Source organism: Collinsella aerofaciens (genome assembly GCF_040910325.1).
GTDB lineage: Bacteria > Actinomycetota > Coriobacteriia > Coriobacteriales > Coriobacteriaceae > Collinsella > Collinsella aerofaciens_BL.
In genome coordinates, this window is record NZ_JBDGAV010000018.1 from 1 (window position 1) to 51,047 (window position 51,047).

At 60.9% G+C, this 51,047-nt stretch carries 38 protein-coding genes and 2 tRNA genes; 30 read left to right on the plus strand and 10 right to left on the minus strand.

Annotated elements, in window-relative coordinates:
- Positions 1-495 precede the first annotated feature (495 nt).
- From ftsE to AB5Z25_RS07905, 10 genes are all read left to right on the plus strand, one after another.
- Positions 496-1,716 (plus strand): cell division ATP-binding protein FtsE, encoded by a 1,221-nt coding sequence (ftsE, locus tag AB5Z25_RS07860; protein WP_117634797.1) that lies wholly within the window; start codon positions 496-498, stop codon positions 1,714-1,716.
- Positions 1,703-2,623: a permease-like cell division protein FtsX gene (ftsX, locus tag AB5Z25_RS07865; RefSeq protein ID WP_117769462.1), complete on the plus strand. Its 921-nt coding sequence runs from the start codon at positions 1,703-1,705 to the stop codon at positions 2,621-2,623. The genes ftsE and ftsX overlap by 14 nt, the downstream gene beginning before the upstream one ends.
- A 123-nt stretch (positions 2,624-2,746) precedes the next feature.
- Positions 2,747-4,882 carry a ribonuclease R family protein gene (locus AB5Z25_RS07870; RefSeq protein ID WP_368135243.1) on the plus strand — a complete coding sequence of 712 codons (2,136 nt, stop codon included), beginning with the start codon at positions 2,747-2,749 and terminating at the stop codon, positions 4,880-4,882.
- Positions 4,883-5,059: 177 nt separating this feature from the next.
- On the plus strand, positions 5,060-5,665 hold the full coding sequence (locus tag AB5Z25_RS07875) for a recombinase family protein (RefSeq protein WP_055285671.1): 606 nt from the start codon (positions 5,060-5,062) through the stop codon (positions 5,663-5,665).
- Between the two features lie 104 nt (positions 5,666-5,769).
- The gene (locus AB5Z25_RS07880; RefSeq protein WP_195544903.1) at positions 5,770-6,351 is read left to right on the plus strand and encodes a VanZ family protein; all 582 of its coding nucleotides are present in this window, start codon (positions 5,770-5,772) and stop codon (positions 6,349-6,351) included.
- A gap of 204 nt (positions 6,352-6,555) precedes the next feature.
- Complete coding sequence (locus AB5Z25_RS07885; protein ID WP_271759124.1) at positions 6,556-7,407, plus strand: MurR/RpiR family transcriptional regulator; 852 nt, start codon at positions 6,556-6,558, stop codon at positions 7,405-7,407.
- A gap of 10 nt (positions 7,408-7,417) precedes the next feature.
- Positions 7,418-8,341, plus strand: coding sequence for an N-acetylmuramic acid 6-phosphate etherase (gene murQ, locus AB5Z25_RS07890; protein WP_368135244.1), 924 nt, complete (start codon positions 7,418-7,420; stop codon positions 8,339-8,341).
- 57 nt (positions 8,342-8,398) lie between these two features.
- The gene (locus tag AB5Z25_RS07895) at positions 8,399-9,829 is read left to right on the plus strand and encodes a PTS transporter subunit EIIC (RefSeq protein ID WP_055310344.1); all 1,431 of its coding nucleotides are present in this window, start codon (positions 8,399-8,401) and stop codon (positions 9,827-9,829) included.
- A 117-nt stretch (positions 9,830-9,946) separates the two neighbouring features.
- Positions 9,947-10,999 (plus strand): MupG family TIM beta-alpha barrel fold protein, encoded by a 1,053-nt coding sequence (locus AB5Z25_RS07900; protein WP_368135245.1) that lies wholly within the window; start codon positions 9,947-9,949, stop codon positions 10,997-10,999.
- A gap of 92 nt (positions 11,000-11,091) precedes the next feature.
- Positions 11,092-11,451 carry an arsenate reductase family protein gene (locus tag AB5Z25_RS07905; protein WP_368135246.1) on the plus strand — a complete coding sequence of 120 codons (360 nt, stop codon included), beginning with the start codon at positions 11,092-11,094 and terminating at the stop codon, positions 11,449-11,451.
- 196 nt (positions 11,452-11,647) lie between these two features.
- Here AB5Z25_RS07905 and AB5Z25_RS07910 read toward each other — a convergent pair whose 3' ends face one another.
- The gene (locus AB5Z25_RS07910; RefSeq protein ID WP_368135247.1) at positions 11,648-12,058 is read right to left on the minus strand and encodes a hypothetical protein; all 411 of its coding nucleotides are present in this window, start codon (positions 12,056-12,058) and stop codon (positions 11,648-11,650) included.
- Positions 12,059-12,334: 276 nt separating this feature from the next.
- Here AB5Z25_RS07910 and AB5Z25_RS07915 point away from each other — a divergent pair.
- The 6 genes from AB5Z25_RS07915 to AB5Z25_RS07940 all read left to right on the plus strand — a co-directional run bounded on the left by AB5Z25_RS07915 (position 12,335) and on the right by AB5Z25_RS07940 (position 14,916).
- A tRNA-Gln gene (locus tag AB5Z25_RS07915) sits at positions 12,335-12,408 on the plus strand.
- 17 nt (positions 12,409-12,425) lie between these two features.
- Positions 12,426-12,502, plus strand: a tRNA-Glu gene (locus AB5Z25_RS07920).
- A gap of 94 nt (positions 12,503-12,596) precedes the next feature.
- On the plus strand, positions 12,597-13,514 hold the full coding sequence (locus tag AB5Z25_RS07925; RefSeq protein ID WP_006235324.1) for a tetratricopeptide repeat protein: 918 nt from the start codon (positions 12,597-12,599) through the stop codon (positions 13,512-13,514).
- Positions 13,504-13,974, plus strand: a complete 471-nt coding sequence (gene smpB / locus AB5Z25_RS07930; RefSeq protein WP_368135248.1) for an SsrA-binding protein SmpB — start codon at positions 13,504-13,506, stop codon at positions 13,972-13,974. Before AB5Z25_RS07925 ends, smpB begins: the two co-directional genes overlap by 11 nt.
- A 206-nt stretch (positions 13,975-14,180) precedes the next feature.
- Complete coding sequence (locus AB5Z25_RS07935) at positions 14,181-14,684, plus strand: flavin reductase family protein (RefSeq protein WP_368135249.1); 504 nt, start codon at positions 14,181-14,183, stop codon at positions 14,682-14,684.
- 88 nt (positions 14,685-14,772) lie between these two features.
- Positions 14,773-14,916, plus strand: a complete 144-nt coding sequence (locus AB5Z25_RS07940; protein WP_006235327.1) for a rubredoxin-like domain-containing protein — start codon at positions 14,773-14,775, stop codon at positions 14,914-14,916.
- A gap of 393 nt (positions 14,917-15,309) precedes the next feature.
- On the opposite strand, the gene AB5Z25_RS07945 is transcribed toward AB5Z25_RS07940, so the two are convergent.
- Positions 15,310-16,566, minus strand: a complete 1,257-nt coding sequence (locus tag AB5Z25_RS07945; protein ID WP_368135250.1) for an Nramp family divalent metal transporter — start codon at positions 16,564-16,566, stop codon at positions 15,310-15,312.
- Positions 16,567-17,088: 522 nt separating this feature from the next.
- On the opposite strand from AB5Z25_RS07945, the gene gltB reads away from it, so the two are divergent.
- The 4 genes from gltB to AB5Z25_RS07965 all read left to right on the plus strand — a co-directional run bounded on the left by gltB (position 17,089) and on the right by AB5Z25_RS07965 (position 26,009).
- Positions 17,089-21,786 carry a glutamate synthase large subunit gene (gene gltB, locus AB5Z25_RS07950; protein ID WP_368135251.1) on the plus strand — a complete coding sequence of 1,566 codons (4,698 nt, stop codon included), beginning with the start codon at positions 17,089-17,091 and terminating at the stop codon, positions 21,784-21,786.
- A gap of 5 nt (positions 21,787-21,791) precedes the next feature.
- Positions 21,792-23,273, plus strand: coding sequence for a glutamate synthase subunit beta (locus AB5Z25_RS07955; protein WP_227789786.1), 1,482 nt, complete (start codon positions 21,792-21,794; stop codon positions 23,271-23,273).
- A gap of 416 nt (positions 23,274-23,689) precedes the next feature.
- Positions 23,690-24,397, plus strand: a complete 708-nt coding sequence (locus tag AB5Z25_RS07960) for a hypothetical protein (RefSeq protein WP_148332042.1) — start codon at positions 23,690-23,692, stop codon at positions 24,395-24,397.
- 355 nt (positions 24,398-24,752) lie between these two features.
- A complete protein-coding gene (locus AB5Z25_RS07965) occupies positions 24,753-26,009 on the plus strand; it encodes an amidohydrolase family protein (protein WP_368135252.1) in 1,257 nt (418 codons plus the stop codon).
- A gap of 133 nt (positions 26,010-26,142) precedes the next feature.
- On the opposite strand, the gene AB5Z25_RS07970 is transcribed toward AB5Z25_RS07965, so the two are convergent.
- The 6 genes from AB5Z25_RS07970 to AB5Z25_RS07995 form a co-directional block, all read right to left on the minus strand.
- Positions 26,143-26,616, minus strand: coding sequence for a hypothetical protein (locus AB5Z25_RS07970; RefSeq protein WP_368135253.1), 474 nt, complete (start codon positions 26,614-26,616; stop codon positions 26,143-26,145).
- A 146-nt stretch (positions 26,617-26,762) separates the two neighbouring features.
- Positions 26,763-27,035, minus strand: a complete 273-nt coding sequence (locus AB5Z25_RS07975) for a metal-sensing transcriptional repressor (protein WP_035137388.1) — start codon at positions 27,033-27,035, stop codon at positions 26,763-26,765.
- A 135-nt stretch (positions 27,036-27,170) separates the two neighbouring features.
- The gene (locus AB5Z25_RS07980; RefSeq protein ID WP_117794748.1) at positions 27,171-27,392 is read right to left on the minus strand and encodes a heavy-metal-associated domain-containing protein; all 222 of its coding nucleotides are present in this window, start codon (positions 27,390-27,392) and stop codon (positions 27,171-27,173) included.
- A 147-nt stretch (positions 27,393-27,539) separates the two neighbouring features.
- On the minus strand, positions 27,540-29,882 hold the full coding sequence (locus tag AB5Z25_RS07985) for a heavy metal translocating P-type ATPase (protein ID WP_368135254.1): 2,343 nt from the start codon (positions 29,880-29,882) through the stop codon (positions 27,540-27,542).
- Positions 29,883-30,374: 492 nt separating this feature from the next.
- Entirely contained in the window at positions 30,375-32,459 is a 2,085-nt protein-coding gene (locus tag AB5Z25_RS07990; protein ID WP_368135255.1) for a protein kinase domain-containing protein, read from the minus strand.
- A 173-nt stretch (positions 32,460-32,632) separates the two neighbouring features.
- Positions 32,633-33,595, minus strand: coding sequence for an FHA domain-containing protein (locus AB5Z25_RS07995; RefSeq protein ID WP_368135256.1), 963 nt, complete (start codon positions 33,593-33,595; stop codon positions 32,633-32,635).
- A gap of 507 nt (positions 33,596-34,102) precedes the next feature.
- Here AB5Z25_RS07995 and AB5Z25_RS08000 point away from each other — a divergent pair.
- The 8 genes from AB5Z25_RS08000 (at position 34,103) to AB5Z25_RS08035 (ending at position 45,578) form a co-directional block, all read left to right on the plus strand.
- The gene (locus AB5Z25_RS08000) at positions 34,103-36,352 is read left to right on the plus strand and encodes a DEAD/DEAH box helicase (RefSeq protein WP_368135257.1); all 2,250 of its coding nucleotides are present in this window, start codon (positions 34,103-34,105) and stop codon (positions 36,350-36,352) included.
- A 620-nt stretch (positions 36,353-36,972) separates the two neighbouring features.
- Positions 36,973-37,734, plus strand: coding sequence for a ferredoxin family protein (locus tag AB5Z25_RS08005; protein ID WP_195544334.1), 762 nt, complete (start codon positions 36,973-36,975; stop codon positions 37,732-37,734).
- A gap of 340 nt (positions 37,735-38,074) precedes the next feature.
- The gene (locus tag AB5Z25_RS08010; RefSeq protein WP_195234728.1) at positions 38,075-39,907 is read left to right on the plus strand and encodes an NAD(P)-binding protein; all 1,833 of its coding nucleotides are present in this window, start codon (positions 38,075-38,077) and stop codon (positions 39,905-39,907) included.
- A complete protein-coding gene (locus AB5Z25_RS08015) occupies positions 39,901-41,712 on the plus strand; it encodes a [FeFe] hydrogenase, group A (protein WP_438265632.1) in 1,812 nt (603 codons plus the stop codon). Before AB5Z25_RS08010 ends, AB5Z25_RS08015 begins: the two co-directional genes overlap by 7 nt.
- Before the next feature lie 2 nt (positions 41,713-41,714).
- Positions 41,715-42,773: an ABC transporter substrate-binding protein gene (locus AB5Z25_RS08020; protein ID WP_368135258.1), complete on the plus strand. Its 1,059-nt coding sequence runs from the start codon at positions 41,715-41,717 to the stop codon at positions 42,771-42,773.
- A 24-nt stretch (positions 42,774-42,797) separates the two neighbouring features.
- Complete coding sequence (locus AB5Z25_RS08025; protein ID WP_238022409.1) at positions 42,798-44,156, plus strand: ATP-binding cassette domain-containing protein; 1,359 nt, start codon at positions 42,798-42,800, stop codon at positions 44,154-44,156.
- Positions 44,157-44,371: 215 nt separating this feature from the next.
- Entirely contained in the window at positions 44,372-44,575 is a 204-nt protein-coding gene (locus tag AB5Z25_RS08030; RefSeq protein WP_196033998.1) for a type II toxin-antitoxin system RelB/DinJ family antitoxin, read from the plus strand.
- Between the two features lie 88 nt (positions 44,576-44,663).
- Entirely contained in the window at positions 44,664-45,578 is a 915-nt protein-coding gene (locus AB5Z25_RS08035) for a CPBP family intramembrane glutamic endopeptidase (RefSeq protein WP_368135259.1), read from the plus strand.
- A gap of 8 nt (positions 45,579-45,586) precedes the next feature.
- On the opposite strand, the gene AB5Z25_RS08040 is transcribed toward AB5Z25_RS08035, so the two are convergent.
- The gene (locus AB5Z25_RS08040; RefSeq protein WP_368135260.1) at positions 45,587-46,579 is read right to left on the minus strand and encodes a helix-turn-helix transcriptional regulator; all 993 of its coding nucleotides are present in this window, start codon (positions 46,577-46,579) and stop codon (positions 45,587-45,589) included.
- A 153-nt stretch (positions 46,580-46,732) separates the two neighbouring features.
- Here AB5Z25_RS08040 and AB5Z25_RS08045 point away from each other — a divergent pair, with 153 nt between their 5' ends.
- Positions 46,733-48,211, plus strand: coding sequence for a family 1 glycosylhydrolase (locus AB5Z25_RS08045; protein WP_035137362.1), 1,479 nt, complete (start codon positions 46,733-46,735; stop codon positions 48,209-48,211).
- Positions 48,212-48,222: 11 nt separating this feature from the next.
- Complete coding sequence (locus AB5Z25_RS08050; protein ID WP_368135261.1) at positions 48,223-49,593, plus strand: PTS transporter subunit EIIC; 1,371 nt, start codon at positions 48,223-48,225, stop codon at positions 49,591-49,593.
- Between the two features lie 126 nt (positions 49,594-49,719).
- Here the strand turns inward: AB5Z25_RS08050 and AB5Z25_RS08055 are convergent.
- Positions 49,720-51,047, minus strand: a 1,328-nt coding sequence (locus AB5Z25_RS08055; RefSeq protein WP_368135262.1) for a YgiQ family radical SAM protein, incomplete at its 5' end; no start/stop codon positions are given.

A 51,047-nucleotide genomic window follows, 5' to 3' on the forward strand; every position in this document is an offset into this window, starting at 1 on the left:
GCCTTTAGACGCGAGCCCGGAGCCCGTGGGTTATACCCTAAGAGCAAACCACCCTTTTTAAGGGTGGTTCTGATTTGTGGTGAAATAAGGACTGATTAGACCTTTTAACTGGTAAAACAGTCCCTATTTCACCGCAACTTATGAAGACGCCCCTCAAGCACGGTCCCATCAGGGAAAAGGGCATATATCGACAAAGCGCAATTCAGACCCTTCCAACTTTGTATATGCAGCACCCCAAGTAAAACGCGGCGACCCCTTAGTTACCGCAGGCCGGACACAGGGCTACTCTCCAAATCTTTCCGCAGGACGGAGGAGCCCCCGCAGCGCGAAGCGCGCAGCGGGGGCTCCGACATGTCCGAGGACGATTTGGAGAGTAGCCCTGTGCCCGGCCGACGGGATCCCTAAGCACGCCATGCTTCTTATGTGCAGCAAAGCTAATGCTGCTAAAATATAAAGCGCTCATGTAGTTTAAACGCACGACGATAAGGAGCACCAGTGGGTAACCACTTCCGTACCTCCGGTGCGGGCGATGATGCCCCCAAGACGCAGGCAGGCGTCCAGGGCAGTCGTTTCGCCACTCCGGATTCAGAGGGCCAGCCTGTTGCTCAGGCCCCCGCTCAGCCGGCAGATCAGGCACAGCCGGCATCCGATCCCTTTGCCTACAATCCAACCAGCGATGTCGCGCTTTCCGGCACGGCGGGTTTTGAGCCCGTTCAGGCCGTGACCGCTCGCGTGGAGCAGCCTCAGGCTGGTGCCGCCACGCCGCAGCCTACCATGGCCGGCATTCCCGACCCCATGGCCCCTGCGACGCCGGCTCCTCAGCCTGCGCAGTCCGGTCTCTTTGCCGCTATTCCCGACCCCACGCAGCCTGCTGCCCCGGTGGTCGAGAGCGATCAGGCGGCCGAGGTCGCAAGCCTCGATAACGCGCTCAACAACCCCGATTTTACGTCGGTGTTTGCGCCCATCGATCCGCAGGCCAGCCGCAAGAAGATGGCCAAGCAGGCCGGTGTCGAGCCCGTTATCCTTATGGAGCATGTCACCAAGATCTATCCGGCACAGCCCAACAAGCCTGCACTCGACGACATCAACATCGAGATCTATCCGGGCGAGTTCGTCTTCCTGGTCGGTCACTCCGGTTCGGGTAAGACCACGCTGCTGTCGACGCTCAACCGCGACGTCAAGCCGACGAGTGGCCGCATCCTGGTTGCCGGTCAGGACCTCATGAAGATCAAGAACCGCAAGGTTCCGTTCCTGCGCCGCCAGATTGGCGCCGTGTTCCAGGACTTTAAGCTTCTGCCGCAAAAGACCGCCTACGAAAACGTGGCGTTTGCCCTGCAGTGCATCGGCAAGCCCAAGGGCGTCATTCGCAGCCAGGTGCCCGAGGTGCTGCGTCTGGTCGGTTTGGCCGATCAGATGGACTCGCTGCCCGACCAGCTTTCCGGTGGCGAGCAGCAGCGCGTTGCCGTCGCCCGCGCTATGGTCAACCGTCCGCCGCTGCTGATTTGCGACGAGCCCACGGGTAACCTCGACCCGGCGATCTCGCTGGGCATCATGAAGCTGCTCGAGCGTATTAACCGCACCGGCACCACCGTGATCGTCGCCACGCACGACCGCGAGATGGTCGATAGCATGCACCGTCGCGTGATCGCCCTCGAGGGCGGCCACGTTATCCGCGACCAGGAGAGGGGAGGTTACGGCAACTATGGCACCAACTAACGTGGGCTACTCCTTCAAAGAGGCAATCAGCCACTTCTTCCGTAACTGGACTACCTCGCTCGGCGCCGTCATCACGATCTTCCTTTCGCTGTTTATCATCGGCCTGTTCATCATGGGCTCCGCGATGCTGAACTCCGTGATCGGCACCGTCGAGGATCAGGTTGTCATCAACGCGTTCATTAGCGATGACGCCGATCAGGCCGATGTTCAGGCTTTTGAGGCCGAGCTTAAGACATGGAATAACGTCAAGTCCGTTACCTATAAGGACAAGGACGACGCGCTGGCCGAGTATACGAGCAAGATGTCGGGCAACGCCGACGCCACCATGAGCGCACTCGATGGCCAGAACCCGCTGCCGGCTTCGTTTGCAATTGAGATGGACGATCCGTCCAAGGTCGAGAGCACGGCCAAAAAGCTCAAGAAGGATGCCGATTTCCAGAAGATCGCGGATGACGGCGACGTCAACGCGAGCGTGCTGTACGGCCAGGAGGAAGTGAGCCGCCTGTTCCAGGTGACCAACTATATCCGCATCGCCGCCGTGGTGCTCGTTGGCCTTCTGACCTTTATCGCTTTCATCTTCATCAACAACACGATTCGCCTATCCATCACGGCGCGTCGTCGTGAGATTGCGATTATGCGTCTGGTCGGCGCCAGCAACGGCTTCATTCGCGGCCCGTTTATCACCGAGGGCGTACTGCAGGCCATTTTGGGCTCGCTGCTTTCCATCGGCGTTCTGGAGCTGCTGCGCAATCTGATGATTCCGCGTCTGCAGGAGAGCATCGGCTGGATGTCGTTTGCCCTGCCGATGCAGTACTACCTGGTGACCTATGCTGCGCTGATTCTGGTCGGCGTGATTATCGGCCTCTTTGGTTCTGCCATCGCCATGCGTCGCTACCTGCGCGTGTAGGCATGCCTGGAATTCATCCCTTCCAACGGGTCGTCTCTTATGGGGCGGCCCGTTTTTTGTCCCCTAGGGATCATTTGGGTAGACTCTTGGGATGTAAACGGCAATCGATAGTTAGGAGGCGCCATGGGGCGCAATAACAAGCATAAGCGTGGAGCTCGCAATAAGCGCGGGCCGGTACGCAGCGAACGTCGTCCGAGCCTGACCGGGCGCGTGCAGCTCCATGAGCACAGTGCCTACGTTGTAACCGAAAACGGCGACTACAAGGTCATGGGTCGCGGCAAGCGTGAGATCATGGACGGTGATACCGTTGCCGTGAGCATTAAGAACAGCCCGCACGGTGAGCGGCGCGCCGTGATCGAGGGTGTGGTTGAGCGCGCAGCCATAAGCGTAGTGGGTACGTACCAGACCGCCGGTCCGCTCGGTGTGATTGAGCCGCTCGATTCGCGTTTGAAGGTCGACTTCTTCATTCTGCCCGAGGATACCTCGGCGGATCGTCTGGGCGTTCACCCGGGTGATGCCGTTGTCGCGCGCATTTTGACCTACCCGACGCGCCTGGAATCGGGTACCGTGACGATCGAACGCCGCATTGGCGGAGATGACGCGCCCGATTTGGGCGTTCAATATGTGATGGCGCGTTACGGCTATACCGATAGCTATCCCGAGGCCGCGCTGGACGAGGCCGAGGGGCTTTCGCTCGATGTGTCCGCGGCGCTTAAGGACCCGCTCCGCCGCGATCTGCGCGACCGCTTTGTCATCACGATCGACCCGGTCGACGCGCGCGACTTTGACGATGCCATTTCGTTGGAGCGCACGCCCGAGGGTGGCTACAAGCTGGGTGTGCATATCGCCGACGTTTCACACTATGTGGCTTGGGACGGGCATATCGATCTTGAGGCTCGCCATCGTACGACATCGGTGTATCTGGCCGATCGCGTGCTTCCCATGCTGCCCGAACGCCTGTCCTGTGACCTGTGCTCGCTTCGCCCTGACGAGGACCGTCTTGCGTTTACCGTCGATATCGAGCTCGATGCGCAGGGTCGCGTGCGGCATTACGATCCGTATCCCAGCGTGATTCGCTCGCGTGTGCGTATGGACTATGACGGCGCCGAGGCGCTGCTGGTGCGTGCCGGCGCGGTTGAGTATTCGGTGCTGGAGGGTGCAGCCGAGGATGTTGCGGCTGCCGAGACCTCGCGCGAGGAAGCGCTTGAGCGCGGTCTTGCGTGCGAGGAGGCCGCCCGCGGCTACAACATCGACCTCGGCGATTTCCTTGTCGCCGCTAACGAACTCGCCGAACTTCGCCGTCGTATTCGTCGCGCCCGCGGCTCAGTCGATTTTGACACAGCCGAGATTCGCGCTCTATTGGATGAGGACGGAGTGCCCGTGCAGATTGTGGCGCGTGAGCGTTCGTGTGCCACGTCGCTTATCGAGGAAGCCATGCTGCTCGCCAACGAGTGCGTTGCAGAGTGGCTGGCAGACCGTGATATCGAGGCCTGCTATCGTGTGCATGAGGATCCGAGCCCCGATAGCCTGCACGGTGCTGCCGTTGCGCTGGCGCAGCTAGGCATCATCGACGATCGCCGTGCTGCCGGTATTGCCCTGGGGAGCCCCGATGAGCTGCAGGCTGCAGTTGATGCTGCCGCCGGTACGGCCAACGCACCGCTCGTCAACACGCTGCTTCTGCGCAGCATGCAGCGCGCGCTGTACAAGCCGCGCAACGAGGGCCACTTTGCGCTCGCCGCGCCGTGCTACTGTCACTTTACGAGTCCCATCCGTCGCTACCCCGATCTGGTGGTGCACCGCGTGCTCAAACTGCAGTTGGCCTATGAGCAGCTCGGCGGCAAGGACGCCTTGGTCCGTACGCCGCGGCTGATCGGTAAGGGGCGCGAGTCGCTGCCGCGCATTCTGCCGCAGATCTGCCGCGCATGTAGCGATGCCGAGCGCGCGGCAGATGCCGCCAGCCATGCGACGCAAAAGATCAAGATTGCCCAGTACTATGAGGACCGTCTGGGTGAGCGCTATGCCGGAACCGTCTCGTGGGTTAGCAGCATGGGCCTCTTTGTGCGCTTGGACCTAACACAGGTCGAGGGCCTGGTTTCAATTAAGAGCCTGGGCAACGAGTGGTTCGAGTTCGACGAGGACGCGCTAACGCTCACAGGTGCCGACACGGGCACCCGTTACGAGCTGGGGCAGCGCGTGATTATCGAGGTCTCGCGCGTCAATACCACGCGTGGGCACTTGGACTTTAAGCTTATCCATTAGCTAAATCCCGACTCGTGGCGAGAGAGCGGAGGGCGGCCTTTCGGGACCGCCCTTCGCATTTGAATCGTGGCTACCTTGCCGTCTGCTCGGCCGCCCGCTTACCTGCTATTTGAGAGGTAAAACCTACCAAAATAAACCTGTCCCTTTTTGGCAGGTTTACAAGAAAGCGGGGATGAGATGGCGACGGTGTACGGTTATGCGCGGGTGAGTTCGCGCGATCAGAACCTTAATCGGCAGCTGGATGCGCTGGGCGCCTATGGCGTGGGCTCGGCGAATATTTATGCCGACCATGCGAGCGGCAAGGACTTCGATCGACCGCGTTATCGCGAGCTGCTGCACGTCCTGGGAGACGGGGACGTACTGGTGGTGCTTTCTATCGACCGACTTGGCCGTAATTACTCCGAGATTCTTGAGGAATGGCGACGCATTACCAAGGAGCTCGGGGTTGCCATTGTGGTGTTGGACATGCCATTGCTTGACACGCGCGCTAGGGCCAGCGGCGCGCCGGATGTGACCAACGTCCTGATTGCCGATATTGTGCTGCAACTGCTGAGCTACGTGGCGCAGGTAGAGCGCGAGAATATCCATCGGCGCCAAGCGGAGGGAATTGCAGCGGCGCGGGCGCGAGGGGTCCGTTTCGGTCGACCTCGCAAGCCGTGCCCTCCTCAGTTTGAGCTGGTGCGCGATAGCTATGAGGCGGGCGATATTACCCGCAGCCAGGCGGCAAAGTGCCTGGGCGTGTGCGTGGGGACGTTCGATCGCTGGATGCGCGAGGCGGGGTAGGGGTTTGCGTCGCTTTGTCGCTTCCTGTTGCGATTCAAATTTTGATACGGTGACGATGCCATTTGGGGCTACACTCGCTGATATTCAAAAAAGGAGGTTGGCCCTTGGCGCGCGTAAAACAAATAATCGGATGGACCGCGATCGTTCTGTTCGCTGCAACGCTGGCGGGCATCTGGGTGCTGACGGAGCAAAATGCGGTGGAGACGTCGTTGCTGAGCGAGTCCACCGCGCGTGTGGTGGAGGGCCAGGCTACGGGCGTTCAGGCTGTCGATGCCACGGGTGAAGCTCAGGCGGAGAACGGAATGACCGGGGGCACCGATTCGGCTGCCTCGAATGTCCGGTCTGGCCGACTTGCTTCCATTCGCATGTGGGTGGGCACGAACGTCCGTCGCGTTGCCCATACCGTAGAGTTTTTCTTCGTCGGATTGTTCGCCTCCGTGGTCGTGGTTTGCCTTTCCAGGCGCCCGTGGAGCGTATGCTCTCGTTGCGTGCCCGTATTGCTCTTTTGCGCCGCCTGCTCCGTTGGCGATCAGGTACATAAGATCTTTGTTCCCGGCAGGCATTTCGACGTTATCGATTTAGGATTCGATGCTGCGGGCTATGTCACCGCCATGCTGTTGGTATTGCTGGCAGCGGCGTTGGTGCGCCATGCGACTCGGCCGATCGGCGCCCATGCGAGGCGCTAGCCGGTAACAAACCCGTTTCTGATAATGCGACCTTGTTGAATTATTTTGTGTCGCGCGTATTTCCGAGCGGTCGGATTTGAGGGGCGAGCGGTAGAACGCTCGCCCTTTGTGCGCCACGATGCGGCACAATGTACCGCAAAAGCTGTTTGTATCCGGTACGAATCGTTCGTTGGTCTTTAATTCTTCTCAACGGAGGTGTTTGAGATGGCAAACGGATTGCTTTTGCGGCTTCGCGAGCGTGAGCTCAGCGCGTGCCCGGCGGAACGCAATGTCATCGCATATGTAAGCGCTCATCCGCACGAGGTGGTCGGGCTGTCCGTCCGCGGTCTTGCCGATGTCACGTTCTCCTCGCCCTCGAGCATTTTGCGCTTTTGCAAGCGTTTGGGTTTTGCGGGCTACAAGGAGTTCCAGCGCGAACTGATTGCCGAGCTGGCGCTCTTAGGTGACAAGAAAGACGTAGCCCTCGAGGACATCTCCATGGATGACAGCGTCGAACGTATCGTGGGGAAGGTGATGAAAAGCAACGTGCGCACGATCGAGGCGACGGCGCGAACGCTCGATTACACCGTCTTGGAGCGATGCGCGGCCCGTCTTAAGCGGGCACGCGCGGTCAATCTGTTCGGTATTGGTGCCTCTCGTTTGGTCGCGCACGACCTGGCGCAAAAGCTCATGCGTGTCGACAAAGAGTGCCATCTGTACGACGACTGGCATGATCAGCTCTTATGTGCCAAGAACATGCATGAGGGCGATATGGCAATCGCCTTTAGCTACTCGGGCTTGACGCAAGAGGTGCTGGACTGCACCGTCGAGGCTCAACGTCACAACTGTCCCGTTGTGGCCGTTACCAAAGTAGATGGATCATCCAAGCTTGCCACCATGGCCGATGCCGTGCTCGGCGTTGCTGCGAGTGAACCCTTGGTCCGCAGCGGTGCCATGGCTTCGCGTATGGCCCAGCTTATGGTTGTCGATGCCCTGTACGCTGCTTACGTTGCCAGCGACTACGAACGGGCGACGCATGTCATTAAGCAAAACTACATCGAGAAACAGGAAAGATGAGGTGAATGAAATGCTCGATTTAACAAAATTCACGACCGAACAGCGTAATCAAAGGTCAATGGACCTCGATACGATGACATCGCTGCAAATCGTCACGACGATGAACGATGAGGATCTTCGTGCCGTCCAGTCGGTCACGAAAGTGTTGCCCCAGGTTGCCACAGCAATCGACTGGGCTGCTGAGGCACTCGAGCGCGGCGGGCGCGTCTTTTACATGGGCGCAGGCACCAGCGGTCGTCTGGGCGTACTCGACGCTTCGGAGTGTCCGCCCACGTTTGGCGTGTCACCCGATCTGATTGTCGGGCTCATTGCCGGAGGCGAGACGGCGTTTATCAAGGCTGTCGAAGGTGCCGAAGACAGCGATGAGCTTGGCGCGAACGACCTGCGAGAGCGTGGACTCTCGGACAAGGATCTTGTCGTTGGCCTGGCGGCAAGCGGTCGTACTCCTTATGTGGTGGGCGGCCTTGTGTACGCCAAGGCAGCTGGGTGCAAGACCATTGCAATTGCCTGCAACCAAGGGTCGAAGATCGGGGAGAGCGCAGATCTTGCCATTGAGCCCGTGCCCGGTCCCGAGGTGCTGACCGGCTCAACGAGGCTCAAGGCGGGAACGGTTCAAAAGCTCATTCTCAACATGATTTCGACCGGTGCCATGGTCAAGATTGGCAAGGTATACCAAAACCTGATGGTCGATGTGCAGCAGACGAACGAGAAGTTGGTGGTGCGCGGCCAGAACATCGTGATGGAGGCGACCGGCTGCACGCGCGAGCGCGCCGTTCAGGCGCTTGCAGATGCCGGCGGCCACGTAAAAACCGCTATTGTCTCGGTACTGCTGGACTGCGATGCCGAGCAGGCTGCGGTGGCTCTTGAGCGGGCGCGAGGCCATGTCCGTGCTGCGGTGAGTGGCCATGAGAAGAGCAATGCCGATGCCCAATAGGTGCGCGGCGTGAGCTGATATGACATCCAGACGAGATACCCAATACAAGGAGGAGTTATGACGAACAAAGAGCTGGCTCAAAAGCTGCTGGACCTTTTGGGCGGTAAAGACAACGTGCTGGCAAACGCGGCGTGCATGACGCGCCTGCGCGTGACCGTCAAAGACGCGGGCAACGTCGACACGGAGGGCATTAAGGCGCTCGACGGCGTGATGGGCCTGGTCGAGGACGACACGATGCAGATCGTGCTGGGTCCGGGCAAGGTGAATAAGGTGCTCGAGGAGTTCTCCAAGCTCACCGGCCTTGCGAAAGGCGTTGCCGACGAGAGCGTGGTTGACGCTGCGGCCACGAACAAGGCCGCGCAGAAGGCCAAGTACGAGTCCAAGCCGGTTCAGGCCTTCCTCAAGAAGATTTCCAATGTCTTCGTCGCCCTGCTTCCCGGCATCATTGCGGCTGGCCTCATCAACGGTATCTGCAACGTCATTAACGTCTCGACGGCAGGCGCGCTTGCAGGCGAGTGGTGGTACCAGGGCATTCGTTCCATGGGCTGGGCCCTGTTTGCCTATCTGCCCATCTTGGTGGGCTATAACGCGGCACGTGAGTTTGGTGGCTCCGCTGCGCTGGGCGGCATCGCCGGCATGATGTGTATCGCCAACAGTGCCATGCCCCTGCTTGCGCCTGGCGCGGCTGATCCTGCCACTGCCATTCTGCTGCCGCTCACCAATGCGCAGTACAACCCCGCAGCGGGCGGCATGATCGCGGCTCTCATCGCTGGTGCATTTTTTGCCTGGATGGAGCGTCAGATTCGCAAGGTTATGCCCAACGCACTCGACACGTTCCTGTCCCCGCTGCTGGTGCTCATCATCGGCGCCTTTGCTCTGATGCTCGTCATCCAGCCGGTTGGCGCATGGCTGACGACTGCCATCTTTAGCGTTTTGACTTTTATCTTCGAGAAGTTGGGCGTCCTGGGCGGCTATATCCTGTCGGCAGGCTTCTTGCCGCTGGTGTCCGTCGGCCTGCATCAGGCGCTCACGCCGATCCACGCTATGCTCAACGATCCCGACGGCGCTACCAAGGGTATCAATTACCTGCTTCCCATCCTTATGATGGCTGGCGGCGGCCAGGTCGGTGCCGGTTTGGCGCTGTACTTTAAGACCAAGAACGCCAAGCTCAAGAAGTACGTCGCCGAGTCCATCCCCGTTGGAATCCTGGGTGTGGGCGAGCCTCTGATGTATGCTGTTACGCTGCCGCTCGTTCGTCCGTTTGTGACGGCCTGCCTGGGTGCCGGATTTGGCGGCGCGCTCGCGGCGCTGCTTCACATCGGCACGGTTTCTCAGGGCGTTTCCGGTCTGTTTGGCCTGCTGATCGTCGTTCCTGGCCAGCAGCTCGGCTACGTTGCCGCTATGCTGCTTGCCTATGCCGCCGGCTTTGTCCTGACGTGGTTCTTTGGCGTCGACGAGCAGAAGATCAACGAGTTCTTTGGCGAGTAGTTTGATATCGCGAGCCGTGTTGCTCAGAGCTCGCGGCGCGCGGCAGATTTCTTGATGTTATGGTTGTGCCGGCGGGGCTAGCTGCTCCGCCGGCCTTTTTTAAAGGAGCGTTGAAGCGTGAAAACGGGTATTTCGATTTATCTTTCCAGCCCTTTGCAGGATATTGAGCGGACGATTGAGCGTGGTGCCGCGGCGGGTGCGCGCTATGCGTTCACCTCGCTGCATATTCCCGAGGATGGGGGAGCGGCGTATGCCGATAAGGTCCGTCATGTGCTGTCGCTGCTTTCCGCCCGCGGCATTGCGCTCATTGCCGATGTGGGGCCTCGCACGTGCGATTTGCTCGGGCTTGAGCGCATCGAGGACCTGCGCGATCTGGGGTTGGAATACCTTCGTTTGGACTATGGCTTTAGCGCCCAGCGGGTCGCGGAGCTGTCCGGTGTATTTCGCATTGTGGTCAATGCATCGACAGTGAGTTCTGATGAAATCGCATCGTGGCGTGAGGCCGGTGCCGATGTGACTCGTTTTGCCGCCTGCCACAATTTTTACCCCAAGCCTTATACCGGTTTAGCTCTGGAGGATATTGCTCGGGTGAATCTTCGTCTTGCGGCGCTTGGATTCGAAATCATGGCTTTTGTGCCGGGTGATGCTAACGTTCGCGGGCCGGTATTCGAGGGACTGCCGACGGTCGAGGCGCAGCGCGGTCGCGCGTCAAAGGTTGCCCTTAACATGCTTGAGCTTGCACATGGCGCCGATTGCGACATTGTGTTGGTCGGCGACCCCGATCTATCCGATGCGGGCTGGGCGCAGTTTGCTCAAGTTTCCGCCGGATACGTGGACCTGCAATGCGAGCTTGAGCCCGGTTATGCCTATGCGCGCGGGCAGATTCATCACGACCGGCCCGACTCGAGCGTCCTCATCTTTAGGTCTCAGGAGTCACGTACGACGCTTAAGCCGGATTCCGTGCCGACGGATGCCGGAGCCGGCCTGCCGCGAAAGGCGGGGTCGATCGCTGTGAGCAATAGCGGATATGGGCGCTACGAAGGCGAGCTTGAGATTGCGCGGGTCGATCTTCCCGGTGACGAGCGCATGAACGTTGCGGGCCATATCACGCCCGAGGCAATGGAGCTACTGCCGTTCATCAAACGCGGATTCGGGGTACGGTTCGTTTAGCGTGTGACCCGTGGGCTACAATTGGCCCATCATACGAAGGCGCCTCGTGTGGCGTGTGCCCGCGTTGGCCGATCTATATTCGGAGGATTCCCATGACCGTACTGTTTGTTGAATATCCCAAGTGCTCGACCTGTAAGAAGGCCAAGGCATGGCTGGACGAACATGGGGTTGAGTATATCGACCGCGATATCGTTTTGGATAATCCCACGGCTGATGAGCTTGCGACCTGGGTTGCTCGTTCGGGGCTGCCGGTGCGGCGTTTCTTTAATTCGTCGGGCATGAAATATCGAGAGCTGGGCCTGAAGGCGCGTCTGGATGCGGGCATGACGGATCGGGAGTGCTACGAGCTGCTGGCGACCGACGGCATGCTGGTCAAGCGTCCGCTGCTGGTGGGCGACGACTTTGCGATTCCCGGCTTTAGGGAATCGGCTTGGGCCGAGGCGTTGCTGTAGCGGCTGCGGAAAGTGCGACCCGGAATTCGCTTCCAGAATGGGATGCGCTTTCCCAAAGTGGCCGGTTGCGGAAAGCACGTCCCATTCTGAGCTTCGATTGTGGGACACGGTTTCCGGTTGAGGGCTCGACGGGAAAGTAGGGACCAGTTTGAGCTTGAAATCTGGGACGCACTTTCCGCCGGCGGGCCTGCCCCAGTCAGTCCGCCAGCTGTGCCCATTCGTGCGGATCGTAGACCTTTACGTGTTTGTTGGGCTTGCCGCTCCAGTACTCCTCGTCCATAAAGGGCAGATATGCCTGAATACCGGGGCAGATAAAGGGAATCCGCTGCTGTTGCAGTCGCTCACGCTGGCGCTGCTCCAGGTGTGCCTCGGATATGACGGTCGGCATACCGGACAGCTCGACGAGGCTTGCCTGGATTCGTTTAAGGTCGGGGAGTCCCGCGTGCCATGACATCCGCATGATCAAAAAGGATGCACGGCGGTATTTTGCCTGCATCACCGTGATGGCGGGGCGCAGTGTGGGATGGATTTTGTCCCGTTCGGGCCAAAGGTCAGCAGTGATCTCGAGGCCCAGGGTCTCCCATAGGTAATCAAGCTCTTCGTCCATGGCGCCTCGATATCTACGCGATCATTGATACTTCGATTGTGTTGCCTGGTGCTATCGTTTTCGCGGTAGAATCTGCCAACGGTTGACGGCTACCGCTCGCGGCGTTTTGCCCTTCGTGTACAGCGGTCGGCTTCACAGGTCCTTCACGGGTTGGACTAAATTAGGCCAATTTGACTGAATTTCAAAAAAGTCAAAATTGGGGCTTGCGTCACGGCGAGACTTCCCGTATATTTCTTTCTTGCGCAAAGGCACAGCCGAGCGCAGCGATGCAGTCATTGGGATGTCGTCTAATGGCAGGACAGCGGATTCTGGTTCCGTCAATGGGGGTTCGACTCCCTCCATCCCAGCCATTGCATTTGCTACATATGGCCCGTTCGTCTAGCGGTTTAGGACGCCGCCCTCTCAAGGCGGAGATCACCAGTTCGAATCTGGTACGGGCTACCAAAATTGAACGCCCGGGCCTCGTAAGAGACCCGGGTTTTGTGTATTGACCGTATATACGGCGCCTGCCGTGTTTCGCTCAGATCGAGGAGTAGCCATGGATCTGCCCATCAGCTTGCAAGACATCACGTACGCCGAGAACTATCTGGCGCAGGGCGACTTGGCTACGGCGACGCCGCTGCTGGAGCGTCTGGTGGAGCTCGCCGAGGAGTATATTGATGCTGAGTGCAAGACGGAGGAGAAGCGTCAATACTTTAGCTTCGATAGCAAGTTTGAGCGCTTGGCCTATCGCCGCGTGGAGAAGGATCCGCGCGAGCTCGTGCAGGTCGAGGTGCCGTTTGACCGCCTGTACTCTGACATGGCGTTTGCCTACATTCGCCAGCAGGATTATGTGAGCGCTCGTAATGCCCTGATGCAGGCTGTGCGTTGGGACCCCATGAACTGCAACTATCGCTTGGATTTGGCCGAGCTGTTCCGCGCACTCGAGGACAAGCAGGAATGGGCATCGCTCTCGTTCTCGGTGCTGGAGCGTGCAAGCGATGGCAAGTGCGCCGCCCGCGCTTACGCCAATCTAGGTCAGTACTTCTTGGAGCCCGAGACCGAGAACGTTTCGGCTGCCGTGGGCTGCGCGCGTCTGGCGCTGCGCCTGGCGCCCAACGATGCGCATACGACGCGCCTGCTCAACAAGATCCATACCACCTATCCGGATGCCGCTGATGAGAGCGACGACCACGTGATGGGTGAACTGGCCCTGCAAGGCGTGCCGACCTCGCCTTCGGCCGAGATTGCCATCTGCCTGATTATGTGCGCGACCGATGCTGCAAGCGACGGCGACAAGCAGGAGGCGACGCGCCTGACGGTGCGTGCTCGCGACTTGGTGGGCGAGGAGGCCTGCGCGGCGATTATCAAACTGGTGCGCGAGAGCGATGCCGAGCTCAATGCCGAGCGCAAGGCAAAGCGTGAGGCTGCGGGCTCAAACGCCGATGGAGCCAAGGAGGCCGGCGATGCCCAGTAAGCGCGAGCGCAAACTCATTTCCAAGAATCGCTCGGCACATCACGAGTACTTTATCGATGAGACGTTTGAGTGCGGTATTGAGCTGAGCGGCACCGAGGTCAAGTCGATTCGCGAGCGCGCCTGTCAGATCACTGACACTTTTGCGCTGATTCGTGGCGGCGAGTGCTGGCTCGTCGGACTGCATATCCACCCTTATAGCCATGGTGGCGTGTGGAATCGCGATCCCGATCGTCGGCGTCGTCTGCTGCTGCACCGCAAGGAGATCGACTTTCTTGACGGCAAACTTCGCAACCGTGGTTATGCGCTGGTTCCGTTGGAACTCTACTTTAATACCGACGGCCGCGTAAAGCTGCTGCTGGGTCTGGGTCGCGGCAAGAAGCTCTACGACAAGCGCGAGGACTTGGCCAAGCGTGATGTCCAACGCGAGATCGACCGCGCCCTCAAAGAGCGCAATCGCTGACCACCCTTCATAAGTTGCGGTGGAATACGGACTGTTTTGCCTGATTGAGGGACTATTCAGTCCCTATTTCACCGCAACTGCGGGCGTCTCATCTTTCTTACTGTTCTGACACATATGTCTCAAAGGCGGCGTCCGTTATGGGCGTCGCCTTTTTTGTGGGTACATACATCCATGAGGTTCCAACCCGAGCTAGGGGAGTGATCGTTATGGACAAAACTGCGTTCTTTACCATGCCGAGTGGCCTGTACGTGGTGAGCGCCGCGGCGGACGGGCTGCGTGCCGGCTGCGTCATCAACACAGCGGTGCAGGTGACATCCGCCCCGCCGCGCATCTCGATTGCCGTGAACAAGGAAAATGTCACGTCCGGCGTCATCGCATCGGCTAAGGCTTTTGCGCTGACCGTGATTGACCAGACCGCCGACATGCTCTATATCGGCAATTTTGGCTTCCGCACCAGCAGCGATTACGACAAGTTTGCCAAGTATGAGACCCACGAGACCACTCTGGGCATGCCCTATGTGCCCGAGCACGCGGCGGCGCTGTTTAGCTGCCATTTGATCGACACTGTGGATGTGGGCACGCATCTGCTGTTTATTGGCGAGGTCGAGGATGCCGAGCGCCTGAGCGACGAGACGCCACTGACGTACGACTACTATCACAAGGTACTAAAGGGCAAGACGCCGCCCAAAGCCTCGTCGTATCAAGGCTAGAAATGTTCTAAAAATACTTGCATTATGTTATTGAGAATATATATTAATAAGCAAGTACACCAGCAGTCACGTTCGAGAGGAGAACATCATGGCTGAGGAGAAGAAGACGTATAAGTTTGTGTGCACCGTTTGCGGTTACGAGGTTGAGGTCGACACGCCCGAGCTGCCCGAGGACTACGTATGCCCGGTCTGCGGCGTCGGCCCCGATGAGTTTGAGCTCGTCGAGGAGTAACTCGTAGACACACGGCGATTAGCCATACAGAGCTCTGTCCAAGGGTCCCGGCTGGATATTCCGGCCGGGACCCTTTTGATTTATCCGTCCCCAAGGGATCACGGCTGCTGTTAGCCGATCCTGCCTGTCGTGAGTCCGGCCGACTTTTTGTCTTAATCCGTAACATCTAGAAGCGGAAATTGGGTCCACTTGTTACAGATCAAGACAAACCAAAACCGTCCGGCAGAAGATCTCAATCTGTAACATCTAGCAGTGAAAACGGGGTCTATGTGTTACAGATTGAGACAAACGGAGCTGTCCCTCGGAATAATCTCGATCTGTAACATCTAGACATCAAAAGCGTGTCTAGATGTTACAGATCGAGACGTTTGCCTGGGTAGGTGCCCCGCCCCATTACATCCCTGTCAACAACACGACATCAAGAATCGTCACGATGACGCCGATCCCTACGAGCAGCGCGTTGAGCGGGCGCGAGTTGGCGTATTTGCCCATGACGCGGCGTGAGCTGGTGAGCCGTATGAGCACAAAGACCGTAATCGGCAGCTGAAGAGACAGCAGCGCCTGACTCCAAATGAGACCCTCAAAAGGATTCGGGACGACCAAGCACGCCGCCACTGCGCCGGCGAAACAGGCCGCCACCCCGATCGAGGAATGTCGGTCGTGGATGTCGTATTCCTCGTCGAACATGCCCGCGGTGATGGTGCCTGCCGCCATGCCTGCCGTCACACTACTCGATATGCCCGCAAACAGCAGTGCCACCGCAAAGATGGTCGAGCTTGCCGGGCCCAGAATGGGGGAGAGCGTGTCCGCTGCGACGGCGAGGTCGTCTACGACAATGCCATGCGCAAAGAAGGTCGTTGCGGCCAGGATGACCATGGCCGAGTTGATCGCCCAGCCCACGCCCATCGAAAAGAGCGTGTCGAAGAGCTCGTAGCGCAGACGTTCCTCGATAATCTGCTCGCCTTGGCCTTCGAAGTGCATGGATTGGATGACCTCGGAGTGCAGGAAGAGGTTGTGAGGCATAACGACCGCGCCTAGGACACTTACGATAATCGCGGCCGAGCCGGTGGGCATACTGGGTGTGATCCAGCTTGCGGCGGCCTGCGGCCAGTCGACCTTGACCAGCGTAAGCTCAGCCAAAAACGAGAGTCCTACCACGCCTACGAAGGCGATGATCCATCGCTCGGCGCGCTTGTAGGAGCTCGTCATGAGCATTGCCATCGATGCCGCGGCCACGATGACGCAGCCGGCGCGCACGGGCAGTCCAAAGAGCATCTGGAGCGCGATCGCGCCGCCCAGGATCTCGGCCATAGCGGTGGCGATGGTCGCGAGGTAGGCACTGGCGAGCACCGTGCGCCCAACGAAACGGGGGAGGTAGCGCGTCGTGGCTTCGGCAAGACAGGCGCCCGTTGCGATACCCAGGTGTGCAGCGTTGTGCTGCAACACGATGAGCATAACCGTGGACAGCGTGACCACCCACAGCAGCGCGTAGCCAAATTGCGAGCCCGCGGCCATATTTGAGGCCCAGTTGCCCGGATCGATAAAGCCGACGGTCACGAGTAGCCCGGGGCCGATGCGCCGCGCAATGTCTAGGCCTCCGTGACCGCCGGTGCGCCGGGAGCCAAAATGATGTTTGAGATGGTTGGGCATGGTGAGCTCCTGCGTGCCGTTTGTTTGACGCCGCAAAGGATACTCGTTTTAGGCTAAAAGTTAACCAAGACTAACAAAATTGTTGTATTTGAATAGGATGGTGAAAGGGGGTTTACCGAAATGTCTTGATCTGTAACAACCAGGGATGGAAATTGGGTCTAGGTGTTACAGATCAAGACAGGAAGAAATGGTCCTATGGAAAATCTCGATTTGTAACAGCTGACCGCCAAAACCGGCCCTTCGTGTTACAGATCGAGACATTCGGAACCGTCTCTCGAAAACATCTTGATCTGTAACAGTTAGTCGTCGAAATTGGGTCTTCCTGTTACAGATTGAGATGTTTGAAGCGGTGAGCATACAGGCCGAACTTGGGGCCTATGTTGTCGCCCTTGAGGTTGGCGGTGTCCACTCGTAGGGTGTGCGTTACGCGATTGTTTCGAAACGGGCGGGAAACACAACGGGCCGGCGATGCTCCTAGTATGCCTATTCAACTGACTGTCTAATATCTAGGGGAGGATCGCGATGCAGGCAGATTCCGCTCAGCAGCAGGGCCTTTATCGCCCCGAATTCGACCACGATGCATGTGGCATCGGCGCGCTTGCCGATATCAACGGTGAGCGCCATCACCAGATCCTGGACGACGCACTGTCCATTCTGGTCAACTTGGAGCACCGCGGCGGCACCGGACTCGAGAAGAACACCGGCGACGGCGCCGGAATCCTGTTCCAGGTTCCGCATCACTTTTTCCGTAAAGAGGCTCAAAAGTGCGGCCAGATTCTGCCGGCAGAGGGCGACTATGGCGTGGCCATGCTGTTCTTCCCGCAGGACGACAAGGGCGTAGAGGATGCCCGTCGCGTGTTTGAGGAGGGCTGCGCCGAGGCCGGCGTGCCGCTGCTCTTTTGGCGCGAGGTGCCCGTCGACCCGCACGACCTGGGCGAGACGGCCCGCGCCTGCATGCCCACAATCTTGCAGGCCTTCCTGGGCCGCCCCGACGACACGCCCGCCGGCGACGCCTTCGAGCGCCGCCTGTATGTGTGCCGCCGCACCATCGAAAAGAAGGCCGACGCCGAGTTCGCCTTGCGCGACAAGATCTTCTACGTCTGCTCCATGAGCTCGCGCACCATCGTGTACAAGGGCATGCTGGTCGCCACGCAGATGCGCCGCTTCTTCATCGATCTCAACGACGCCGCCGTCAAAACGGCCGTGGCGCTCGTCCACTCGCGCTACTCCACCAACACCACGCCCAGCTGGGAGCGTGCGCACCCCAACCGTTTTATCATTCACAACGGCGAGATCAACACCCTCAAGGGTAACGTCAACTGGATCCGCGCTCGCGAACCCAACCTGTACAGCCCCGTGTTGCAACATGATCTTGAGCGCGTGATGCCCATCATCAACCGCGAGGGTTCCGACTCCGCGATTCTGGACAACGTACTCGAGTTCCTGGTCATGAACGGCCGTCCGCTCACTCGTGCCGCGTCCATGCTGCTGCCCGAGCCGTGGGACCACAACGACAGTCTGAGCGAGGAGCGCCGCGCCTACGACGCCTACCAGTCCATGCTCATGGAGCCGTGGGATGGCCCGGCGGCCATCGCCTTTACCGACGGTCGCACACTGGGTGCCGCCCTCGACCGTAACGGCCTGCGTCCCGCCCGCTACTATGTGACGCGCGACGGTCACTTTATGCTGGCAAGCGAAGCGGGCACCATCGAGGTGAGCCCCGAGAACATCCTGACGAGCGGCTGTCTGGGGCCGGGCCAGATGCTCGAGGTCGACTTTGCCCGCGGCCGCGTGATCTACAACGACGAGCTGCGCGCTCGTTACGCCAAGGAAAAGCCCTATCGCGACTGGATCGCCGAGGAGACGCTGACCGTCGACGCGCTCGACAAGCCCGTCGCGCCCACGCCCGCCGAGGATACCGAGGTGCCCGCCGCCGTGCGCATGGCCAAGCTCGGGTATCACTGGGATGATGTTGACGAAGTCGTGCGTCCCATGGCCCAGCAGGGCAAGGCGCCGCTCGCCTCGATGGGCATCGATGCGCCGCTGGCCTGCCTGTCCAAGAAGACGCGCTCGTTCTTTGACTACTTCTATCAGCTGTTCGCCCAGGTCACGAACCCGCCCATCGACGCCCTTCGCGAGCATATGGTCACCTCGACCACGCTCTACCTGGGCAACCACGGCAACCTGCTCGAGGACTCTCGTACGGCCTGCCAGCTGGTTCGCCTGGAGCGCCCACTGCTGAGCGAGGAGGAGTTCGACCGCATTTGCGCCATCGACCGCGTGGGCTTTAAGACCCGCCGTTTCCGTGCCGTCTACCGCCGCGATGCCGGCGAGGGCGCGCTGCAGGCTGCGCTCAAGCAGCTTGCCGAAGACGTCGAGGCTGCGGTTCGCGATGGCGTGAACATCGTGGTGCTGAGCGACCGTGCCGCTGCGGGCGAGGTGCCCGTGCCGTCGCTGCTCGCCGTGGGCTGCGTGCACAACCACCTGATCCGTGCCGGCGTGCGTACCTTTGCCGACATCGTGGTGGAGTGTGGCGACGCCGTGTCCCCGCACGACTTTGCGGCGCTGGTGGGCTACTCCGCGAGCGGCATCTATCCGTACAACGCGCATGCGTGCATTCGCGACTTGGCGGCGCACGGCGATCTGGACGTGACAGCCGAGCAGGGCATCGCCAACTACAACAAGGCTGCGACCGCCGGCATCGTCTCCATCATGTCCAAGATGGGCATCTCCACGGTGCAGAGCTACCACTCCGCGCAGATCTTCGAGGCCGTGGGCTTTACGCCGGAGTTTGTCAACGCGTACTTCGCCGGCACGGTGAGCCGTGTGGGCGGTATGGGTGTCGAGGACGTCGAGCGCGAGCAGAATGAGCGCTACGACGCCGCGCTCGCTATCCTTAAGAGCCCGGCTCCCGATCAGCTGCCCACGTTGGGTCTGACCAAGTGGCGCCCGCTCGGCGGCGAGGATCACCTCATCGATCCGCAGACTGTCTACTTGCTGCGGACCGCCTGCCGTGAGGACAGCTACGACACCTTTAAGGAGTACAGCGCCCGCCTGCACCGCACCGGCCGTGCCGTGCGCCTGCGCGACCTGCTGGACTTTGATGCCGGCGGCCGCACCCCGGTGGCACTCGACGAGGTCGAGCCCGCGCTCAACATCGTTCGCCGCTTTAACACCGGCGCCATGTCGTACGGTTCCATCAGCAAGGAAGCACACGAGTGCATGGCCATCGCCATGAACCGCCTGCACGGCCGTTCCAACTCGGGCGAGGGCGGCGAGGATCCGCGCCGTGAGACCCCGCTGGCTAACGGTGACTCCAAGAATTCCGCCATCAAGCAGGTGGCAAGCGCGCGCTTTGGCGTGACGAGCCGCTACCTGTGCAGCGCCTTTGAGATTCAGATCAAGATGGCCCAGGGCGCCAAGCCCGGCGAGGGCGGCCACCTGCCCGGCAAGAAGGTCTACCCCTGGATCGCCGAGGTCCGTCAGTCCACGCCCGGCATCGGCCTGATCTCGCCTCCGCCGCACCACGACATCTACTCCATCGAGGACCTGGCGGAGCTTATCTTCGATCTTAAGAACGCCAACCCCGGCGCACGCGTGTCGGTCAAGCTGGTCAGCGAGGCCGGCGTCGGCACCATCGCCACCGGTGTGGCCAAGGGTGCCGCCGACAAGATCTTGATCAGCGGCCACAACGGCGGCTCCGGTGCTGCGGCGCGCGATTCGATCTGGCACGCCGGTCTGCCGCTGGAGCTTGGCCTTGCCGAGGCCCAGCAGACGCTGCTGCAAAACGGCCTGCGCTCGCGCGTGGTGCTCGAGGCCGACGGCAAACTCATGGACGGCACCGATGTTGCCGTCGCCTGCCTGCTGGGTGCCGAGGAGTTTGGCTTTGCGACCATGCCGCTCATCTCGATGGGCTGCCTCATGCAGCGCGACTGCCAGCAGGATACCTGCCCGGCCGGCATCGCGACGCAAAACTGCCGCCTGCGTCGCGGCTTCCGCGGCAAGCCCGAGCACGTTGAGCACTTTATGCTCTTTGTTGCCGAGCAGCTGCGCGAGGTCATGGCGAGCCTGGGCTTCCGCACCGTCGACGAGATGGTCGGCCATCCCGAGTGCCTGCGCCAGATTGAGGTCCCGGGCAACCGCAAGGCTAACCTGCTGGATCTGTCGCCCGTGCTGGCGAGCGCGACCTGTGAGTTTGGTGCCCACATCCCGGGTGCCGACGGCCGTCACTTCCTGCCCCAGATGGCTGCGGACAGCGAGCTCGAAAAGACGCTCGACTCCACGTTGTTTGTGCCCTATACGGCCGATGCCCGTGCGCACCTGCGTCCGATTCGCTTCCGCGCCGATATCGCCAACGTCAACCGCTGCGTGGGCACCATCTTGGGCAACGCGGTGACCAAGGCGCATCCCGAGGGCCTGCCCGCCGGCTCCATCACCATCGATTGCGATGGTTCGGCCGGTCAGAGCTTTGGCGCCTTCCTGCCGCGCGGCATTACGCTCAACGTGTGCGGCGACGCCAACGACTACTTTGGCAAGGGCCTTTCGGGCGGCGAGGTGTCGGTGCGCCCCAACCCGCATGCGACCTACAAGTTCGACGAGAACATCATCGTGGGCAACGTTGCGTTCTTTGGCGCTACGAGTGGCCGCGGCTTCATTAACGGCCTGGCCGGCCAGCGCTTTGGCGTACGCAACTCCGGTGCCACGGTGGTGGTCGAGGGCTGCGGCAACCATGGCTGCGAGTACATGACGGGAGGTCTGGCGCTCATCCTGGGCGAGGTCGGGCAGAACTTCGCCGCCGGCATGACGGGTGGCGTGGCTTACGTCTTTGACCAGTACGGCACGCTCGATGCCCGTGTGAACCACGAGAGCGTTGAGCTTAAAGCCCCGACGGCCGGTGAGCTGGCGCAGATTCGTGCGCTCGTCCAGGAGCACGTGGACGCGACGCAGAGCCCGCGCGGCATTAAGCTGCTCTACAGCTTTGAGACGATGAGCAAGCACTTTGTGAAGGTCATTCCAACCGAGTACGAGCGCGTGCTGGCGATTGTCGCCGCCGCCGAGGCTGCCGGCAAGACGCATGCGCAGGCAGAGGAGCTGGCGTTTGACATTGTGACCGGTCGCGCCGACGCCGCCGATGTCGCTCGCTTTGATGTGGCGGGTGGTGTCGCTGGCGCTGCGCCCGCCACCGCCAGCTCTGTTGCTTCGACCAAGAAGGAGGCGTAAGTGCCATGGGTAAGCCCGGTGCTTTTCTTGATATCGATCGCGTGACCCACGAGCTGCGCCCCGTGGAGGAGCGCAGCCGCGATTTCGATCCGCTGTACGTGGAGCTCGACGACGATGCGCGCCGTGCCCAGGCGAGCCGCTGCATGATGTGTGGTGTGGCGTTTTGTCAGATGGGCGCGAGCTTTGGCAAGGCACGCCCGAGCGGCTGCCCGCTGCACAACCTGATTCCCGAGTGGAATGAGCTGGTGTACCGCGGCCGCTGGGATGAGGCTGTCGAGCGCCTGTCGCTCACCTCGCCCATGCCCGAGTTTACGAGTCGCGTGTGCCCGGCGTTGTGCGAGGCCGCGTGCAACCTGGGTTCGGTCGATGGCCAACCCACGACGATCCATGACAACGAGCGTGCGATCAGCGACCATGAGTGGGCCAACGGCGGTCCGCGCCGCTTTGAGCCGGCAGGGGAGGGCGCGCCCACGGTTGCCGTGGTGGGCTCTGGTCCTGCTGGTCTGGCGGCAGCATGGGAGCTTGCGCGTCGCGGTGCCCGCGTGACGGTGTTTGAGCGTGACGACCGCCCGGGCGGCCTGCTCATGTACGGCATTCCCAACATGAAGCTCGAGAAGTCCGTGGTCGAGCGTCGCGTGGCACTTATGCGCGAGCTGGGCATTGTGTTCGAGCTGGGTGCTGACGTGAGCGATCCCAAGGTTACCGCCAAGCTCGACGACTTTGACGCCGCCGTGGTGGCTGCCGGCGCTCGTGCTCCGCGTGGGCTTTCGGCTGCGAACATTGATGCCCCGGGCGTGGTGTATGCCGTGGACTACCTGACGGCTTCGACCGCCTCGGTGCTCGATGGCGGCGAGCCTGTCATCGATGCATGCGGCCTGGACGTCGTGGTCATTGGCGGCGGCGATACCGGTAACGACTGCGTGGGCACCGCGGTACGTCAGGGTGCGCGCAGCGTGCGCCAGTTTGAGTTCTTGCCGGCTGCGCCCGATAAGCGCGCGGCGAGCAACCCCTGGCCGCAGTGGCCCAACGTTAAGAAGACCGACTACGGCCAGCAGGAGGCTATCGCTGCGATGGGTGGCGAGATGCGTGCCTGGGGCGTGGATACGCTCGAGGTGCTGCTGGACAAGAAGGGCGCGGCTGCGGGTCTGCGCGTGGTCGATCTGGACTGGTCGGCGGGAAAGCCCGAGCGCATCGCGGGCTCCGAGCACGAGGTACCGGCGCAGCTGGTGCTCATCGCCTGCGGCTTCACGGGCCCGGAGCACAGTGTGTTCGACGCCGTTGGCGTGCCTGTTGCCACCGCTGGTCGTCCGCTGCCGGTGATGGCTGCCGAGGGCTCGCACCTTGCGGCTCGTGTCGACGGCGTCGCCGCGGATGCCGCGCCGGTGTATGTGGCGGGTGATGCTCGCAACGGCAGCTCACTCGTGGTAAACGCCGTGGCCGATGCCCTGGCCTGCGCTGCCGAAGTCGCCGACGCGCTGGAGCTGTAAGGCGGCTGTCCACAGCTGAATCGTCAAGGGCTGTCCCCAACGGCCGGCACATAAGGAACGTCCCCAAGTGCCGGCATGCTGGGGACGTTCCTTTTGGGTCGGCATTCGGGGACACTTCTTGCGGGTTTGCGACCGATTTGCTCGTTTGTCGACGCGCGAGTGTCCATTCGGCGTTTTCTTGAGCTGTGGTCACCTGTTGTTTCTGTGGTGGCTGTGGGCATATGGCTCAAAAGGGCGGGTTGGCCGTCTATGTTTACCTGCGGTTTTATTGCGGTGCGCATTTTCGGTCAAGCATCCCGTCAAGTGTTTGGTCAGCAGTTGGTTTGCAGCCGGAGGCCTATTTTGTCCGTGCTGACAGTGGCTGCCCACCCTCCTCGTAAGCTCAAATTGAGGTTCATCAGTTTGAGGAGGATGCCGTGACTGACCACGTTTTAGACCGAGCGCATCTGGCCGAAGCCGTTGGCAACGATATTGCCGACATGGCCCATTTTTGGATGCTGCGGAAGTTTCAGTTTTTGGAGCCGGCGCGCGAGCAGTTCGAGATCATTGTCGACCCGTGGCTCGGCTATTGCACCGAGCCTTCCCAAAACGAAATCATGGCCTACAACATGGCATTTACCGATTGGCTGCTCTTCGAGCGCCCCTATCGCCATGGCAAGACGCTGCTCGAGCTGTATGTTGATGAGCCGCCGGCATCGCTTTCGCCTGCCTCGCTCAAGCGGCTCGAGCAGGTATGCGACACGCAGTATTTCTCGCGCTTTGGCATTTTGGACAAGGATCCTGCGACTGGTATGGTCGCGCTGAAGGACACACGCACCGACCGTCGCTTTGACGTCTACGATCCGCATATCGTGCAAAAGGAGCATTGGAGCGACGGAGCGATTGCGGTGCGCCTCGCCTGCGTCGACGATGTCTGGCTGACGGCGGGACAACTCTATCTGTATGACATCGCACGCCTGAGTGACACGGCGGTCGATGGGCCTGGTGCGGTGCATCCGGAGGACCTGCAGGATGGCTTTGACACCTCGTGCATCAGTTTCTTCTTGCGTCTGGTCCGCGACATCATGGGCGCCCAGGGGCGGTACGTAAAGTCGCTCAACATCTACGAGCAGGAGTGGGAGTAGGGGATGTTACTGGGGTCGCTCTGCTGCCCTGACTTTGTCTCAATCTGTAACGTTTGGCGGCTGTTTGGGCCCGTAACTGTTAGAGATCGAGACATTCCCCTGATGTTGCTGGGGTGGGGCTGCAACGTATTCCGTCCCCCACATCCCCTCTTCCCTCCGTTAGCCGATATGTCCGCAGCAACCCTGCCGCGCTGGATAATAATGGACAAATGTTCAAGTTAATCGTGAGGGAGGAGCTCGATATGGCGTCTGCCGATCGTTCTACGTTGTTTATCAATGCGACCATTCTGGATGGTTCGGAGCATATGGAGCCGCAACCCGATATGGCCGTGGCCGTTGAGCGCGGTGTCATCACATGGATGGGGCGAGTGCTGTGGCGCAGGCGCCCGCGGGTGCCGAGGTTATCGACCTGGGTGGTGCGTATCTCATGCCCGGTCTCATCAATATGCACGTGCACCTGTGCGGCTCGGGCAAGCCTGTCTCGGCCGGCGATGCGGGCGCGCTGATGAAGAAGCTCGATAATCCCGTGGGCCGCACCATCGTCCGCCGCATCCTCAAAGGCAGTGCCCAGCAGCAGCTAGCAAGCGGCGTGACCACGGTGCGCGGCGCGGGCGACCCGCTGTTTGCCGATCTGGCCGTGCGCGATGCTATCGATGCCGGCAAGTATCAGGGTCCTCGCCTGGTGGCGCCGGGAACGGGCATCACGGTGCCGGGCGGCCATGGTGCGGGCCTGTTCGCCCAGGTGGCCAACAGTCCCGCCGAGGCAGCCGAACAGGTGCGCGACCTGTATGCGCGTGGTGCCGACGTCATTAAGCTGTTCGTGACGGGCGGCGTGTTCGATGCGACCGAGGTGGGCGAGCCGGGCGTGCTGCGTATGCCAGTGGAGGTTGCCGCGGCGGCATGCAAGGCGGCGCACGATATGGGCCTTCCGGTTATGGCCCATGTCGAGAGTACCGAGGGCGTGAAGGCCGCGCTTGAGGCCGGCGTTGACACGATTGAGCACGGCGCTCCGTTGACACCCGAAATCTTGGAGCTGTACCGTGGCGCCGCGGGCACGCAGCTCGAGGGGCGTGCTCCGAGTGTGACCTGCACTATCAGCCCGGCGCTGCCGTTTGTATTGCTCGACCCGGAAAAGACCCATTCTACCGATACGCAAAAGAAGAACGGCGACATCGTGTGCTCGGGCATCATCGAGAGCGCCCGTGCCGCACTGGAAGCTGGCGTTAAGGTGGGCCTTGGCACGGACTCAAGCTGCCCGTTCGTGACGCAGTATGACATGTGGCGCGAGGTCGCCTATTTTGCCAAGTATGTCGACGTGAGCAACGCCTTCGCACTGCATACAGCCACGCAGGTTAATGCCGAGCTGCTGGGGCTGGGCGGCGATACTGGCGCGATCGAGTGCGGCAAGGCTGCCGATATCTTGGTAACGCGCGAGAATCCTCTCGATAATCTGTGCGCTCTGCGTGAGCCGATACATGTGATGTGTCGCGGTGATCTGGTGCGCAAGCTCAAGGTGAAGCGCATTCCCGAGGTTGATAACGAGCTCGACGCGATTATGGCCATGCCGGCCGAGGCGTTGGCCGAGGAGCTCGCCCGCGACGGCGTGGCGTAGATGTGACAAAGGGACAGCTCCGTTGCCGCATACAAAAAGCCGAGGTCTCAACACGAGGCCTCGGCTTTTTTATCGAACAAATACTTAAGATTTGGGACAAACAAACCTGATTAATTTGTCCCGCGTGCGGGCGCTAGGAGCGGGTTTCCATCTTGGCGTGGCACTTGGGGCAGGTGACGCGGATCTTGCCCTTGCCCTTGGGGACGGACAGCATCTGACCGCAGTTGGGGCACTTGAGGTACGCCGTGGTCTTGCGACCCTTCCACATCTTCTTGGCCGTTCGCTTGGCACGTTCAAAGTCTTCCTTGCTAGTACCGGCTGCGCGCGAGGCGTTGGCCGCTGCAGCTCCGCCGCCCAAGCTGGCGACGAACTTGCCCAAGCCGGGAACATTGGCAGTCGCGGCGACAAAGGCCTCGTTCTCCTTGCGACGTGCATCGATATTTTTGGACAGGCCGCGAAGCACGCCAATCACGATGACGGCGATGGCGATCCAGCTGAGCCACTGGATGCGGGCCATCGATCCGATCATCGCGATGACGATGCCGGCAAAACCCATCACGATGGTGAGCTCGTCGGCGCCATTGCGACCCTTCATAAAGTCATTCATGCAAATTGCCTTTCATTCGATATGCCGCACGCCCTTATACCCGATTTAGAGCAAGGGGGACAGGTTAATCTGCACCAATGTGGCGCAAACGTACCTGTCCCCGGAATACCAAGACGGTGTAAAGAAGTCTGTCCCCAATGCCCCAATTACTTGGATAGCTTGTCGACGACGCGTTCGATCTCGGCGAGCTTGGCGGCCTTGAGGTCTTCGTCGCCCGATTCGATCGCCGAAGTCACGCAGCCCTCGATATGCGCCTTGAGCACGTCGGCGTTAATGCGCGCGAGGAGCGCCTGTGTGGCCATGAGCTGCGTGGAGATATCGACGCAATAACGGTCCTCATCGACCATCCGCAAAATGCCGTCGATCTGACCGCGTGCCGTCTTGAGCATGCGGGTCACCGATTTATGGTCTGCCATCATGGCGGGTCCTCGTTTCTGGTCGATCTTCCGGATGCCCCCGTCAGTTGCGGTGAAATACGGACTGTTTAAAGGCCTAGGGCGGCTCAACAGTCCGTATTTCACCGCAACTTCTGAGGATTGAGTAGGCAGCGCCTGCTACGCGGCGGTCACGGACAGGGCGTGGAACTTCTCGCCGGCGCCCTCGACGGCGGCAGCGAGCTGCTCGGCGGTCACGGTGTCGGCGCACTCCACCTGGACGGTCTGGGTCTCGTGATCGGCGTCGGCGTCGGTCACGCCGGCCACGTTGAGCAGCGCCGTCTCGACGGTGGCATCGCAGTGGCCGCACATAAGGCCGGAAGTCTTGATCTTGTAACGCATGGGTATTCCTCTCTGTTGTGTCGGCTTTCCCAGGCACCCGAGATTGACCTTCAAACCGTCGCTCGCGTACCAAAGTACGCGTCGCTCCTCTTTCAGGTCAATCTCGGGTACCTGGAAAACCCGTTCTAAATGAACGTAATAGTGATCCTATTTTGCCACTTTAGGCATAAAGGATTTTAAGCGCAGGGCATTGGACACGACGCACACGCTCGACAGGCTCATGGCCGCGGCGCCGAACATCGGTGAGAGCTGCCAGCCGGTGAGGGGGAAGAACGCGCCCGCGGCGAGCGGAATGCCGATACCGTTGTAGAACAGCGCCCAGAACAGGTCTTGCTTGATGTTGCGGATCGTGGCGCGCGAAAGCTCGATGGCGCGGGCGACGTCCATGAGGTCGCTGCGCATGAGTACCACGTCGGCGCCCTCCTTGGCGATGTCGGCGCCGGTGCCGATAGCAAGGCCCACGTCGGCGCGCGCCAGGGCGGGGGAGTCGTTGATGCCGTCGCCCACCATGGCGACCTTGCCGCCCGCATCCTGCAGCTCGCGCACGTGGCGCTCCTTGTCGGCGGGGAGGACGTCGGCGATGACCTGCTTGCTGTTCAGTCCCACGCGGCGGGCGATTGCTTCGGCCGTCACACGGTTGTCGCCGGTGAGCATGCGCACGTCGACGCCGAGCTTGCGGAGCGCGGCGATGGCCTCGGCGCTCGTCTCCTTGACCTCGTCAGCCACGGCAATGGTGCCGGCAAGCTCGCCGTTCTTGGCAAAGAACAGCGGCGTCTTGCCCTCGGCGGCAAATTGCTCGGCAAGACCCGCGGGCACGGTAACGTCCAGCTCGTCCATCAGGCGTACGTTGCCGGCGGCGATGAGGTTTTGCCCCTCGCGCGCTGTAACGCCGCGACCGGGCACGGCGGCAAAGTCCTCGACGGTGCGGGCGACAATTCCGCGCGTCTCGCACTCGGCCATAATCGCCTCGGCCAGCGGGTGCTCGCTCGAGCGCTCCAGCGCAGCGGCCAGCTTGAGCAGCGCCTTTTCACTCATGGCGGGCGATCCGTCGGCGCGCGTGGCTACCACGATATCGGTCACGGCAGGCTTGCCGCGAGTGACCGTGCCCGTCTTATCGAGCACCACGGTGCCCACGCTGCGCAGGTTCTCCAGCGCCTCGGCGCTCTTAAACAGAATGCCCATCTCGGCGCCCTTGCCGGTGCCTACCATAATGGCGACGGGCGTGGCCAGACCCAGTGCGCACGGACAGCTGATCACCAGCACAGCGACGGCGGAGGTGAGCGCTTCGTTCACGCTACCGGTCAGCACCATCCACACCACGAAGGTCACGGCCGAGATCACGAATACCACGGGAACAAACACACCGGCGACCTTGTCGGCCATGCGGGCGATGGGCGCCTTGGTGGCGTTGGCATCCTCGACGAGCTGGATAATCTTGGCGAGCGACGTGTCGGCGCCCACACGCGTGGCGCGGAAGGTAAACGAGCCCGTGCGGTTGACCGTGGCCGCGTTGACAGTGTCGCCGGCGGTCTTCTCCACGGGGATGGACTCGCCGGTCAGCGCACTTTCGTCCACGGCCGAAGCGCCCTCGAGTACGACGCCGTCGACAGGGATGGACTCGCCGGGGCGCACACGCAGTACCTGGCCGGGAAGGATGCTGTCGACGTCGACGGTGGTCTCGCTGCCGTCCTCTGCCACGACGGTCGCGGTCTTGGGTGCAAGGTCGATGAGTGCCTCGATGGCGCCGCCGGTTTTGGACTTGCTGCGCGTCTCGAGGTATTTGCCCACGGTGACGAGCGACAGGATCGTGCCGGCGCTCTCAAAATACAGGTTGTCCATGCTCGTCATCATGGCCTCGTGGATCTGACCCGCGGCTAGCTGGTCGGCCATGATGAACATGGCGTAGAGCGACCAGGCGATGGAGGCGGTGGCGCCCACGGCAATAAGGGCGTCCATGGTGGGCGCGCCGTGCGCGAGCGATTTAAACCCGTTGATAAAGTACGCGTCGTTGACATAGACGATGGGGATGAGCAGGACGAGCTCGGTGAGGGCGAGCGTCATGCTGTGGATATGGTCGGTGAAGATGCCGGGCAGCGGCCAGCCGAGCATGTGCCCCATGCCTATGTAGAACAGTGGGATGAGGAATACGATCGAGACGATGAGGCGGGTGCGCATGGCAGAGGCGGCGGCCTCCAGCTTTTTGGTGGGCGACTCCATATGGGTGACGCCAGACCTGGCTTGTACGCCGTCGCTTGAGCCGGCGGCACCGGTGCCTGCGTCGACGGGCGAGGCCGAGTAACCCGCGCGGTCGACGGCGGTGCAGATATCGTCGGGGGAGACCTGCGCGGGGTCGTAGTCGACCATCATGGAACCGGCGAGTAGGTTGACCGCGACGCTTTGGACGCCGTCGAGCTTGCTGACGGCGCGGTCCACGTGCGCCTGGCAAGCGGCGCACGTCATGCCGCCTACGTCGAACTTATCTTGAGCCATGGCTTCTCCTTTCTGTGGTTCGGTGTTGAAATTGTTAACCTGCCGATACTATACACCCATACCCCCTGGGGGTGTCCAGTACAGAAAGAAATGTATGACATTTCGTTACAGATGAGGGTGGTTGGTTGGCCGATGGACCGTCTCAACCAATCATCTCAATCTGTAACAACTAGACCCGTTTTTGTCGAGTAACTGTTACAGATCGAGACATTGCATCGAGCCACAACTTAACGTCTCAATCTGTAACATCTGGGGACCGTTTTGCCTGCTAGATGTTACAGATCGAGACAAACCATTAGAGGGTAACCTGAACATCTCAATCTGTAACAGTAAGACCGTTATTTGGGTCCTAGTTGTTACAGATTGAGATGTTGTCTCGCGGGGTTGGGGTTTGTCTCGTTCTGTAACATCTAGACCTGTATCTGCCGAGCTAGTGTTACAGATCGAGACAATTGCCGGGGAGGGGTCCCGTCACGGCAAGATGCCCGCCGCCTAGATACAGAACCCGGGGATCACACAGGTTAGCTTGTTTGGCTTTTCCGCAGGCGTTGCGTACGTAAAGACGTCGCCGTCGTGCCCCACGCGGTTCATATAGAGCGTGCCTTCGCTCTCCGATGTGTCGGGGCTCACCGTGCGCTCCCACCAACAGGTGTCCTTGCCCTTCCACTGGCGGACCATCGTCTCGTTCGTGGAATACGGGCTCACCTTGAGCTCGCGGAAGAGCTGATACTCCTTGCCCTCGCCGTTGTAGATGTCTGCCAGGTAGTGATAGTCCTCGGTAAACGAATCGGGCGGTTGCGTACCGCACAGCTCGACCATGGCGGGCAGCCAAAGGGTTGCGGGCAACTCGCTCAGGCACGATGCGCTGTTGGCGGCGCCCACATTGTTCGAGACCTTCTTGACCCCTTTAATGAGTGCGCGCAACTCGTTGGGCAGCAGCTTGAGGCCGTCGCCGTTGAGCCATTCCCGCAGCTCGCAATCTGCCCAGCCGGCGCTCGGCGGTTCAGCCGCAGCGTTGCGCTCGGCAATGCCGGCGTCGAACATAAACGTTAGCCCTGCCTTGCCCGTCCCGTCCAGAAGCTCGTCGTGGCGGATGCCCACAAGCTGAGCGCCGACGTGCAGCCCGTTGGTGAGCGTGACGCGCTTGGTGCATGGATAGGGGATATGCCCGTTGTCATCGAGCAGGTGGTAGCGCTTGGCAATCTCGCGTGCCTCGCTACGGGTCTCGGCGGCCTTAATCTTGAGCGAAATCTCCTGCAGCTGATCCCAGGTGTAGTCGTCAAGTGAACCGCGGATGCCGTCCAGGTAGTCGGGGATGCCAAAGCCATGGGTTGCCGCCCCGATAACGCCGAGCCCCGCAACGGCTGCGACAACGCCACCGATAATAAAGCGGCGGCGGGTCATGGCATCGTGCCGGGCCTGCTCCAGGATCTCTCGCGCTCGCTCGCCGGCGACGTCGACCTTAAGGTGCGTGCCAGAATCGATGTCAATCGCGGCCTCGTCTCCTGTGCCTTCGCGGCCCTCGGATTCGGCATCGGTGAGGTATGCCGAGAGCACCTCGAGCATCTGCTGCTCGGTGGGACGATCGCACTGCTCGACTGAGAGACCCTTCATGATGATTTGGACGAGCGCTTCATCGCCCTCGCAGCGCGGCTCGAGCGGTGCCGGCTTGGTCTTGGTCTTTACGAGATAGAACGAGCCGGTTGCAGCGGCGTCCGTCGACTCAAAGTCAAACGGTTTGCGACCGCTGTAGAGCTGGTACAGAATGCTCGAAAGCGCGTAGACATCGATTGCCGGCGAACGGCGAAGGGCCGCGATGCCTTCGATATCCTGCGTGAGCATCTCGGGCGCGGCGTATGCGGGTGTGGCAAAGCGCCAGATGTCGGCGCGCCGGGTGATCGTGTCGTCGCCGAGAGCCATGGTCGCGGAGCCCATGTCGATGAGGCAGGGGTCAAAGGAGCAATCGGCAATCTGCTGCTCGAGCGTTCGGCTGGTGGTGCGGAACATGATATTGGCAGGCGACAGGTCGCGATGGATGACCGGATTCACGAGGCCTTGGGTCATCAAGAGCGCACGAAGCACGGCGTTTCCGACGGCGGCGACCATCTGGGTGGTCAGCCCGCCCGAGGCGTCGTGCGGAAGCAGGGGCAGCGCCTGCTTGAGCGAGGTGCCCTCGACCCACTCCATGAGGATGAGCGGGTCATCCTCGCACGATCCGTAGCCATAGACGCGCGGAAATCCGCGCAGGTGCGAGACGGTACACAGATGACGGTACTCCTCGAACAGCGCGGCGGTGTTGGCCAGGTGAGCGGCTGATTGCTCGGCGGAGCGGTCGGGGGCTTGGCCGGAAAGGACGGCGTTGTCCTTGAGCAGCTTGACGGCAAAGACCTCGCCGCTTGTGTTGGTCGCGCGAAGCACGTGCCCGATATTGCCGTTGTTGCGGTGGGCCGTCTGGAGAATAAACGTCATAAACCGACGCTTGGCGTCGTCCTCGGCGCTGGGGTCGACCGCCACGGCGGTATCGAACGTGTCAAGACGGATGAGCTTGTCGCCATAGGCGCTATCGGTAGTATCCATGGCGTTCCTTTGTCTGGCATGGGTTGCCGCACGTATGCGTCGGCAGTGCGGCTATTGGTAAAGCATCATGATAGCCGCACTGCCAGCGTATGCCGCTGAGTATTGTCGTTTATGACGCAGAAGGTAGAAGACAAAAGACGGGTGGCGACCGTTTTTCGATCGCCGCCCGCGCGCTAGTCCACAATGACAAGGAATGTCGTGTAGAGGCCAAGATGGAGCCTGTCGCTGTTTTCGATTTCCACCGGGGGATAGATTTTGCCAGGCTCGCGTTGGTCACGCGGCGGCTCAATCACAATGTCGCCGTCGCCTGCGCCCGATTCGAGTACCGTGCCGTTGGTCGATCCAAGGCCCTGGGCGTACCAGTGCTCACCCTCAAGCCAAATGCGAAGATGCTCGCGCGATGCGTCGGCGCCCACATCGGTGATGCTGGGCGAGGTTTTGGGCAAAGAACCAATCACGGTGCCGCGCGGATCGCGTGTGAGGGGATGGATTTGCATGTCAACGCTGTTTCCGGCGTGCGTCCTAAGCAAGCCGAGGTTGGGAGCGACGGCGCGCGGTTGATCCAAGCTGCTCAAAAAACTACGACCGACGGTGGTCTCGGTGGTGCCAAAATGCCCGCCCGTCTTGCTATCGCAAAAACGCTCAACGGTTGCTACGCCTTGAACGGGGTCGGCGAGCGCCCCCGTTGCCACAAAGAGCATAAGGTAAAGCGTGCTTTTCTCGCGCATGGCATTGCCGTCAAAGTTGTCGATGCGATTGAGGGCATTTGCATATAGGCGGCTGTCCAGCTTGTAGCTGGCGAGAGCCGACATCATTTCGTTGGCGGCCGGACCGCGATAGTGCTCAGCGATTGCCCGATAGGCGGACTCGCCGCCGCCGAGCTTGCTGCAGATTGCCGAGGAAAGGTTGAGCGTGGTGACGGTAAAGTCGCTGTAGATGGAGGGCGCGCACTGGTCAGGCTTGCGATGGACGATGTAACGGGTGAGATACGAGCGGTTGGAAGAGCATTTCTCGAGCAGGGTACTGCCGAGATAAGAGTTTCCATTGATGAGCATTCGGGCGATCTCGAGATGTTTAAGACCGCCGAACGAGCGAATATCGTTATAGAGGACCGAGCAAGGCGTCTCTGCTGCCACGGATACCTCCTTTGATTGCTTCCTAGCCAATATGGCGATAGGAATTAATGGCCCCCGGTGGGCGACGTATTAAATGGCTGCGCAATATATAGCGTAACCAAAGCAACATTATAGGCCACATGTTCGAAATTGCAGGAAGACTGAGAGATTTGGTTTGGACTGGACGGAAATCCCCCTCTGTCTTGATCTATAACAATTAGGACCCGGTTTTGTCCCGCAGCTGTTACAGATTGAGACAATCAGCCGGGCCCACCTCGTCCACCTCGTCATCTGTGGTTTACGTGGGGGCATGCGAAGCACGGGTATACTAACCGGCGGCGAATCTGCTCCATCGCTTAGAGCTGCTGCGTCTGGACGGCGCGTGATAGGGCTGCCAAAGCGATCGCCAGCGTGCTGAGCAACGTCCTCTCTGTGCGCACCTGTTTTGTATGTATTAGCGCACTACCAAGCACGCCCGCGCGGCCGCATGCCGCGCCCATAGTGCGTGCAGATAAGGAACAACAACATATGCGTAATTCTGTATCCGACGTCACGGACGCCGAGATTCTGGACGAGACCCGCGAGGCCATGACTCAGGCTGCCTTCGATGCTGCCGACGAGGCCAGTGCCGCCGAGACCGTCGAGTCCGCGACCGAGAACCTGCCCGCCTTTGACGAGCTGGGACTTTCGGACGAGATGCTTCGTGCCATCGAGAACCTGGGCTACACGGCGCCCACGCCTGTCCAGGCCGGCTCCATCCCCGTGGTGCTCGAGGGTCGCGACCTGCTTGCCGCCGCTCAGACCGGCACCGGCAAGACGGCCGCCTTCCTGCTGCCGACCATGAACAACCTGGAGCACATCGCTCCGCCTAAGCCCGTGCGCGAGCGTGGCGGTCGCAATCGCCGTCGCGGCGCCAAGAAGCCCGAGGGCAACGGCCGCGGCCCCGTGATGCTCGTCATCACCCCCACGCGCGAGCTCGCCCAGCAGATCGACGAGGTCGCCAGCAAGATTGCCGACGTCACCGGCCATGTTGCCGTGACCGTAGTGGGCGGCGTGAGCTACAAGCCCCAGACCGCGGCGCTCAAGTATGGCTGCGACATCCTAGTTGCCACGCCGGGCCGTCTGGTCGACCTGATCGAGCAGGGCGCCTGCCACCTGAACGAGGTCAAGGTGCTGGTGCTCGACGAGGCCGACCGCATGCTCGACATGGGCTTTTTGCCCGCCGTCCGCCGCATTGTGCGCGAGACGCCGGCCGAGCGCCAGACGCTGCTGTTCTCGGCGACCCTCGACGAGGAGGCCGTGGGTGAGATCACCGACCTGGTGAGCGACCCGGCTCGCGTGGAGATCGCACCGGCCACGTCGACCGCCGACACCGTCGACCAGTTTGTGTTCCCGGTGTCCATCGAGGCCAAGAACAACCTGTTGCCCGAGTTTCTCAAGAAGGAGGGCCCGGAGCGCACCATCGTCTTTATGCGCACCAAGCACCGCGCCGACAGCTGCTGCCGTCGTCTGGAGCGTAAGGGCATCAAGGCTGCCGCGATTCACGGTAACCGCAGCCAGGCCCAGCGCGAGCGTGCCCTTTCGGCCTTCCGCGACGGCACCGTCGACGTGCTGGTGGCGACCGACGTGCTCGCCCGCGGCATCGACATCAGCGACGTGCGCTATGTCGTGAACTTTGACGTGCCGGCCGAGCCGACCGACTACATCCACCGTATTGGCCGTACGGGTCGTGCCGGCGAGCTGGGCTGGGCCATCACGTTTGTGACCGAGCAGGATGTCGATGAGTTCTACGAGATCGAGAAGCTCATGGACAAGACCGCCGACATCTACGAGGCCGGCGACCTGCACGTGGGTCCCAACCCGCCCGCGGTTGATCCCGAGCGCGACCCTGCGGCCTTTAAGGTGAAGAAGAAGACCAAGCGCGGCAAGTCCAAGAGCAAGAAGAAGCTTGAGCAGGCGCGTCGCGACGGCAAGCGCAACGGCGACGATTACGGCGATGTGGCCGGTCGTTCCAACCGCGGTCGCGACGAGCGCCGTGGCGATGGCGAGCGTCCGAGCCGTCCCAAGCGCGGTGGCAAGACCCGCGTGCGCGAGGGCGTTCAGGCTCGCGTGGACGAGGCTGTGGAGAGCGTGGCTCGCGAGGTGGCTGCCGAGGAGCGCGCTGGTGCTGGTGCCGCTGAGCAGCCTGCGCGCGGCAACCGTGCCGAGCGTCGTGCCAAGCAGTTCCAGGGTGAGGCACATCGCCGTCGTCGCGAGGATGAGGATCGCGGTGGCCGTCGTCGTGTCGAGCGCGAGGACGAGGGCCGCGGTTCGCGCGGTGGCAAGCGCGGTTCGGGCGACCGCCGTCGTTCCGGTCGTGATGGCGAGCGCGGTGGCCGTGATGAGCGTCGCGGCGGCGAGGGTCGTGGTGAGCGTGCTGCCCGTGGCGGTGAGTCCCGCGGCGGCAAGCGCTTTGAAGAGCGCGGTAGCCGCGGCGGCGAGCGTCGCGAGGGTGCTCGCGGCAATGGCGGCCGCGGCGGCGCTGGTCGTTCTAACGAGTCGCGCGATCGTCGTGACCCGCGTGCCAGCCGCGATCGTCGCGATGACTGGCGCAACTACGACGATACCCGCGAGGAGCGTCGTGGCGGCTATCGTGGTGGTCGTGGCGGCAACCAGGCCGGCTCCCGTGGCGGCCGTGCCGGCGGTCGCGATAACCGTGGCAGCTATGGCAACGGCCGTGGCGGCAAGCGCGGCGGCAGCTCCCGTCGTCCCGGTGACGGCGGCGGCAAGCGTAAATAACACACGCATCGCCCGCTAGAGCGAGGTGAACCAAGGGCCCCGAGCAACTACGCTCGGGGCCCTTTTTGTTTGCCGTATCCGATCGCTAGTTCAAATGTGATTTCCTCGGGAATGCATCTAGAGGATGCCGTGGGCCTGTTTCCTACCATGCGGCAATGGGTCCCATGGGGTGCGCCGTGCATTTTTTGGAGTATTCTGCAGTTCGAGTTGTCTGCATATGATTTGACGTCGCCAACGGTGGCTTTCGGATATCCCTAGCGAGCGTTCTGAGTCAGATTTCGTCGTTTTCCGGAGCAGGGGCGCGTCATTCTCGCCATGTCGGAACCCAAAATGACGCAGCGCCCTAAAGGTTTGCCCGCTCGGGGTATTGCTGGCGCGGTCACGTTGCAGAATACTCCGTTTTTTGCACGGGCCAGGATGGGGTACCTCGGGAGAACACGGCGGTATCCCGTAAATATATACAATCTGTACCGTAATTTATACAAAACGAAGAGGCAGACAGCGTAGGGTGGGTGCATTGGGGTGCTTGGTGCATCAAAACGGGGACCCCACGTGCCGTATACTCTGGCTGGATGTGAAAGCGGCTTGACGCGTTGCCAGGCGTAGGGGAGGGTGCCTCGATGAGCGTATTCGAAATTGTGTTTAGTCCGACGGGTGGAACGCAGAAGGTGTCTGGCCTTGTGGCCGGGGCACTGGACAAGAATACCGTTACCGTCGATCTGACCGTTAGCGGGCTAGATTTCAGCGCTGTCTCGATGACCGAGGACGACGTGGCCGTAATCTCTGTGCCGGCGTATGCCGGTAGAATCCCGGCTGTGGTGGCTGACCGGTTGGGCATGGTGCGCGGCAACGGGGCTCGGGCTGTTTTGGTTTGCGTATACGGAAACCGCGCGTTTGAGGACACGCTCGTAGAGCTGGAGGACGTTGCGAAGCATGCGGGATTCCGGGTGATCGCGGCAGTTGCAGCCATTGCAGAACATTCCATTGCACGACAGTTTGCTGCCGGTCGTCCGGATGCGCAGGATACGGCGCAGCTCGCAGAGTTTGCGCAGCAAATTCAGCAAAAGCTGTTGGCTGAGGATACATCCGAGCCCTCTATTCCCGGCAATCGTCCTTATAAACAAGCCGGAGGTCACCGCATGGCACCCGAGGCAACAGGGGATTGTGTCTCCTGCGGTGCATGCGCCGCGGCGTGCCCCGTTTGTGCTATCGACAAGGGTGACCCCAAACGAGCAGCTGGCGAGGCGTGCATCTCCTGCATGCGCTGCATTGCCGTATGTCCGCGAGGCGCTCGTAAGCTTGATCCCAACAAGCTATCCGCTGTTTCCCAGATGCTGAGCAAGGTTTGCGTCGCGCGGAAGGAATGCGAGCTCTTCATCTAGCGCAAGTGAGATTGGTGCAAACAAACCTGGCCCTTTTGCACCAAAAACGATCCGTTTTCCTCCGTTCCCAAGGGATCATGTGATCCGAAGGGGACGGAGGAAAACGGATCAAAAAGGAAAAATAGTAAGGCGCTCTTTTTCACATTGAATATTGCAATTTGGTAACGCGTTTTATCAAATATGGCATTTATCTGCGGTAATGTTCTATTTCACCGCTGAGGGTGACATTTTATACCGCCTGCCGAACCGTATGGAGACCTCACAACTTTTTAGGTCAGTGTTGTGCGTGTAGCAATTTCGCCCGGCCTCGCCTCCGGGCTGCCATGTGAGAGGGGATCTTATGGCTCGACTGCACGTAATGGAACGCAGCCACGCTCAGGCCGTCATGGACGACCTGCACGATGCGCTCGGACGTCGTCTGGCGGTGAGTTCGCTCGCCCCGTGTCCCGTTGAGTTTACGGCAGCGCTCGTCAACCTGTGCTCCACCCAGAGCTGCGGCAAGTGCACGCCCTGCCGCGTGGGCCTGAGCGCGCTGAGCGATCTGCTCGCCGATGTGCTCGAGGGCCGCGCCGACGAGTCCACGCTCAATCTGATCGAGCGCACCGCCCGCACCATCTATCTTTCGAGCGATTGCGCCATCGGTTACGAGGCCGGCGCCATGGCGCTTACGGCTATCCGCGGTTTCCGTGACGATTTTGAGCACCACATCCGCGAGCACTCCTGTGGCTTTGACCGCGAGGCCCGCGTCCCGTGCGTCTCGGGCTGTCCGGCGCATGTCGACATTCCCGGTTACATTTCGCTCGTCGAGGCCGGCCGCTATGCCGATGCCGTCAAGGTCATCCGCAAGAATAACCCGCTGCCGCTCGTTTGCGGCCTGGTGTGCGAGCATCCCTGCGAGATGCATTGCCGCCGTGGCATGGTCGACGACCCCATGAACATCCTCGCCCTCAAGCGTTTTGCCGTTGAGCACAGTGACCTCAACGACCACAAGCCGCATGTAGTGGACAACACCGGTAAGCGCGTCTCCGTGATCGGCGGCGGCCCGGCTGGCCTTTCCTGTGCCTACTACCTGGCCGTGATGGGCCACAAGGTGACCATTTTTGAGCAGCGCCACCACTTGGGCGGCATGCTGCGCTACGGCATCCCCAGCTATCGTCTGCCGCGCGAGCGCCTGCAGGCCGAGATCGACTGGATCTTGAGCGCCGGCATCGACGTTGAGCTCGATCACTCCGTGAACGGCGAGGAGCTCGCTCGCCTGCGCGACGAGTTCGATGCCGTCTACCTGGCCATCGGTGCCCATAGCGACAAGAAGCTCGGCCTTCCGGGTGAAGAGGCGCCCGGCGTGGAGTCGGCCGTCAAGATGCTGCGCGCCATCGGAGACGACGAGCTGCCCGACCTGAGCGGCCAGCGCGTGTGCGTCATCGGCGGCGGCAACGTGGCCATGGACGTGGCGCGCTCTGCCGTGCGCTGCGGTGCCGAAAAGGTGAGCATCGTCTACCGCCGTCGCATCTGCGATATGACGGCCCAGGACGCCGAGATTGCCGGCGCCCAGGCCGAGGGTTGCGAGGTTCTGGAGCTCACGGCGCCGCTCGCCATCGAGACGGGCGAAGATGGTCGCGTGAGCGGCCTGCGCGTGCAACCGCAGATTATCGGCGAGCCCCGCCGCGGTCGTCCGGCTCCGCGTGCCGCCGCTACGCCCGAGCGCGTCATCCCCTGCGAGCGCGTGTTTGTCGCCATTGGCCAGGACATCGATTCCAAGCCGTTTGAGGACATGGGCATCGCCTGCAAGTGGGGTTGCGTGGTCACCGACTCGGACGGTGCCGTGCCCAACTTCGATGGCCTCTTTAGCGGCGGCGACTGCCAGACCGGCCCCGCCACCGTCATCCGTGCCATCAACGCCGGCCGCGTGGCTTCGGCAAACATCGACCGCTATCTGGGCTTCGACCACAAGATCAAGCTCGACGTGGAGCTGCCGACCGTTCAGTTTAAGGGCAAGCACGAGTGCGGCCGCTGCGAGCTGGGTGAGCGCGAGGCCGGCGAGCGTATTCACGATTGGAATCTGGTCGAGCAGGGCCTTACCGAGGAGGAGGCGCGCCAGGAGGCAAGCCGCTGCCTGCGTTGCGACCACTTTGGTTTTGGCGCGTTCCGCGGAGGGAGGAACCTGGAATGGTAGAGCTCAACAACCCCACTGTCAGCGATAACACCGAAAGCGGAGCACTCAATATGGTCAAGCTCACTATCGATAATTGCGAGGTCGTGGTGCCTGAGCACACCACGATCCTGGACGCGGCCAAGTCCGTCGGCATCCAGATTCCCACCCTGTGCTACCTGCGCGATCTGAACGAGATCGGCGGCTGCCGCGTGTGCGTGGTCGAGGTTGAGGGCTGCGACCAGCTGGTTGCCGCCTGCAACAACTACGTGCTCGATGGCATGGTGGTCCACACCAACAGCCCCAAGGCCCGCGAGGCGCGCCGCACCAACGTGCAGCTGCTGCTTTCGCAGCACGATTCACGCTGCACGAGCTGTGTGCGCAGCGGTAACTGCAACCTGCAGACCATTGCCAACGACCTGGGCATTTTCTATCTGCCGTATCAAAGGCATTTGGCGGGCGAGGGCTGGGATTTCGATTTCCCCATCATCCGCGAAAACGACAAGTGCATTAAATGCATGCGCTGCATCAAGGTGTGCGAGAGCGTACAGGGCCTAGGGATTTGGGACCTGACCAACCGCGCCACGCATACCGCCGTGGGCACCCGCGGGCGCGTGCCGATCGGCAAGACCGATTGCGTCGCGTGCGGCCAGTGCATCACGCATTGCCCGACGGGCGCGCTGCGCGAGCGCGACGACACCGAGACCGTGTTTGACGCGCTCGCTAATCCCGACAAGATCGTGCTGGTGCAGATCGCGCCGGCCGTGCGTAGTGCTTGGGGCGAGGAGCTCGGCATTCCGCGCGAGGAGGCAACCGTCGAGCGTCTGGCTTGCGCGCTGCGCCGCGTAGGCTTTGAGTATGTGTTCGATACCGATTTCTCGGCCGACCTCACCATTATGGAGGAGGGCTCCGAGCTGCTCGAGCGCCTGGGCGCCGCCGCTAAGGGTGAGGGCGACAGCCGCGGCTGGCCCATGTTTACGAGCTGCTGCCCGGGCTGGGTGCGCTTTGTGAAGGCACGTTACCCCGAGTTTGTCGACAGCCTGTCCACGTCAAAGTCGCCGCAGCAGATGTTCGGCGCTATCGCCAAGACCTACTACGCCAAGGTGCTGGGCGTGGAGCCCGAGCGTCTGTTCGTGGTGTCCGTTATGCCATGCACGGCCAAGAAGGCCGAGTGTGCGCTGCCGAGCATGATGGGCGAGGGCGGCGCGCCCGACGTGGACGTTGCGCTGACGGTGCGCGAGATGGTGCGCATGATCCGCGCGAGCCACGTGAGCGTTGACACGCTGGTCGAGGAGCCGCTCGATACGCCGTTGGGCTTTGGCACGGGCGCGGGTGTGATCTTTGGCGCCACGGGCGGCGTGATGGAGGCCGCCGTGCGCTCGGCATATTACCTGGTGACGGGCAAGAACCCGGATGCCGACTTCTTCACTGACGTGCGCGGACTCGAGGGCTGGAAGGAGGCCGTGGCCGATATCGACGGTACCAAGGTGCGCGTCGCCGTGGCGCACGGGCTGGGCAACGCCGCCCGTCTGCTCGACGCGATTCGCGACGGCCGTGTGAGATATGACTTTGTTGAGGTCATGGCGTGCCCGGGCGGCTGCGTCGGTGGCGGCGGTCAGCCCATCCACGACGGCTGCGAGCTGGCGGCTGAGCGTGGCCAGGTGCTGTGGAGCCTGGATGCCGCTGCGGACATTCGCTTCTCGCACGAGAATCCCGATGTTCAGGCGTGCTATAGCGAGTTCTTGGGTGCGCCGCTCTCGCCGCTGGCCGAGGAATTGCTGCATACCGACCATCACGCATGGACGATGCCTAACGAGGGGGCGTGCTAACGATGCGCGCGTTTGATTTTGAAATGTCGCGCCGGGGGTTTGCCTCGGCGCTCGCCGCGGGTGCGCTGTCGCTTGCGCTGGCTGGCTGCGGCGGCGGAGCTGCGGGGGCCGGGTCTGCTGCGGGCTCGGCTGCCGGGTCTGCCGCTGACGGTGCCGCTGCCGAGCCGGTCGAGGTACACGTCGCCTCGCTCAAGGGCCCGACGTCGATTGGGCTGGTGCAGTTTATGGACCAGGCGGCCGAAGGTGCCACGGACAACGAGTTCGACTTTGCGATCAACACTGCCGCCGACGAGATTGTGCCCAAGGTGATTCAGGGCGATATCGACATTGCCCTGGTGCCGGCCAACGTGGCGAGCGTGCTCTACAACAAGACCGAGGGCGCGGTGCAGGTCATAGACATCAACACGCTGGGCGTGCTGAACGTTGTGACGGGCGACGCGAGTGTGGCCTCGTTTGGCGATCTGGCGGGCCATACTGTCTATATGACGGGCAAGGGCACCACGCCGGAGTACGTCATGAACTACCTGTTGGAGCGCGCGGGCCTGACCGGCCAGGTGGCGCTTGAGTTTAAGAGCGAGCCCACCGAGGTACTGTCGGCGTTGCTTGCTGATCCGTCTGCCGTGGGCGTGCTGCCCGAGCCGTTCAAGACCGCTGCCATCGCAAAGAGCGAAGGCAGGCTGTCGGCTCCGGTAAGTCTGACCGATGTGTGGGATGAGCTGGCAGGTGACACGGGTTCGCGCCTGCTGACGGGCGTGACCGTGGTGTGCCGTGCCTTTGCCGAGGAGCATCCCGAGGTCGTGGCGGAATTCCTGAGCTGCCATGTTGCGAGCGTTGAGGCCGTGAACGCGGCGCCGGCGGACTGGGCTCAGGCCGTGGTCGATGCGGGTATCGTCGATAACGCCGCGATTGCCGAAAAGGCGATTCCCGGGTGCATGCTCGTGTGCCAGACGGGGAAGGATATGAAGGCGGCGCTCGGTGGGTACCTGCAGGTGCTGGCCGATGCGGACGCGAGCGCCGTGGGCGGAAAGCTCCCGGCTGACGATTTCTACTACATGGAGTAGCCCGTGCGTGCGTTTGCTCGACAAATGGCAGAGCGTATGAAGGCGGTGGCGGCAGCAGGTGCCGTTGCCGCCTTTTGGCTTGCCGTGTGGGTCTTCGCGGCGGCGCTGGTGGCGCAGCCGTTGATTTTGCCGGGGCCGGGCGCTGTTGTGGTGGCGTTGCTACGGCTGGTGTGCGATGCCGCCACGTGGGCGATTCTGGCGGGCTCGGGTGCGCGGATTCTAGGCGGTTTGGCGCTTGCCGCGGTGTGCGGCGGTGTGCTGGCGGGGGCCTCGGTGCGGTCGCGAACGTTTGCCCGCCTGGTGGCGCCGGCGCTTTCGTTTGTTAAGGCGACACCGGTTGCCTGCGTGGTGGTCCTGCTGCTCATTTGGTTGGGGTCGGCGCGCGTGAGCATTGCGGCGGTCTTTTTGATGGCGCTGCCGGGCGTGTATTTTTCGCTGGTTGAGGGTTTGACGCAAGCGGATAAGCCACTGGAGCAGATGTTTCGTCTGCATGGCGTGCGGGGTTGGCGTCTGTTTTGCGCCCACACCTGGCGCGAGGTCCTGCCGTTTGTGCTTTCGTGTTCCCGCGCCGTGATTGGCATGAGCTGGAAGGCCGGCGTGGCGGCGGAGCTCATCGGCATGGCGACGGGCACCGTGGGCGAACGCATCTATCAGGCGAAGCTGCTCATCGAGACGGCTGACCTGCTGGCGTGGACCGTGCTGGTCGTTGCCGCCTCGTGGGCGTGCGAGCGTGTGCTGGTGTGGCTGCTGCGGGTTTCGGGGCCCGTAGCGTGGCGCGCTGCCGTGCGGGCGCATGGGTGTGGTAGTCGCGGACGTGCGGGCGGCTCTGCTGGCGGCAGGGCTGCTGCGGAGCTTGCGCTCGCCGTGGGCGACCGAGCGCCCTGGGTGCCGGCGCTCGATGGACTGGTACTTCGCGTTTCTGCTGGTGGGCGCACCTGCGTGATGGGCGCTTCGGGCGTGGGCAAGTCGACGCTGCTTGCGCTGGCGGCGGGCGAGTGCGCGCCGTGCTCCATGGTGTTTCAGGATGTGCGCCTGGTAGAGGGCGCCTCGGCTTTGGATAACGTGCTGGTGTGCGCCGACGCGCGCGTGGATGCCTCGAGTGCCGCAGCCCTGTTGCGCCTGCTGGTGCCGGGGGTCGATGTACATGCTCGTGTGGCCGAGCTCTCGGGCGGGCAGCGCCGTCGCGTCGAGATTGCCCGAGCCCTGCTGTGCCCAGGCGACGCGGTGATTCTGGACGAGCCCTTTACCGGTCTAGATACCGCTGCGCGCGACGCATGCGCCGAGGCCGTGCTCGACTTGCTCGACGGCCGTATGCTGTTGCTTGCCACGCACGATTCCGCTGACGCTCGGGCCCTCAATATCTCGGACATCATCACGCTCTAAATACTTACCCAGCAACAAAATGATCCGTTTTTCTCCGTCTCCATAGGGCCGGGTATGGTATTCTATCTGCGGGGTAATACTTAGGAATACCAAGTAATACCAACGCCGTAGAAACAAACTCCAGATGCGGGCCAATCGGGTTGCCTTCACAGCCCGTCGCCCAGCCGCGTGGCCCGCATCTATCCGCATCACCGTCGTTTCAAAAAGGAAGCGCCATGGCAGAACACATGACCCCGGTTGTCGCGAAGGTCTTGCCCGAGGAAAAGGCGGCCTTCGCGGCGGCAACCCAGCTCGTGGGCACCACGCCGTCCAACGCCATCCGCATGTTTATCGCCGCGTTCAATCGCTGCGGCACCTTCCCGTTCGACATTTCGCCCAACGGGGCCTTTGGCGCTGCGCCCGATTCTCGTCAACAATGACCGTCCCAAACTGCCGGCACTTGGGGACGTTCCTTTTCAGCCGGCAGTTAAGGAACGTCCCTAAGTGCCGGGTTTTGAGGAGGTTGGCATGCTCAATGCGATGGCGTGGGCGCTTGCCTGTTTTGGCGTTGTCGCTGCCGATATAGCCCTGAGCGTGGTTCTGTTTTCAGTTCTCGATGCCGTGTCGGTGCTGACGGGTTTCCCGATCGACAACCTCGATATTCAATGGTTCCAGGCTGCCGCTCAGACGGCGTCATTTTTGATGGCGCTGCTGTGGTGGCGTTATCTGTGGCCCCGCTCCTTCATGGCACGCCGGCAAGGCGAGCGCCCGCTCGGTGGGGGAGCAAGCGCGGCATGGAAGCGCATTGCCTGCGTTGTCGTGATCGGCCTATCCATGCAGGTGGTCATTAGCTACCTATGCGACGGCGTGCTGTCGCTGCTGCCCGAGGTCGCGGCAGACTATAGCGAGCTCGTCGAGGAAACGGGCATGGGCGATACCAGCCTTCTTGCCGTCCTGACCACGGTGCTCGGCACTCCGTTTTGCGAGGAACTGCTGGTGCGCGGCATCATCTTTGAGTTTTCGCTGCGTGCGTTTAATCCACAGTGCCGTTCGCTCTGGAAGCGCCGGCGCCGCGCGAACGCGCAAGACGGCGCCATGGTGCCCTGGGCGGCCCCAAGCACGTGGGGTATCGCCGCGGCAATCGTGCTGCAGGCGGCCATCTTTGGCTTTATGCATATGAACTGGGTGCAGGGCTGCTATGCGGGCGCTGCCGGCCTCATTTTTGGTTGGGTGTTCGTGACCACCGGAAAGTTCCGCTACACGATCCTGCTGCATTTTGCCTTTAACGCCGGGTCGTATCTCATGACGTTGCTGTGGTTTGTGAACACGCCGCTCGACGTTGTGGTCACGGTTGGCATCGCCGGCTTTGTGCTGGTAGAGGCGATGCACTCGCTGCTTCGATTGCGCATTCCCGTGTCGCGCGAAGCTGATCGGTCTGAGTAATAACGCCTTTAATTAGACCGATGCGTCCTGAACGCACCTGGCGTTTCGCCGAATGCTTCTTTAAATTTTGAGTAAAAGAATGACATGTTGGAGATGCCGACTTTTCGGGCTACATACTGCACGCTGCGCTCGGTGTTATTGAGAAGATATGCCGCCTCTGCGAGCTGCTGGTTGAGCTTGATTTGCGAAAACGTTTTGCCGGTTTTTTGCTTGATCAAGCTGCTGAGATAGCTGGTGCTATAACCCGTATCGCTCGCAATGCTTTCGAGTGTGCAGTCGCCGTAGCTTCGCTCAATATGATTCAGAATCGACACGATGCGTTCGTCCGACATGATCGCCTGGTTATCAGTTGCGGAGCGTCGGTACAGTCCTCGAATGAGAACAAGGAATAGGCTGACGGCGAGGTGCCTCATGAGTTCATTGGAATAGGCATCTTTAAAGTGATATTCGATAAAGAGCATCTCGATGAGGCGTCGCGCATGTCGGGCGCATTCCTCTGGAAGAATGAGATATTCTCGGGCCTCGCGGTTTTTGGACACATAATCAAATAGAAGATTCGTTAATGGTGACGCGCCGGGTAGCTGGCTCAGGAACAACGAATCGAACATTTCTTTTTTGAAGACGATCGAAATGACGATATCATGCTCGCCCTTAACGTATGGAACGCTTCTGACTACGCCGGTGTTGCAAATGAGCACGTCGCCCTTTTTAAGGAGTAGTCGCCGTCCGTTGACGATAAACGTGCAGACGCCGTCGTACACGTAGTTAAGCTCCATATCCCGATTGATATGAGGAGGAATATCGGTAAAGCGCGACTCCTTGATAAGGCCCACGGGGTTTTCGTCGAGAGTTTCTTTCCAATCAAACAGATAGACCTCTTCGCCGTTAATGGTTGTGGTTTCCACCCTGTTATATCGCGGGCTGAGTTCTCCCGGATGTGTGCGATGCCACTCTTCGGTCTCGGTATGCGTATAGAGCAGCTGTTTGAGATTCGAATCCATGGGGTGCTCCAGGGGTGAACGGTAGAATCGATGCCTTAAACGGTATTATATCTAAAAAAATGTTATAAACCCACGCTTTCTATGCGATATCTTATGCATCTTGTTCTTCCTAGTATTGGGTTATCCGCTGGAGCATCCGATCAAGGAGGGCAAATGAGTAAGTTAAAACATGGGTTTGACTCCGACTTTTTATGGGGCGGAGCCATATCGTGCTCGCAGGCCGATGGTGCCTGGAATGAGGGCGGAAAGGGAAAGTCGACGCAGGATTGTCGATGGCTGGATGGTACCTGGACTCATGACCAGATTGAGGACAAGCATCAAAACAACCCCTTCTGCCATGACGAACTAATGAACGCTCTCGCAGATGATGGTGTTGAGTTCTACCCGTTTAGGCGCGGTAACGACTTCTATCATCACTACCGTGAGGACATCGCGCTTTTTGCGGAGATGGGCCTCAAGCTGTTCCGCACTTCTATTTGCTGGAGCCGAATCTATCCTAACGGAGATGATCTTGAACCTAACCGCGAAGGCATCGAGTGGTATCGAAGCATGCTGGGTGAGTGCAAAAAGCACGGCATTAAAACCTTCGTCACCATGCTCCACTATGACATCCCGGTAAATCTTGTCACCACATATGGGGGATGGAAGAATCGCAAGACGATTGATTTCTTCGCCCGCTATGTCGAGACAATCGTTACGGAATTGGGCGATCTGGTCGATTTCTGGCTGCCTTTTAACGAGTTCAATGCAGCGCGTTTTTCGCCTTGGGACGGGGTCTGTCTGGTCAAAGACGAAGAGGGGGAGAACTTCGATCGAGCCATCTTCCAGTGCCTGCACCACGAGTTCGTTGCCAATGCGCGTGCCGTCGAGATTGTCCATCGTCTTTCGCCCGATACTCCCGTTGGCGGCATGATCGCTCGATTCTGTACGTATCCCGCCACCTGCCGTCCCGAAGATAACATGCAGGCTATTCACGACGACCAGTATTCCAACTGGTTCTATACGGACGTGATGGCTCGTGGAAAATACCCCGCTTATATGAATCGCTATTTCGACGCGTGCGATATCGAGATTCAAATGGAGCCGGGCGATGAAGAGCTCATCGCTCGCAACACGGTCGACTTCCTGGCCTTCTCGTACTACTTTTCCCAGGTATCCACCTGCGATCAGGGATGGGAGAAGACTGCGGGAAATCTGGTCATGGCAAACAAGAACCCTTATCTCGAGACGAGTGAGTGGGGCTGGCAGCTCGATCCCATTGGCCTGAGGGTTACCCTTAACCAGATGTATGACCGCTATGGGCTGCCCCTGTATATCGCCGAGAACGGCCTCGGTACATCTGATGTAGTCGAGGAGGATGGCAGCATCCACGACGAGTATCGAATCGATTATTTGCGCCAGCACATAAAGTGCCTTAAGGAAGCAGTGATCGATGGCGTTGACGTGCGCGGATACATGATCTGGGGATTCATTGACCTTGTTGCCTGCGGTCCTCTTACGATGGACAAGCGCTACGGGCTTATCTATGTCGATCTGGATAATTGCGGCAACGGCACTGCGGAGCGCTCGCGTAAAGACTCTTTCTATTGGTATCAGAAATGTATCGCCACTAATGGCGAGGATCTTGGGTAGGAGTGATTGTCGTGGCAGACAAGAAGGAACTGGCCGCTCGTGTCCTCGAGCTCGTGGGCGGCGCCGATAACGTTGTTATGGCAACGCACTGCATTACAAGGCTCAGATTCAACCTGAAGGACGATAGCAAGGCAGATCTGGAGGCCCTTAAGACGCTTGACGGCGCCTTGGGCGCGCAGGTTAAAGACGGGCAGTGGCAGGTTATCATCGGCGCCAGCGTGGGGTCGGTATATGACGAATTGGAGCCCATGCTAGGTGACAGGATGGGTGGCGAGGTCTCCGCCGACGCCGAGCAGCCTGAGCTCCAAAAAGGTTCGGCTCGCGTATTCGATATCATCACCGGCATCTTCTCCGCTATCATTCCCGCACTGGTGGCGGGAGGCATCGTAAAGGGCATCCTGGCTGCTATCGCGGCTTTTGGAATCGACACGGGTGCCGGCGACTTTGCGATATTCAATATGATTTCGGATATCCCGTTCTACTTCTTGCCGTTTTTGCTGGCAATGTCTACAGCTGATAAGTTCCGGGTCAACCGTTCGCTTGCGCTTTGTGTTGCCGGATCGCTGATGTACCCGACCATTGTCAACGCTGTCGGTACGGGCGAGACGCCCCTTGCGCTGTTCGGTTTTGCGGTGCCGATTTTTAGCTACGCCGATTCCGTGTTCCCGGTTATCTTTGGCGTCATTGGCTTGTCTTTTGTATATCGCGCAATCGACAAAGTCGTGCCGGATCTTTTTAAGCTCGTTGTCGTTCCGGCGCTCTCCCTTGCTATCGTGATTCCCGTCAACCTGTTTGTGCTCGCTCCGATTGGTGCCTGGTGCGGTCTTGGTCTTGCCAACGGTATCGTTTGGCTATTCTCGACGTTAGGCCCCGTTGCCGGTTTTCTGCTGGGCTTCTTTATGCCGCTTATCGTGCTCTTCGGCATGCACCAGTCAACGAGCCCCATCCAGATTTCCAATATCGCAACGCTTGGGTATGACTATCTGCTCCCGATCTCTTTCTGCCATAACCTCGCCGAAAGCGGTGCGTCTTTTGGTGCGGCCCTGCGCATGACCGATGAAAAGCTCAAGTCCGCTGCGATGACGTGCGCCTTCTCGGCATTTATGGGAATTTCCGAGCCCGCCTTGTTTACCGTTCAGGTTCCTAACAGGACTCCGCTTATCGCTGCGATGATCGCGGATGGCATTGGCGGCGCGCTCACCGTTGTTCTGGGCGCTAAGTGCTTCGGCTTTGTTATGCCTGGCATTACCTCGTTGCCCGTTTATGCCGATCCAAGCGGCAATCCCATGAACCTGATCATGATTGTCGCCTGCATCGCTTTGACTTGGGTTATCTCTGCGGCGCTCTCGTTTGCGCTCTATGGTCGTTTTGACAAAAAGTAACGACGTTTTGAGATAGACAATATTAATCGGCCGCTCGCCGGGGAATCGTTTTACGACGCCCCGGCGAGCGGCATTTCATTGGTGGGGGCGTGTGTGCCGCCAGCGGCGGCATGCCGCCTCGCCGCGCTAGTTGCGCCTGCCGCCTCCGTTGGCACCCTGGCGGCCCTGTGCCGCGCGATTGCGACCGGCAGTGTTCTGCGCGCGGGACATACCGCCGTATCCCTTGCTGCCCTTAGACCCCTTGCCGGCACCACCAGCGCCACCGTGGGCCTTGCCGCCCTTCTTGCCGGTGCCGTGTCCGCCGCCGGCAGACGTCTCGCCCGGGCGCGGCGGCACGGGACGGATCAGGCAATGCTTGGTGTAGCCGATCAGGTCGCGGCGGCCAGCCTTTTCCAGCGCCTCGCGTACCAGCTTGTAGTTCTCGGGCTTGCGATACTGGATGAGCGCGCGTTGCATGGCCTTCTCGTGCGGGTCGCGCGCCACGTAGATCGGCTCCATGGTGCGCGGGTCCACGCCGGTGTAGTACATGCAGGTCGACATGGTGGACGGCGTAGGGTAGAAGTCCTGCACCTGCTCGGGCATGTAGCCCATGTCGCGCACGGCCTCGGCAAGGTCCACGGCTTCCTTCATCGTCGAGCCGGGGTGGCTCGAGATCAGATACGGCACCACGTACTGCTTGAGTCCGTACTCGCGGTTCAGGCGCTCAAATTTGCGGCAGAACGCATCGTAGACGGCGCGGCTCGGCTTGCCCATCACGGAGAGCACCGCGTCGCTCACATGCTCGGGCGCTACGCGCAGTTGGCCCGAGACGTGATGCTCCAGCAGCTCGCGCAAAAACTCGTCCGAGGCGTCGGCCATGGTGTAGTCAAAGCGGATGCCGCTGCGGACGAAGACCTTTTTGACACCCGGCAGCTGGCGCAGGTCGCGCAGCAGCTGCGTGTAGCCGCTTTCGTCGACCACCATGTTCTTGCACACACTCGGCCACAGGCAGCGCTTGTTCTTGCACACGCCGTGCTTGAGCTGCTTGTCGCAGGCGGGACGGCTAAAGTTGGCCGTCGGTCCACCCACGTCGTTGATGTAGCCCTTAAACTCGGGATCGCGCGTGAGCAGCTCGGCCTCGCGCATGATCGAGTCGTGGCTGCGCATCTGCAACACGCGGCCCTGGTGGAAGGTGAGGGCGCAAAACGAGCACTCGCCAAAACAGCCGCGGTTGGAGCTGATCGAAAACTTGATCTCGGCAAAGGCCGGCACGCCGCCCGCCGCGTCGTAGTCGGGATGCCAATCGCGTGCGTAGGGGAGTTCGGCCACCTCGTCCATCTCGTCGGTGGTGAGTGTCGTCGACGGCGGGTTTTGCACCACATAGACGCTGTTGGGATAGGGCTCTACCAGGCGATGGCCGGTGATGGGGTCCATATTCTGCTGCTGCACGTTAAAGCTGCGCGCGTAGTTGAGCT

What these genes read in the sequence shown, in the direction of transcription:
- ftsX (WP_117769462.1), top strand. Translation starts at nt 1,703, where the DNA reads ATGGCACCAACTAACGTGGGCTACTCCTTCAAAGAGGCAATCAGCCAC.
- AB5Z25_RS07870 (WP_368135243.1), top strand. Translation starts at nt 2,747, where the DNA reads ATGGGGCGCAATAACAAGCATAAGCGTGGAGCTCGCAATAAGCGCGGG.
- AB5Z25_RS07875 (WP_055285671.1), top strand. Translation starts at nt 5,060, where the DNA reads ATGGCGACGGTGTACGGTTATGCGCGGGTGAGTTCGCGCGATCAGAAC.
- AB5Z25_RS07885 (WP_271759124.1), top strand. Translation starts at nt 6,556, where the DNA reads ATGGCAAACGGATTGCTTTTGCGGCTTCGCGAGCGTGAGCTCAGCGCG.
- murQ (WP_368135244.1), top strand. Translation starts at nt 7,418, where the DNA reads ATGCTCGATTTAACAAAATTCACGACCGAACAGCGTAATCAAAGGTCA.
- AB5Z25_RS07895 (WP_055310344.1), top strand. Translation starts at nt 8,399, where the DNA reads ATGACGAACAAAGAGCTGGCTCAAAAGCTGCTGGACCTTTTGGGCGGT.
- AB5Z25_RS07905 (WP_368135246.1), top strand. Translation starts at nt 11,092, where the DNA reads ATGACCGTACTGTTTGTTGAATATCCCAAGTGCTCGACCTGTAAGAAG.
- AB5Z25_RS07910 (WP_368135247.1), bottom strand. Translation starts at nt 12,058, where the DNA reads ATGGACGAAGAGCTTGATTACCTATGGGAGACCCTGGGCCTCGAGATC.
- AB5Z25_RS07925 (WP_006235324.1), top strand. Translation starts at nt 12,597, where the DNA reads ATGGATCTGCCCATCAGCTTGCAAGACATCACGTACGCCGAGAACTAT.
- smpB (WP_368135248.1), top strand. Translation starts at nt 13,504, where the DNA reads ATGCCCAGTAAGCGCGAGCGCAAACTCATTTCCAAGAATCGCTCGGCA.
- AB5Z25_RS07935 (WP_368135249.1), top strand. Translation starts at nt 14,181, where the DNA reads ATGGACAAAACTGCGTTCTTTACCATGCCGAGTGGCCTGTACGTGGTG.
- AB5Z25_RS07940 (WP_006235327.1), top strand. Translation starts at nt 14,773, where the DNA reads ATGGCTGAGGAGAAGAAGACGTATAAGTTTGTGTGCACCGTTTGCGGT.
- AB5Z25_RS07945 (WP_368135250.1), bottom strand. Translation starts at nt 16,566, where the DNA reads ATGCCCAACCATCTCAAACATCATTTTGGCTCCCGGCGCACCGGCGGT.
- gltB (WP_368135251.1), top strand. Translation starts at nt 17,089, where the DNA reads ATGCAGGCAGATTCCGCTCAGCAGCAGGGCCTTTATCGCCCCGAATTC.
- AB5Z25_RS07955 (WP_227789786.1), top strand. Translation starts at nt 21,792, where the DNA reads ATGGGTAAGCCCGGTGCTTTTCTTGATATCGATCGCGTGACCCACGAG.
- AB5Z25_RS07965 (WP_368135252.1), top strand. Translation starts at nt 24,753, where the DNA reads ATGGATGGGGCGAGTGCTGTGGCGCAGGCGCCCGCGGGTGCCGAGGTT.
- AB5Z25_RS07970 (WP_368135253.1), bottom strand. Translation starts at nt 26,616, where the DNA reads ATGAATGACTTTATGAAGGGTCGCAATGGCGCCGACGAGCTCACCATC.
- AB5Z25_RS07975 (WP_035137388.1), bottom strand. Translation starts at nt 27,035, where the DNA reads ATGATGGCAGACCATAAATCGGTGACCCGCATGCTCAAGACGGCACGC.
- AB5Z25_RS07980 (WP_117794748.1), bottom strand. Translation starts at nt 27,392, where the DNA reads ATGCGTTACAAGATCAAGACTTCCGGCCTTATGTGCGGCCACTGCGAT.
- AB5Z25_RS07985 (WP_368135254.1), bottom strand. Translation starts at nt 29,882, where the DNA reads ATGGCTCAAGATAAGTTCGACGTAGGCGGCATGACGTGCGCCGCTTGC.
- AB5Z25_RS07990 (WP_368135255.1), bottom strand. Translation starts at nt 32,459, where the DNA reads ATGGATACTACCGATAGCGCCTATGGCGACAAGCTCATCCGTCTTGAC.
- AB5Z25_RS08000 (WP_368135257.1), top strand. Translation starts at nt 34,103, where the DNA reads ATGCGTAATTCTGTATCCGACGTCACGGACGCCGAGATTCTGGACGAG.
- AB5Z25_RS08005 (WP_195544334.1), top strand. Translation starts at nt 36,973, where the DNA reads ATGAGCGTATTCGAAATTGTGTTTAGTCCGACGGGTGGAACGCAGAAG.
- AB5Z25_RS08010 (WP_195234728.1), top strand. Translation starts at nt 38,075, where the DNA reads ATGGCTCGACTGCACGTAATGGAACGCAGCCACGCTCAGGCCGTCATG.
- AB5Z25_RS08015 (WP_438265632.1), top strand. Translation starts at nt 39,901, where the DNA reads ATGGTAGAGCTCAACAACCCCACTGTCAGCGATAACACCGAAAGCGGA.
- AB5Z25_RS08020 (WP_368135258.1), top strand. Translation starts at nt 41,715, where the DNA reads ATGCGCGCGTTTGATTTTGAAATGTCGCGCCGGGGGTTTGCCTCGGCG.
- AB5Z25_RS08025 (WP_238022409.1), top strand. Translation starts at nt 42,798, where the DNA reads ATGGCAGAGCGTATGAAGGCGGTGGCGGCAGCAGGTGCCGTTGCCGCC.
- AB5Z25_RS08030 (WP_196033998.1), top strand. Translation starts at nt 44,372, where the DNA reads ATGGCAGAACACATGACCCCGGTTGTCGCGAAGGTCTTGCCCGAGGAA.
- AB5Z25_RS08035 (WP_368135259.1), top strand. Translation starts at nt 44,664, where the DNA reads ATGCTCAATGCGATGGCGTGGGCGCTTGCCTGTTTTGGCGTTGTCGCT.
- AB5Z25_RS08040 (WP_368135260.1), bottom strand. Translation starts at nt 46,579, where the DNA reads ATGGATTCGAATCTCAAACAGCTGCTCTATACGCATACCGAGACCGAA.
- AB5Z25_RS08045 (WP_035137362.1), top strand. Translation starts at nt 46,733, where the DNA reads ATGAGTAAGTTAAAACATGGGTTTGACTCCGACTTTTTATGGGGCGGA.